Genomic DNA, 50,675 nt, shown 5'->3' on the forward strand with positions numbered 1-50,675 from the left:
AGATCGTTCTGTCCCTCGCCGGGATCGTCGACAGCGATCGACTACAGCGGTCGCTTTCGAGACTGTTCGAGCGCCACACCGCACTTCGGACTGCCTTCGTGTACGACTCGAACGGCGTTGCAGCACAGCTCGTTCTCGATTCCGTGGCAACTCCATGGCGGGAGGTGCTCGGGGGTGATCCGCACGTCGTCGCGGAACTCGAGCGCACGGCACCGTTCGATCTGAGCGCGCCCCCACTGCTTCGTGCAGTGCTGCTACGCCAGGGTGCGGATTCGGCGCACCTGATCGTGACCAATCACCACATTCTCTTCGACGGTTGGTCCATGCCGTTGTTGGTGCGCGATCTACTGTCGCTCTACGCCGCCGACACGTCGCTGCCGGCTCCCGCTCGGTCGTATCGCACCTATCTGCACTGGCTCGCCGAACAAGACAACGGCGCGGCATTGGACAGGTGGATCGGCGCACTGTCTGGAGTAGACGAACCGGCGCTGGTCGCACCACACCGTACGGAGTCCTCCGTGCACGCAGTTCCCGTGGATGTCGAAGTCCCGCTGGAAGCCTCGTCGACCGAGGCGATCTTCGAGTTGGCCAGGCGCAGCGGCGTCACGGTCAACACTGTCGTCCAGACTGCGTGGGGTCTACTGCTCAGTGGAATGCTCGGACGCGACGACGTCGTGTTCGGAGCCACCGTCTCGGGTCGACCCGCGTCGCTGACCGGGGTCGAAGACATTCTCGGGTTGTTCATCAACACAGTTCCTGTTCGCGTTCGTGTCAACCCGGACAGTTCGGTGTCCGAACTCCTCGAACACGTTCAGTCCGAGCAGGTTCGGCTGCTCGACAGTCACCACGTCGGCCTGGCCGAGGTGCAGTCGGCCGTGGGCGCCGGCGCGATGTTCGACACGTTGACGGTGTTCGAGTCATATCCCGTCGACCGTTCGGCGCTCGAATCCGCGACGGATATCGCCGGGATGCGAGTTACGGGAATCGAGGTCGCCGACGCGACTCACTACCCGCTCGCCCTGATCACGGTCCTCGAACCGAGCCTTCACCTCACCATCGAGTACGCACCCGATGCGATGGACCACGACGCAACAGAGCGTGTAGGCCGACGCCTTGCATCGATACTGGGCGCGATGACTGGCGAGAAAATCCGTATCCGGGACATCGACTATCTCGACGCGGCCGAACGACGGCTCGTACTCGACGAGTGGAACGACACTTCCCACGTCATAGCTGACAAGACGCTGCTCGACTTACTCGGCGCCGACTCGGAAATCGCCGACTCGGAAATCGTCGACTCGGGTATCGCCGACTTGGCCGATGCTGCACTGACCTTCGCGGGCACGACGATCAGTCGCGGAGAATTCCGGTCCCAGGTCAACTCTCTCGCTCGTCACCTCGTAGAACGCGGCGTCGGGCCGGAGTCACTGGTCGCGATCGCTCTGCACCGGAGCGCGCAGTACGTGGTGGCAGTGCACGCCGTCATCGCAGCCGGCGGTGCGTATCTTCCGATCGATCCGCAGCATCCGGACGAGCGGATCCGGTACGTGCTCGACATCGCAGCACCGTCGGTCGTCCTGTCGGTCGCGGCCGACGCAACATCGCTGCCCGATGGGGTCAACCCCGTACTTCTCGACGAGATCGATCTGTCGGGGTACTCCACCGAGCGGCTCGCAGACGTCGAGCGTCTCGGTCGTGTATCGCCGGATCACGTTGCTTATGTGATCTTCACATCCGGGTCCACCGGAAAGCCCAAGGGCGTTGCAGTGTCGCATCGAGCGATAGTCAATCGCCTGCTGTGGATGCAACATGAATATCCGCTCGGCCGTCACGACGTCGTGCTGCACAAGACACCCGCCACCTTCGACGTCTCGGTGTGGGAGTTGTTCTGGCCATTCGTCGCCGGCTCGCGACTGGTAGTTGCAGAACCCGATGGACATCGCGATTCTCGGTACCTCTCCGAGCTGATCGCTCGCGAAGGTGTCACCACCTTGCACTTCGTCCCGTCGATGCTCGACGTCTTCCTCGTCGACGGCGATCTCGCACAACTTCGGTCCGTTCGTCAGGTGTTCGCCAGCGGCGAGGCACTTCCGCGTGCGACGGTCGTTCGCTTCCACGAACGATTCGGTGCACGTCTGCACAATCTTTACGGTCCCACCGAAGCTGCCGTCGATGTCACTTTCCACCAGACGGATGCCGCCGCAACAGGTCCGGTGCCGATCGGCGCTCCGGTCTGGAACACTCAGACCTATGTGCTGGACCACCGCCTCGCGCCGAGCCCGATCGGAGTGGCGGGAGAACTCTATCTCGCGGGAGTCCAACTCGCCCGCGGCTACGTGCAACGCTCTGACTTGACAGCAGATCGTTTCGTAGCCAACCCCTTCGGTCCCGGCCGGATGTATCGGACCGGCGACCTCGTCATGTGGAACTCCACCGGTGAGATCGAGTATCTGGGTCGTACCGACTTCCAGGTGAAGCTTCGCGGGCAGCGCTTGGAACTCGGAGAAATCGACGGGGTCCTGTTGGAACTCTCGGGAGTACTCTCGGCCGCAACCGTCGTACGACAGGACCGCCTGATCGCCTACGTGACAGCTGATTCGGCAATCGACAGTGCCCTTCTCAGCGCGCACGCGCAGGAGAAGCTGCCCACCTACATGGTTCCCTCAATATTCGTGTTCTTGGCGTCGATGCCGCTGGGCCCCAACGGAAAACTCGACCGGCGTGCGTTGCCGGAACCGGATTCGACGGCAGGTGAGTACGTCGCTCCCGTCACCGAACCCGAAAGGGCTATTGCCGCAATCTTTTCCGAGCTGTTCGGAGTGGAAAACATCGGCGTTACCGCTGATTACTTTGCGCTCGGCGGCAACTCCCTGACGGCTGCGCGGGTGGTGGCACGGATCAACTCGGCACTGGGATCGACTCTGGGTGTCCGAGACCTGTTCGACGCTCCGACAGTTGGTGCGCTGGCCGGACTCGTCGCCGGCAGCGCGCCGTCCAGGTTCACCGAACTCGGACCCCGCCCTCGACCGGACCGGATTCCGCTCTCACCGGCCCAGCAGCGTATGTGGTTCCTCAACAGATTCGATCCGGAATCCGGGGCGTACAACATTGCGGCAGCACTCTCTTTGTCCGGCGACCTGAACGTTCAGGTTTTGCGCCAGGCGATCAGCGATGTCATCGACCGGCACGAGGTGCTGCGCACACTCTATCCGGATTCGGATCAAGGTCCTTACCAGTGCATTCTCGACGACGCGCCAGTTGCTCTCGAACCCGCGGATGTCAGTGACCCCGTCGCGGCGATCGACGAGTTGGTCGGTGCCGGGTTCGACGTGACCACCGAGGTTCCGGTGCGGGCTTCGCTTCTCCGGACGTCTGGTCGGGAGCATATTCTTGTACTCGTCGTCCACCACATCAGTGGTGACGGTTGGTCGATGCAGCCACTGGCCGCGGATGTGATGACGGCCTACGCGTCACGGCTCGCGGGAACCGCGCCACAGTGGTCGCCGTTGAGCGTTCACTACGCGGACTACACGCTCTGGAAGATCGATTCTCTCGGCAACGAGGACGATCCGGAATCGGAGGCATCGCGCCAGATCGAATACTGGCGCGCTGCATTGGCGCACGTCCCGACCCGTCTCGATTTCCCGACGGATCGGCCGCATCCCACAGTCGCGTCCTATCGAGGTGCGACGGTGTCGTCGACCCTCTCGGCGCAGACGCACCGCGCCGTCGAATCCCTGGCTCGCAGCACTCGGTCCACACCGTTCATGGTGCTGCACACGGCGTTGTCGGTACTGCTGTCTCGGATGGCGGGGGAGTCCGACATCGCGATCGGCACCCCGGTCAGCGGACGCGGGAATCAGGCCCTCGACAATCTCGTCGGCATGTTTGTCGGAACAGTGGTTCTCCGGACACAGGTGGATCCGAAGGCTTCTTTCCGCGGATTGCTCGAATCGACCCGTAACGCCGACCTCTCGGCATTTGCCCACTCAGATATTCCGTTCGAGCGTCTCGTCGAGGTGGTCGACCCGCCTCGCTCGACGGCGCACCACCCCTTCTTCCAGGTGGTACTCGCGACCGGCGATATTCCGACCCCATCCGTGAAGCTTCCCGGCCTCGAAGTTTCTCAGGTCCCGTTGGATGCTCCGATCTCGAAATTCGATCTCCAACTGGATGTCTCGTCGCCGCGCCCGGACGGGTCGGTGACCACGACGTGGACCTATGCCCTCGACATCTTCGACGAATCGACTGTCCGCGAGCTCGCGGATCGGTTCGTCGCCATTCTCGACGCTGTTGTCGCCCAACCCGAATCAGTGGTCGGCGACCTCGATCTGCGGACGATGCCAGAGATCGAACGTCAGGGAACTGCCCAGTCGGTCGCCTTGACGGAGCTGACACTGCCGGAGATCCTCACGGCCGGGGTCATCAAATCCAACGGTGGTCCGGCCATACTGTGCGGCGACCTCGAACTCACTTACGACGATGTAGACCGGCGTACCAATCGGTGGGCGCGGGCACTCGTAGCTCGAGGGATCGGCCCTGAATCGGTAGTGGCGATCGCCATTCCGCGGTCGGCATCTTCTGTACTCGCCACTTGGGCCGTTGCCAAGACCGGAGCGGCGTTCGTACCCGTCGACCCGAGCTACCCGGCCGAGCGAATCGAGCACATGCTCACTGATTCGGGAGCAGTCCTGACGCTGACGGAAGAAGCAGTGGCGTCGCTTGATCGCGACGACGTCAGTGACACGCGAATCCTCGATTCCGAGCGCACGTCACCGATTCGCACGGACCACACCGCGTACGTCATCTACACGTCGGGATCGACCGGCACTCCGAAGGGCGTCGTCGTCTCCCATGCGGGTCTCGCGGCGCTGGTCGACGAGCAGGTTCGCCGATACGAACTCGACAACCTCAGTCGCACGATGCATTTCGCTTCACCCAGCTTCGACGCATCGGTGCTCGAACTGGCCATGGCTGTCGGTGCCGGTGCCGCGATGCATGTTGTTCCCACGGGCATCTATGGCGGAAGCGAACTCGCGGCCCTCATGCGGGCGTCGAAGATCAGTCACGCATTTGTGACCCCGGCTGCCCTGGCTACGATCGAACCGGCAGAGGTTCCGGATCTCGGTACCGTGATCGTCGGCGGTGAAGCGTGCGACGCTGCGTTGGTCGCGCTATGGGCGTCGACGCGAAAGATGTTCAACGCATACGGTCCCACCGAGGCCACCGTCATGGCTACCCTCGCGGGGCCCATGTCTGCGACTGATCGGATCACCATCGGTAGTTCAGTTCGCGGCACCGTCGCACATGTTCTCGACTCTCGCCTCCGTCCGGTTCCAGACGGAGTGACGGGTGAGCTGTATCTGACCGGCCGTGGACTTGCCCGCGGTTACCACCATCGCGGCGACCTGACAGCGTCTCGATTTGTTGCCGACCCCTCACGTTCGGGGCAGCGGATGTACCGCACCGGAGACCTCGTGCGACGTCGTGGAACGGAACTCGAGTATCTCGGCCGCAGTGACTCGCAGGTCAAGATTCGCGGTTTCCGCATCGAACTCGGTGAGATCGACGCGGTGCTCGGTGCGCACTCTGGCGTACGAACTGCGGTGACGACAGCAGACGACACCGTCGGACTGCACTCGTACGTGGTCGGTGGTCATCTGGATCCGGAAGAAGTGCGCACCTTCGTCTCCAGTCGACTGCCGGCACACATGGTTCCTTCCTCGGTGATCGTTCTCGAGGAAATTCCGTTGACGCCGGCCGGAAAGGTCGATTTCCGCGCGCTGCCTGCCCCGACGATGCGCCGGAATGCGTATGTCGCACCCGTCACGAAGACGGAGGAGTTGATCGGCCGGATCTTCGGTGACGTCCTGGCAGTCGACCAGGTCAGCATGACGGACGACTTCTTCGACATCGGTGGAAACTCTCTGAGTGCTACCCGAGTGATGGGACGGGTCGGCACCGAACTCTCAGTCACCCTCCCGGTTCGGGTTCTCTTCGATGCCAGGACAGTCGCGGCCCTCGCTGTGGCAGTCGATGCAGCGCAGAGCGGAACGCGGCCCGCTCTGGCCGCCGGGCCTCGGCCCGAGCGAATCCCGCTCTCGCCGGCGCAATCGCGAATGTGGATTCTCAATCGATACGATCCTGCCTCGCCCGCGTACAACATCCCGCTCGTCCTTCGCCTGCGCGGCCGGCTGGATTCAGTGGCTCTCCGAGAATCTCTGTCGGACATCGTTCTTCGCCACGAATCCTTGCGGACCATTTTCCCTGACGATGCCGAAGGGCCTTTCCAGCGGATTCTCGACGACGTCGACGTTCCTTTTCGTCACACGGTGGTTTCTCCCGAACAGGTTGCCGATCAGATTGTCGGCGCTGTGGACGAGGGGTTCGACGTCACCAGAGCAATCCCGTTGCGGGTAAACCTGTTCGAGCTCTCGGCTGACGAACACATCCTGGTCGCCGTGATTCACCACATAGCCGCGGACGGTGCGTCAGTGGCGCCGCTCGCACGGGATCTGGTTCTGGCCTACTCGGCGCGCCGTTCGGGTACGGAGCCGTCACTGGCCCCGTTGGTTGTTCAGTATCCGGATTACAGCGTGTGGCAACACCAGGTCCTCGGTTCGGAAAGTGATCAGACCAGTCTTGCTTCGGCGCAGGCCGAGTATTGGCGTGGCCAGTTGGCCGGCGCGCCGGAGCTTCTCGAACTTCCGGCCGATTTCCCGCGGCCGGCGATTGCGTCGCTGCGCGGAGCGAACACCGAACTGGTGTTGGCGCCCGCGATGGTCACTGCACTCGGGCAGTTGGGCCGCACACAGGGCGCCACGACCTTCATGGTGCTCCAGGCGGCCCTCGCGGTGCTCCTGTCCAACCTCGGTGCGACCGACGACGTGGTGATCGGGACACCGATTTCCGGACGCGGCCAACACGCGCTGGACGACGTGGTCGGAATGTTCGTCGGCACGGTGGCACTACGCAGCCGTCTCACCCCGGCGATGTCGTTCCTCGATCTGTTGGCGCAGGTGCGAGCCACTGACCTCACTGCGTTCGAGAATGCCGACCTACCATTCGAGCGGCTGATCGACATACTGCAACCCGCTCGCTCCCAGGCCCACGCGCCGATCTTCCAGGTGGCTCTGTCTCAGGAGCAAGAGGGAACCGCTGCGTTCACGCTGCCCGGTCTCGAGATCGAAGCCGTGGACAACGCAGTCGCGGCGGCAAAGTTCGACCTCCAGATCACGATGGTCCAGCACGCAGATTCGTTGAATCTCACCTGGACGTACGCCACAGACCTCTTCACCGGCACGTCCGTGGACGGATTTGCGCAGCGGTTCCACCGGATTCTCGCGCAGATTGTCGAGACTCCGGAAGTGGCAATCGCGGATATCGCCGTTCTGGACGAGAACGAATACACCAGACTTACTTCGGCATTCGGTCCGTCAGCGCCAACGGTTCGCACCTTGGCAGATCTGTTGACCCGGCACTCGGAATCCGCGAATGTGGCAATCGTTTCCGAGTCGTACGGTGAGATGACGTACAGCGAGCTGGATGTGCGATCCTCACAGCTGGCTCGGCTCCTCATCGAACGTGGGATAGGCCCCGAAACAGCTGTTGCGGTGTCTCTTCCACGTTCGACGCAGTCCATCCTCGCACTGTGGGCTGTTGCCAAGTCCGGAGCAACGTACGTTCCGGTGGATCCGACGTATCCCGACGAGCGCATCGCACACATGCTGGCAGACTCTGCAGCGCTGGTCGTGATCACCGACTCCGAGACGGCGCCAACACTTCCGAACGGAATCGATACGATCGAGATCGACTATCTCGACCTCGATCGCTACCTCGCAGCGCAGGTCGACGATGCCGATCGGATCCGCCCATTGCACGCGGATCATGTTGCCTACCTGATCTACACGTCAGGCTCGACCGGTCTCCCCAAGGGCGTCGCTGTCACTCACCGGGGACTGTCCGTGTTCTCCGCTCGGACCCGCACTGATCTGGCGGTATCGCGCGACTCTCGGGTACTGCGACTGTCCTCGGCCAGCTTCGACGCGTCCATGTTCGAGATGATCCTTGCGTTCACCGCCGGTGCCACGATGGTGATCACACCTCCGTCGGTCATTGCCGGCGAGGAACTCACCGACGTGATCCGGCGTCATCGCGTCACCCATGTGGTGACGGCTCCTGCTGCGATGACCACCGTCGACGCAGGCATTTTGTCGGATCTCGAAGTCGTCGTGCTCGGCGGCGACGTCTTTCCGCCGCAGCTACTCGACAGTTTTCCCAGCCAGACAAGACTCTTCAACAGTTACGGGCCGACCGAGAGCACCATCGTCATCACCAAGACCGGGGCTCTCCACGACACTGCAGCTCTGGTCGGTGACGGCGAGCAACACCGTCACACGTCACTCTCGCCCGTCACGATCGGTATTCCGCTCGAAGGCGCACACGTTCTGGTCCTCGATTCCGCCCTCAATCCCGTCCCCGTCGGTGTCCGGGGCGAGCTGTATCTGTCGGGACCCGGCCTGGCACGTGGGTACAACCGGCGCGCGGCATTGACCGCAGAACGCTTCGTGGCGAACCCGTTCGGTGCATCGGGCGCGCGGATGTACCGGACCGGCGACGTCGTCGCCTGGACCGAGCAGGGCGAACTGGCCTACATCGGACGATCCGACGCCCAAGTTCAGCTTCGCGGGCTCCGCATCGAACTGGGGGAGATCGAATCAGCGCTCGCCTCCGTTCGCGGAGTGAGCGCTGCTGCCGCCACTGTTCACCGACATGACTCTCTCGGCGATCAACTCGTCGGTTACGTCACCACCACAGATGCGGTGTCGGCGGAGTCCGTCCTCGAAGCCGTATCCGCGGTGCTGCCCCGTGCCTCGGTGCCCAGTGCCGTGATCCTGCTGGATCTGCTACCCCTGACTCCGGCCGGAAAGCTTGATCGCGCAGCACTTCCCGTTCCGGAGTTCATCGCCTCCGCGATGTTCCGGGTGCCGACCACACTCGCAGAGATTCGTGTCGCGAGCGCTTTTGTCGACGTTCTCGGTACCGATACCGTCGGCGCAGAAGACAGTTTCTTCGAGCTGGGTGGAAACTCGCTCAGCGCGACTCGGGCGATTGCCCGAGTCAACGCCACGTTCGGGATCAAACTCGGGGTTCGGGCGCTGTTCGAGGCGCCGACCGTCGCAGAACTCGCACTGGTGGCAGACTCGGCAGAACGTGATGATCAGCCCCGATTGGAAGCACGACCGCGACCTGAACGTATTCCGCTCTCACCGGCGCAGAATCGGATGTGGTTCCTCAATCGATTCGACACCGCGGCTGCCACGGACAACCTGCCCCTGGCGCTGCGTCTGAGCGGAACCCTGGACGCGCCGGCGTTGGCTCTCGCGCTTCGTGACGTGGTCCAACGCCACGAGTCGTTGCGTACCTACTATCCGGATTCCCCGTACGGTCCTCGCCAGGAAATCCTGCCCGAGTCTTCGGTGGATCTCGATCTGGTTCCGCATGACGTCACCGAAGCCGAAGCGTCGCAGCGGCTCTTTGCTCTTGCCGGCACCGGATTCGACGTGACAACTGACGTACCACTGCGGACCGCTCTGTATCGAATCTCCGAGACCGAACATGTGCTCGCCGTCGTCATGCATCACATCGCATCGGACGGATCCTCGCTCGGACCCCTGGCCTCCGACGTCATGGGTGCCTACGTTTCGCGGTCTCGCGGCGAAGCTCCACAGTGGACACCGTTGCCCGTGCAGTATGCGGATTACGCGCTCTGGCAACATGATCTGCTCGGCGCGGATGAGAATCCCTCCGTCGATGCTCAGAGACAAATTCAGTTCTGGACCTCTGCACTCGCCGGAATTCCGGACCTGTTGAGTCTGCCGACGGACAGGCAACGTCCGCCCCGTCAGAGCTACCGCGGCAAGGAGATTCACTTCACGATCGGCTCGGACACCGCCGATCGACTGCGTGATCTTGCTGTCGGATCAGGCGCGAGCCTGTTCATGGTGGTCCACGCGGCATTCGCCGCACTGCTTGCCCGGTTGGGCAACAGTGCTGACATCACCATCGGCTCGCCCATCGCGGGACGAGGGCACGAGTCGCTCGATGCACTCGTGGGGATGTTCGTGAACACCTTGGCATTGCGAACCCAGGTGAACACGGCAGCACCGTTCACGGACCTGCTGAACCACACCCGCGATCAGGATCTCGCCGCCTTCGCGCACGCGGACCTACCGTTCGAGCGGCTCGTCGAGATCATCGATCCGGTCAGATCGACGGCCCGCCATCCGATGTTCCAGGTGGCACTGTCCTTCCAGAACCTCACGCCGACAATGTTCGAGCTACCCGGACTGCAGATCGCGGCAGTTGGCGCCCCAGTCGAGACGGCGAAGTTCGACCTGCACTTGACCGTCACCCCTGGGGACTCGGGGTCGATGTCGGCGTCGTTCACCTATGCAACGGATCTGTTCGACCAATCCACAGTGGCGACATTCGCCAACCGTCTGCTTCGCGTTCTCGATTCGATCGGTCGAAACCCGGACCTCCCGGTAGGCGACGTCGCTCTGCTCGGCGACGAAGAGATCGCGGCCACCGTCAACACGTGGAACAACACCGACACTGTCGTTCCAGAGACGACCCTCGCGGATCTGTTCGACGCCCAGGTGCGCAGAACACCGCGCGCCGAAGCGCTGGTTCTCGGTGACCGTCGCCTGACCTACGCCGAGTTCGACGCCGAAAGCAACCGCCTGGCACGGTATCTGATCGACATCGGTGTCGGCCCGGAAGTGACTGTCGCGCTCAATCTGCGGCGCTCCGTCGAACTGGTCGTTGCCATGTACGCGGTGGTGAAGGCAGGCGGGGCCTACGTTCCGCTCGACCCGGATCAGCCGGCAGAACGCACGGCTCACATCCTCGAATCTGCAGCGCCCACAGTTGTTCTGAGCACTTCCCGCGATTCGCTCGACGGGCAGTTCCACGTCGTGGACATCGAAACTCTCGATCTGGACGGAAACGACGCAGCACCGATTCGGGACAGCGAACGCCTCGCCTGCCTGCGACCGGACAACATCGCGTACGCGATCTACACTTCGGGATCCACCGGAAAGCCCAAGGGCGTGGCGATTTCCCATCGAGCGATCACGAACCAACTCTTGTGGAAGCAGGATCAATTCCCGATCGGCGCGCACGACCGCGTACTCGTCAAAACTGCATCTACCTTCGACCTGTCCGTTTGGGAATACTGGTGGGCGTTGCAAACCGGCGCCTGCATGATTCTCGCCGAGTCAGGGGCACAGCAGGACGGCGAGTACCTCACGCTGCTGATCGAGCGTGAGCACGTCACGACACTGCATGCCGTCCCCTCGATGTTGTCGCTGCTCAGTGTGTCCGAGCGCCGACTGCCGAATTCGCTCACCAGGATTCTGTGCATCGGCGAGACTCTCCCGATACAGACAGCCGAGCACATGCGAGAGCAGAGTTCGGCGCAGGTCTACAACCTGTACGGACCCACGGAAGCAGCGGTCAGCGTCACAGCGCACCGAACGAGCGATGCAGACGTTGCCGTAGTGCCGATCGGAACCCCCGCCTGGAACACGCGCCTGCATGTACTCGACGAGCGGCTTCACCCGGTTCCGGTCGGTGTCGCAGGTGAGCTCTATCTCGCTGGAGTTCAGCTGGCGCGCGGGTACATCGGGGATGCGGGGCAGAACTCGAGCCGTTTCGTCGCCGACCCGAATGGAACGGGAGAGCGTCTCTATCGAACCGGCGATCTGGTTCGGTGGAATGCCGCGGGCAGCCTCGAATACCTCGAGCGTGCAGATTTCCAGGTCAAGGTCCGAGGTTTCCGCATCGAACTCGGCGAGATCGAAACAGCGTTGCGCGCCGAACGACCGATCCGCGATGCGGTGGTCACGGTCACGACGTCGGCCACCGGTGAGCAAAACCTGGTCGGCTACGTCACCGCGGCAGCTGGCTCGGACATCGAGAGCTCAGCGATTCTGGCACGACTGCGCGCCACCCTGCCCGGCTACATGGTTCCGACAACGCTGATGACGCTCGACTCCCTGCCGCTGGGGAGTACAGGCAAGGTAGATCGACATGCGCTACCGGAGCCAGTCTTTGAGGCACGTGGTTTCCGTGCACCGACGACACCGGCCGAACTGTCGGTGGCGACCGCTTTTGCCGAGGTTCTCGGCAGCGGAAGCACGGGGGAGGTGGGCATCGACGACGACTTCTTCGAACGCGGCGGCAATTCGCTCAGTGCAACTCGGGTGCTCGGGCGGATCAACGCCGCGGCGGGAACGGACTTGCCCGTGCGTGTGGTCTTCGAGTCGCCCACTGTCGCAGAGTTGGCTGCAGTGGTGGAAACTGCCGAGCGTTCGCGGCGGCCCGCGCTGGGTTCGCAGCCGAGGCCGGCGAGGATTCCGCTCTCCGCTGCGCAGACTCGTATGTGGTTCCTCAATCGCTTCGATCCCGATTCGTCGGCATACAACATCCCGGTGGTTCTGCGATTCACAGGTCCATTGGATGTCGAGGCGTTGCGCGCCAGCGTCGCCGACGTGATCGCTCGCCACGAGGTCCTGAGAACCGTGTACCCGGAGTACGACGGAACGGGTTACCAGGAGGTCGTCGAGGAACCTCGTGCTCTCGACATTCTCGACATTGTCACGGTGCAGGAGGATTCGCTCCACAGCGTGCTGGCCGATGTTCTCGGCGTATCGTTCGACGTCACGTCCGAGATCCCCGTTCGAGCCTCGCTGTTGCAGGTTGACGAGTTCGAGTACGTCCTGGCGATGACGGTGCATCACATTGCGGGTGACGGTTTCTCGATGGGTCCGTTGACGCGTGATGTGATGGTGGCGTATGAGGCGCGGACCCGAGGTATGGAGCCGTTGTGGGCGCCGCTCGAGGTGCAGTACGCGGATTACGCACTGTGGCAGCTCGAGACGTTGGGTTCGGAAGAATCGTCGACCTCACTCGTCACACGACAGTTGGACTTCTGGCGGAACGCTCTCGAGGGAGTGCCCGCCGTCCTCGAGCTCCCGGTGGATCGGCCCCGCCCGGCTGAGGCCTCCGGACGAGGATCGCTTCTGAGCGTGCATCTCGAACCTGCTCTGCAACAAGCAATTTCCGAACTGGCACGACGGCATCGCGCGACGCCGTTCATGGTGTTGCATGCTGCTCTGGCCGTCGTACTGTCACGGTTCAGCGGCAGTTACGACTTTGCCGTCGGGACGCCGACCGCCGGGCGCGGCGAACGTGTGCTCGACGATCTCGTCGGTATGTTCGTGGGGACCGTCGTGTTGCGCACCAGAGTCGATCCAGGTGAGGAGTTCACCGACCTGCTTTCCCGAGTCCGCGACGTCGATCTTCAGGCTTTTGCGCACGGCGACGTTCCGTTCGAGCGTCTGGTGGAGGTACTCGATCCCGTTCGTTCGCAGTCCTATTCACCGCTCTTCCAGGTCAGCCTCGCACTACAGAACCATCTCGATTCACGGTTGACTCTCGACGGGTTGCACATCGAGAGCATCGAACCTGCGGTGGTGAGCACTCAGTTCGACCTCGATTTTGTTGCGGCCGAACAATTCGACAACGACGGCCTACCGGCAGGGCTTGTCGTTCAGTTGACCTACGCCACTGATCTGTTCGAGGAATTCACCGCCTCACGCCTGATGTACGCCTTCGAATCGGTCTTGACTACTGCTGTCGCAGAACCGGATCGGCGAGTCGAGATGTTCGAGGTGGAGTCTGTGGTGGAGCGTGGGTTGGTGTTGGGGGGTGTGAATGAGACGGATCGTTGTGTTGAGGATGTGACGTTGGCGGATTTGGTGGCGGCTTCGGTTGAGGTGTCGTCGGGTCGTGTGGCTGTGGTGTTCGGTGATGTGGTGTTGTCGTATGCCGAGTTCGGTGTGCGGGTGAATCGGTTGGCGCGGTGGTTGATCGGGCGTGGTGTGGGGCCGGATGTTTTGGTGGGTCTTGCGGTGGAGCGTTCGGTGGAGATGATCGTGGCGATGCATGCGGTTGTTGCTGCGGGTGGTGCGTATGTGCCGATTGATCCGGAGTTGCCGGTGGAGCGGATCGGGTTTGTGGTTGATTCGGCTGCGCCGCAGCTTGTGTTGACTGTTTCTGCGTTTGTGGGTGTGTTGCCTGTGGGTGTGGATGTTGTTGTTCTCGATGGTCTTGATGTGGGTGGGTTTTCGGGTGGTCGGGTTTCTGATGGTGATCGGGTTGCGCCGTTGCGGTCGGGTAATGCGGCGTATGTGATGTTCACGTCGGGTTCGACGGGTCGGCCGAAGGGGGTGTCGGTCAGTCATGGGGCGATTGTCAATCAGTTGGCGTGGTTGGCTGGGGAGTACGGGGTGGGTGCTGATGATCGGGTGATGGCGCGTGCGCCGTTCACGTTCGATGTGTCGGTGTGGGAGTCGTTTTTGCCGTTGACGGTGGGTGCGAGGTTGGTGGTGACGCGGCCGGGTGGGCATCGTGAGTTGGATTATCTTGCGGGTGTGATGGTCGAGCATGCGATTTCGGTGGCGGAGTTCGTTCCGTCGGTGCTTGCGGCGTTGGTGGCTGATGGTTTTGGTGGTGCGTTGGGGTCGTTGCGGCATTTGTTTGCCGGTGGTGAGGAGTTGTCGCCGGAGCTTGCGGTGGCGTTGGGTTCGTTGACGTCGGCTGCGGTGCATAACACGTATGGTCCGACGGAGGCGGCGATTACGACGACGGCGCATCGGATTGTGGGTTCGGTGTCTGGGGTGGTGCCGATCGGGACGCCGGTGTGGAATACGCGTGGGTATGTGTTGGATTCGCGGTTGCGTCCGGTGCCGGTGGGTGTTGCGGGTGAGTTGTATCTCGATGGTGCGCAGTTGGCGCGTGGTTATCATCGGCGTCCGGATTTGACGTCGGATCGGTTTGTGGCGAATCCGTTTGTGGTGGGTGCTCGGATGTATCGCACGGGTGATCGTGCGTTGTGGAGTGCTGCTGGGTCGTTAGTGTATTTGGGTCGGACGGATTTTCAGGTGAAGATTCGTGGGGTGCGGATCGAGCTCGGTGAGATCGAGTCGGCGTTGGCTGGGTTGCCGGGTGTTTCGGGTGCTGTGGTGGTGGTGCATGGGGGGAGTCGTCTGGTCGGGTATGTGACGGCTGGGTCCTCGGCCGATGCGGGTAGTTCTGTGGATTCGGTGGGGGCGCGGGCTGCGGTGGGGTTGGTGCTTCCGTCGTACATGGTTCCGGATGTGGTGGTTGTCGTTGATGAGTTCCCGTTGTCGAGTGCGGGGAAGTTGGATCGGAAGGCGTTGCCGGAGCCTGTTTTTGGTTCGCGGGTGTTTCGGGCGCCGGTTTCTGGTTCGGAGTTGGTGGTGGCTGCTGCGTTTGCGGTGGTGTTGGGGTGTGAGTCGCGGGTTGGGTTGGATGATGATTTCTTCGTGTTGGGTGGTAATTCGCTCAATGCGACCAGACTTGTCAGCCGCATCAATCAACACGCCGGTAGTGCGTTACCGCTTCGCGCGTTGTTCGATCATCCGTCGGTGGTGGAACTTGCTGCGGCACTGGATACAGCAGAGCGTGCCGATCGACTCGCCCTCCTTGCGCACGCACGCCCAGAACAGATTCCGCTCTCGCTCGCGCAGAATCGGATGTGGTTCCTCAATCAGTACGACGTTGCGTCCGCGGCCTACAACATTCCGTTGGCTATCCGACTCTCAGGTGCCGTCGACGTCCCTGCACTTCGTGGTGCGGTGGGCGACGTCCTGGCACGCCACGAGTCGCTGCGAACGATGTTCCCCGACAACGGCGACGGCCCCGTCCAGGTCATCCTGCCACCCGAAAACGTCGAGTTCGATCTGAGCCCGATCGATGTCGACCGAGGCAATCTCTATACGCGCATACTCGGCGTCCTTTCCGAAGGCTTCGACGTCACAGCCTCGGTCCCGATTCGGGTGAAGCTGTTCCGAGTCGAAGAATTCGAGCATGTGCTCGTGATGTCGGTCCATCACATCAGTGCGGACGGTGTGTCCATGGCGCCGTTGGCTCGAGACGTGATGGTTGCCTACTCGGCGCGGCTGACCGGCCAGCCGCCCTTCTGGGTTCCGCTGGAGATCCAGTATGCCGACTTTGCGCTGTGGCAGCGGGCGCTCCTCGGTGACGAGGCGGACCCGAACAGCATCGCATCGACTCAAATCGACTACTGGAAAACAACGTTGGACGGGATCCCGGACGTACTAGAATTGCCGACCGATCGACCACGCCCGGCGGTGGCCACCCAGAACGGTGCGATGGTTCGCTTCGACATCGCGCCCGAAGTCATGGATCGCGTACGTGAGATCGCCGATCTCCATCACGCAAGTGTGTTCATGGTGATCCACGCGGTGTATGCGGCGCTGCTGGCGAGATTGTCGGCAAGCACCGACATCGTCGTCGGCACACCGGTGTCCGGACGAGGTGAGGCCGCTGTCGAGGATTTGATCGGAATGTTTGTCGGCACAGTCGTTCTGCGAACAGATGTCGACTCCGCACTGACGTTCTCGGCGTTGCTCGATCAGGTGCGTGACCGAGATCTGAGCGCATTCGGCCACGTCGATGTGCCCTTCGAGAGGCTTGTCGATGTTCTGAAACCTGTTCGCTCACAAGCTCACACACCGCTGTTCCAAGTTGCGCTGGCCTACGAGTACATCGAGGACGCTGTCTTCGAGCTTCCTGACCTTCGTGTGTCGGCTCTCGAATTCGACGTCACTCCCGCTCAATTCGATCTTGCCTTGACGCTGTTCGAGACCGCGGAATCCGAAGGCTCAGACACCGAGCCGGTGACGGTGAGTGGATCGCTGACCTACGCAACCGATCTGTTCGACCGGTCCACGGTTGCATTGTTTGCCGAGCGATTCGTCATGCTGCTCGCGCAACTAACCGAAGACCCGGCCAGAGTTCTCGGTCATGTCGACATTCTGAATCGTGACGAGCAGAACCTGCTGGTGCCGGTGCGAGGCCTGGTGGCGGCGCATCCGGCGACGCTTTCCGAGCTGATTTTTGCTGCGGTCTCGTCGAATCCGACGGGGATCGCCTTCCTGTGGAATGACCGCGCCGTCACCTACGCAGAAGCCGACGAACTCTCGACCCGTATGGCTCACGTTCTCTTGGAACGAGAAGTCTCGCCGGAAACATTTGTGGCTCTCGCTCTTCCGCGATCACTCGAGTCTGTGCTCGCAGTCTGGGCAGTGGCCAAGACCGGTGCCGCGTATCTGCCGGTCGACCCGAGCTATCCGGCCGAGCGCATCGAGCACATCCTCGGAGACTCTCGGGCAAAGCTCGGTGTGACGATTGCCGAGCATCGTCGGTTCCTGCCCGACGACGTCGAATGGCTGATTCTCGAGGACATCGCCGAGGAACTGGCGGCAGCCCCGGTGAGGCCTCTCGACACACCCGCACGAATCGACAATCCGGCATACATGATCTACACCTCGGGTTCGACGGGGAAGCCGAAGGGAGTCGTAGTCACCCACGGTGGTCTCGCGAACCTTGCAGCCGAACGCCGTGAGCACTACCGCGTCGACTCGCACTCACGATTCCTGCACAACACCTCGCCGAGCTTCGACATGTCGGTGGGTGAAATGATGTCGGCGCTCTCCGCGGCCGCGACTCTGGTCGTCACACCACCCTCCATTATCGGCGGCGACGAGTTGTCGCGGTTCATGATCGACCGCGAGGTCACCCACGCACTGATCACTCCGGCAATGTTGACGTCGATGGAACCGGAGGGGCTCGAGGAGCTTCGAGTTCTCGGTGTCGGCGGAGAAGCGGTTTCCGCCGAACTGGTCAATCGTTGGCAGCCTGGTCGAACCATGCTCAACGGGTACGGACCAACCGAGGCCACCGACATCTCCACCGTCGGTGATCTTGTCGCGGGGAAGCCGGTCACGATCGGATCGCCCGTACGCGGTTTCGGCACGGTGATCCTCGACGCTCGACTGCTACCGGTGCCGATCGGGACACCGGGTGAGCTGTACGTGTCGGGGCCGGCTCTAGCCCGGGGATACCACGATCAGCCCGTGCTCACGGCGACCCGATTTGTTCCCAACCCGCATGGGCGGCCGGGGGATCGTATGTATCGAACGGGTGACATCGCAGCGTGGACACCCGAACTCACCATCGAGTATCGGGGCAGGACCGACAGTCAGGTCAAGATTCGTGGTCACCGCATCGAACTCGGTGAGATAGATGCGGCACTGCACGCCCACCCGGACGTCGATGTGGCCATGGCCCTCGGCAAGCGGACACCGTCCGGAGACACGGCGCTGGTGGCGTACGTCGTGCCGGAGCCGGGAACTGCGCCGGAGGCGGGCCACGTCATCGCATTCGTATCAGAGTTCTTGCCACGTCACATGATCCCGAGTGCCGTCGTCTTCATCGACAAGGTGCCGATGACACCGACAGGGAAGGTCGACGAGAAGGCATTGCCGACTCCTGATTTTGCGTCGAAGATCGTGTATCGGGAGCCGAGCACGCCTACGGAAATCGCTGTGGCCACTGCCTTCTCGGAGGTCCTCGAGATTGCTGACGTCGGCGCCGACGACAACTTCTTCGAACTCGGTGGCAACTCACTGTCGGCGATGCGAGTAGTGACCAAACTGCGGATGTCGCTTGCTCGCGAGATCCCACTGCAGTGGTTGATGGCCGAGCCGACTCCGGCGTCGATTGCGATTCGTGTCGACTCCGGACAAGAATCTTCCGGGGCGCTGGACGTCGTGTTCCCGATTCGGACGACCGGTGATCGGCCGCCTGTGTTCTTCGTCCATCCGATCGTCGGCCTGGCCTGGAGCTATGCCGGCTTGGCGCCGTACATCGATTCGGCGACTCCGATGTACGGGATCCAAACTCCAGCAGTCTCGTCCGCGGATCCGCTGCCGGAGTCCATCGAGTTCACCGCCGCCAGGTACCTCGAGGAAGTTCGAAAAATCCAGCCTGAAGGTCCGTATCACCTTGCCGGTTGGTCGCTCGGTGGCGTGATCGCACACTCGATGGCGGTGCTATTGCAGGCAGCGGGCGAGTCGGTCGATTCGTTGGTGATGCTGGACAGCTTCGCCCATGCCGCTGAAGACGGCGAAGGTACGGACGCTGACGACGACGCGGACATGGGACTCGAGTTCGCGCGAGCCATGGGCGAGTTGACTTCGGAAGATGTCGGCAGGCTTGTCTTCGCGGCCCGGCACAACGACACGTTGATGAAGACCTATCAGCCGGGGATCTTCGATGGTGACGTGCTGTACTTCACTGCAGCGCTGGATGATCCGTGGCTGAACCGTGGAGCCGATTCATGGCGTGCGCACGTGAGCGGGGATATCGTGAATCATCCCGTCGAGTGCACTCACTGGGACATCACCTCGCCCGCTGCGCTCGAGACCGTTGGTCCGTTGATCGCGCACAGCTTGGAGAGGATTCGCGGGATGTCCTGAGTCGCTCGGGCTTGCCGGCAGGACACCGTCCGGCTCAGGAATGGGCGCTCTCCCAGGCGAAACCGTCTGGGTCTGTGAAGGTTTCAGACGCGCCGGCAACGGTCAGACGGTGTGATCCGGTGCCTTCCGGAGCAACCCCGGCATCCTTTGCCAAAGCGCGGCGACCATACAGTGCGAGTGTCACATTGTTTGCTGCACTGGTGAATTCGACGTACTTGCGACCGAAGCTCTTGGACACCTCGAGTTCGCGGTCGAGGTAGAACTGCTTGCTGGCCTTGACGTCTTCGGCGCCGAGCAGCAGCACGAGGCTGTCGATCGTGCGGGTGGCCGGCCCGTCGTTCTTCTTCGACGACGTGGCGATCTTCCAGATGGAACCGTCTGGAGCCTGGACGACTCCGCCGTATCCCCAGAGGGATTTCTTGACAGGCTTCAAGGCGGTGGCATCGGCTGCGAGTGCTGCGCCGACGAAGGCGTCGACGATGTTCGGTTGGGAGACGACGAGCGAAAGGGTGTACCCACGAAACCCTGTTGTCGGTTCGTTCGATTCGCGTAGCTGGATTCGATCTCCGACGCCGAGAGCGTTGTAGAAGGCTTCGGCTGCCGCGAGGTCGGGAACGTCGAGGATCACGGATTGGGCGGTGGTCATCTGGGCGCTCCCTGCTGATGTGTGGATTGGCGACGTGTGGTCGGAAGTGGACTTCTGTGGTGTGTTCATGTGTTTCAACGTAGTTGCGGGTCCCGTGGCTGTGCTTCTCGATTTCTGATCGGTTTGCTGAGACTGCTTGCAAGGTGAAGCGCTCGAGCGGGCACTAGGTGGGCAATTTGTCGTGAATGTACTGTTCAGCCGATGTTTTCTCGATAGGCTGATGAGCGCTGATCGGACGTATCTCACGCCACCATGGAACGGGGAAACCAGTGATCGCACTGCGAGGAAAGTCGTTAGCCGCAGCAGTAGTGGTGTCCATGACGATGGCGTTGGCCGCGTGTACGTCCGCTGAATCGGCGCCCGAGGTGGGCGCGAACTACGGCTCGGACGGAACCGCCGTCGACTACCGGGAGCCGGTGAAACTGAGTAGCCGAGATGGTGTTCTCGAGGTGCGCTTGTCCGCTCATCAGGGAGTGATTCCGCTCGATACCGCTTCGGCGCCCGTGTCGAATTTTCTGCTCTTCGGGTACGAGGTCATCCGCGGTACGGCGTCGGACGGATCGACCTCGGCGAGTGACGTCTATCCGGCGCCGACTCTCCGCGTCAATCCCGGAGAGCGATTGATCATTCATTACGACAACGATTTGCAGGATCTCACGATCCAGGACTTCTACGATCCGGCATTCACACCTGCGGGCGGGGGCGTGCCGATCTATCCGCCGGCGCTGACGTCGGCTCCGCTGAATCTGCACACGCACGGAGTGCACGTGAGTCCGGACGGCAATGCGGACAACGTGTTGCTCAACATTCCAGCCGGCCAGGGAAACGTGTACGACTACGCGATTCCGGGGACGATGCCGAACGGTCTGTACTGGTATCACAGTCACCGGCACACCCTCACCGCCCAGCAGACGTACATGGGCCTGGCCGGGCTACTGGAAATCGGCCGGCCGGACGGCAATCTGCCTGTCGTGACGGCAAACGACGTTCCGATTCGCGATATGGCACTGCAGTACAACTTCGTATTCGACCGCAAAGGAAAGGGCCGACAGCTCAACGACGCGAACTGGCCCCAATTCGTCAGTACGTTGACGCCACCCGCCGGTACGGAACTAGCCGACGGGACGTACCGTCCGAGCCTTGCTCCGGTGAATTTCTCGGACACCACCGAGGGCGCGCAGTATTTCACCAACTGGTACACCGGACCGTTGTCCCCGGCCAATCATCGTGGACAGAATCAATTCGTTCCAGGCAATCTGCAGAGCTTCGTGGGTGAATCGACGACTGTACCGGCCGATCCTTCACTGCCGGACAACCAACGCGATGTGCAGTACACCGTGAACGGTCAGTTCCAGCCGTCGCTGAAACTGAAGCCGGGGCAGACCGAGATCTGGGTGCTTGCCAACATCAGCGACTTTGCCTACATGCCGGTCACGTTGACGGAAACCGCAACCGGCGCCCATCCGAAGTTCGCCATCGTAGGGCAGGACGGAAACCCGTTCGACGAGGTCAGGCCACCCGTGGACGGGGACGGAACCAGGCTGGTGATTCCGCCGGCCTCGCGATACGCAATCGCAGTGACGATGCCGGAGTCCGGCGATCTGGTGCTGGAGATGCCACCGCTCGAAGGTGCGAAGCCGGTGAGCAATCCAGGCATTCTCTACACCAACAACGGTACCGACAATCCGCCCGCCGAACTCGGAACCGTCACCGTCGACCCGTCGGTGATCAGTTACGCGGACGGATTCTTCACGTTCCCGACTCAGCAGTTGATCCGTGCGACGCCAGACGAGGGTGAAGGAAAGACGACTCCCTTCGAGTTCGGACAGAAGCTCGATACCTACACCTCGTTCGTGGATACCGCAGCGATGACGCCCGACGTGACCCGCAATCTCACAGTGTCCGGTGGGTTCGGAAACGAGAAGGCCAGCAACAGCGATCCGAAGGCCTTCACCTACGAATTCGCCGACAACACGTTCCCCAACATTCCGCTGATTCAACCGCGACTGAATTCCGTTGAGGAATGGAAGATCACGAACCTCAACAACGACGAACACCCGATGCATATTCACGTCAACGACTTCCAGGTAACGGAAGTTGTGGATCCCGTCGCAGGTACCACGACGGGCGTTCAGCCCTGGGGAATCGACAACGTGAACGTGCCGGCGCCGGTGACGGACGAGAACGAGAATGCGCTGGAACCAGCATCGGTGACGTTGCGGACGAAGTTCACCGAGTACACCGGAACCTTTGTGATTCACTGCCACCGACTCAATCACGAGGACAACGGTTTGATGGCGACTGTCAACGTGATTCCCGAGGTATCGACATATGCCGTCGCGATACCTGGTTCGGCCGGCGTGCCCGCCAAGGTGCAGATATTCGATGCCAACGGCGACAAACTGATCACTGCTGTGACGCCCTTCCCGTCGTTCGAAGGCACCCCGAGTGTTGCGATGGCGGACGTGAACGGAGACATGGTGCTTGATCTGGTCGCTGGAACAGGTGCAGGCTCGGCTCCGGAAGTGGTGGCGTACAACGCAGTCGGCGGCGTGCCGTTCACCGACGAGTTGGCAAGATTCGCCCCCTTCGATGTGGGTTTTCGTGGCGGAGTGAACGTCGGCGGTGTCGACATCGACGGAAATGCACTGGCAGACAACATCATCGTTGCATCAGGCCCGGGGATGGAGTCGCAGGTCAAGATCTACTCCACCGACCTTCCGGCGGACAAAAGTTCCGCACCCGCAGAATTCGGTTCGTTCTCGCCGTACCCGGGATCGAGTAGCGGAGTCACGTTCGCAACCGGAATGGTTGACAGTCACTCCGGTCGAGCGAGCATCGTGACAGCACCCGGCGCGGGCGAGGAGCCGTTGATCAAGACGTTCCGCTACGACCTGTACGAACCGACGGCGGCTGCGCAGGGCGACTCCGATGAACACGCAGGTCATACGGCTGGTCCGGCAACGACATCACAGTTCTTGGCATTCGATCAGGGCTACCGCGACGGGGTGTCTCTGTCGACGGGTTGGGTGGCGGGCGCCGAGGGCGGCGCAAAGTCGATAGTGGCAGGCATGCTCGGAGGAGAAGGATCAATCCGCGTCTTTTCGAGTGGATCCAGGCTCGACGGTGCACCCGAGATGTACCTCGAGAGTCCAGATCACCATTCGACGGACGTGGCGTTTCGGGAGGTTGCAGCTTTCGACCCGTTCACCGGTCCAGGTTCGGGTGTCGGAGTGGCCACGACGAGCACGACCACCGGCGCGGACCTCCTCGTAAGTGGCAGCAACGGAACGGGTGCCGAAGTTCGGAAACTTACGCTGGGTCGCGCCGATCCGTCTGCGACCACATTGACACCGACGCTTGTGGGAACGCTCCCTCCGTATCCTGTCGGCGGGGGAGTTCTGCCGCTCGGTGGCCGATGATCCGGTTTTGAGAGTTACTGAAAGTAGTTTCATATCAACGGGTCTCGAGCCTTCCTGTTCTCGAAGTTGTCCGGTTTGTCTCTGGTTATCGAAAGTGTGTTCGATTAGACTTTCGGTATGGACAGTCGGGATGCGTGGCAGCTGGATGGTGAGGGCCTCAAGGGTGAGGTTCTGGATCTGGTGCGTGTCCGGCACGAGTTGCAGTCGCGGTTGGTGTTGTTGATCGTGGAGATGTTTTCCCGGGACGTTCTCGGTGGGAAGGGTTTTCGGGCGATCGCGCTGTGGTTGCATGGTTCGACGAATTTGGAGATCGGTGAGTGCAGTCTGTTGGTCGGGTTGGCGCGGTTGTTGATGCTCGAACCTGTTGTCGCGGACGCGTTTCATCGTGGTGAGGTGGATGCGTTGAAGGCGCGGCAGGTGGCGTCGTTTTGTCAGCATCCGCCGAAGAACATGACCGTGGCGGATGTGGACAAGGCTCGCGGGATTTTGTTGTCGTTGGCGTCGAAGAATATTGCGGATTGTGATGCGGTGCGGGCGGCGATTCGGCGGATCGAGAAGCAGTACGGCAAGCGTGAGGACGGGGTTCCGGTGGGTGAGGATTCGGAGCGTAACGAGTTCTACGCGTCGAAAGGTTTGTACGGGCGGGTCACTGTGAAGGGTGATTTGGATGCGGTGAACGGGGCCCGGTTGATCACGTTGTTGTCGAGCCTGTCTGCGCCGACGCCGGAGAAGGACGGCGTCAAGGACACCCGCACGCCGGCGCTACGGCGGGCGGACGGGTTCTGCGAATTGTTGCGTCGTTACGAGCGAGCGGGGTTGGGTCCGATCGAAGGCGGAGTGAAACCACACATCACGGTCACCGCGTCGGCAAAAGACATGACCGACCTTAAAGTTCTGAAAGACCTCCTGCCGTCCACCGAGGAACTGGGTTTCGCGTGGACGGATTGGGTGGGCCCGATCAGTATCGACACCGCACGGATGTTGGCGTGCGACTGCACCGTCACCCGGATCTTGTTGGACGAGAATGGTGTTCCGCTCGACTGCGGTAAGGAAGCGAGAACGGCGACGGTTCCGCAGCGGCGGGCTCTTGCGGTTCGGGATGGTGGGTGTGCGTTTCCGGGGTGCGGAACGCCGTCGGGGTGGTGCGATGCTCATCATATTGTTCACTGGAACGATGGTGGCCCAACAGATCTCGACAATCTGATCTTGTTGTGCGGTCATCATCATCGGACGATGCACCACACCGAATGGCGGGTGGAGATCGGGCCGGATCGGAAAACAGTGTTCTATCCACCGATGTCGATCGATCCGTATCAGCAGCCGATCGGCGGGAACAGCCCACCGACAGCCGCCTGAAGTGAAACAACTCGAGACGCGAGCACCGGGGCACGATCATGCCCCGGTGCTCATGCTGCGTTCCGTCATCTTCGCGGAGACGTACGGCCTACCAGCGGTTCCGAACCTCCTCGGCAAATCCGAGGAGATCTCGAACCACCACGGAGGTACCGTCGTCGAGGATCACTGTGCCGGAGAACTTTCCGAACACCTGATGCTGAATCGAACGCAGCACCCCGACGTCGAAAGTCGCGGCACGGTCGATGATCGGCTCGAAAGTCATCTCGAAGCGACCATCGTTGCTCGAGAAGTTCCACGGAGCGCCGTCGTACGTTCCCTGCGGGATGCCGAAGTCGATCCTGTCCAGTTTGTGGGCCCGCCCTCCGACAAACACGATGTTCTCGCTGGCCGCCGTAGTGTCACCGAAGCCGTAACCGATGTTGAATCCGAACCGCTCGCCGTTCACCAGTCCGGATGCAGAACCCCAGTACCAGGTGTTGTCGTAAGTCCAGACTCCCCTGCCCCAATCGAGAACGCCGAACGAGTCTTCCGAGCGAAATGTGAAGTCGTCGCTCCCGATTCGCACGGTCCCGGCAGCGGGCAGGCAGTTGATCTTCTGGTTGTAGTAAAACGAACGGGACGCCTTCGGAAACGGTGTGGCGATCACCATCCGGTCATCGGCAGGACTCGCCAGGAACAAATCGGCATGAAGGCCTCGCCCACCGTCGAAAGCCGGGTAATCGACGATCAGGTGGCGCCCACCGTCCACATGGCGAAACTCGAAGCGAGCTTTACCTTTCGACACCACCACATCACCGTCGTCGGCGCTTTCGGGCAGACCGAGCCTTCCCATCGGGAACGGCAGCATCACGTTTTCGGTGATCTCGTGTGGTGTTCGGAAATCGAGCCAGGAGACTCCGAGCAAGCCCATGTACCCGTTGTCGGCGACGGTCAACGCGATGCCGTAATCCGCAGTAAGAACGCAGTAGTAGTCCCACTCCTTGATCCGGAACTTGGGAGCGGTGATCGCAGAGCGTCGATACTTGCGAATCTCCGATGGGGCCCAACCCGTCTCGACCAAATGTCCGCGATCGTCGAGAAGCGGGCCGGGCGACATCAGTGTCTGCATTCTTACTTCCAGCGTCCCAAGATCTCGTTCGCACGGTTGGCCAATGCCATCTGGAAGAACGGACCGAAGCTCACACGTGCCACTCCGAGCGGCCCGAAACTTGCCGGATCGTCCTGGTCCGGGATTCCGATCGCATTGATCGGAAGTGGAAGTTCGGACGTCAGGCGGCGCTGGGTCGCGTCGTCATGCCGCCCGACGGGGTAAAGAACGTCGGCGCCGGCGTCGGCCGCCAGCTTGAGGCGTGCGATGGCGCGATCGACGCGATCGGACTCGTCACCGACCTGCTTCACGAACAGGTCGGTGCGCGCGTTGACGACAACGTGAACTCCGGCTGCGTCGGCGGCCTGACGAAGCCCACCGACGAAGTCGGCGTGCTCCTGCGCCTCACGCAAGCGTCCGCCTTCACTGTGAACGGTGTCCTCGATGTTGAGTCCGACAGCGCCGGCATCGATCAACCCGTCGATGAGAACTGCCGGCTCGAGCCCGTAACCACCCTCGACGTCCACCGAGATCGGGGCGTCGACCGCACCGGTGATCTGCTTGATCCGGTGCAGAAGTTCGTCGAAGGTGATGCCCTCGTTGTCCGGCTTGCCGATGGAATCGGAAACCGGGTGGCTGCCCACCGTCAGGGCTGCAAAACCTGCAGCCACCGCAAGATTCGCCGACCACGCGTCCCACACCGTCGGGAGAATGACCGGGTTACCTGGCTGGTGCAACGCCAGTAGAGCTGTTGCCTTGTCGTTGATCGAAGTCATGCGGTGGCTCCTCGAGATCGTGGGGTGTACCTCTCACCTACCGACTCTAGTGAGCGACCGGGCAGCCTGTGCTCTTGTAATCGACCTGGAACTCCTTGATGCCGTTGATCCAACCCGAGCGCAGACGGCGCGGATCACCGATCTTGGTGATGTCCGGGACGTTGTCGGCAATCGCGTTGAACATCAAGTCGATCTCCATACGAGCGAGGTTGGCTCCGATGCAGAAGTGCGCGCCCGTTCCGCCGAAGCCCAAGTGCGGATTGGGGTTACGAGTGATGTCGAACGTCATCGGGTTCTCGAAGACGTCCTCGTCGAAGTTCGCGGAGCTGTACAGCATCACCACGCGCTGCCCCTTCTTGATCGACACTCCTGCCAATTCCGTGTCCTCGAGCGCGGTGCGCTGGAAGGCGGTGACGGGTGTCGCCCAACGGACGATCTCGTCGGCCGTCGTCTTGGGACGTTCCTTCTTGTACAGCTCCCACTGCTCGGGGTTGTCCAGGAACGCGATCATTCCGTGCGTGATGGCGTTGCGGGTGGTCTCGTTCCCTGCGACCGCCAGGATGAGCACGAAGAACCCGAACTCCTCCGGGCTCAAGGAGTCGCCGTCGATGTCGGCCTGGACCAGAGTGGTGACGATGTCGTCTGCCGGGCAGGTACGACGTGCGTCTGCCATTTGGTACGCGTATCCGAGGACCTCGGTGGACGCGACTGCCGGATCACCCTGGTATTCCGGGTCGTCGTAGCCCATCATCTCGTTGGACCACTTGAACAGCTTGTCCCGATCGTCCTGCGGTACACCGATCAGATCCGCGATCGCTTGGAGCGGCAGCTCGCTGGCAACCTGCTTCACGAAGTCACCCGGGCCTTCGCTCACAGCGGTGTCGACGATGCTCCGTGCACGACGGTCCAATTCGTCGCGCATGCCGTTGATCGCGCGAGGCGTGAACAGCTTCGAAATCAGCTTGCGGAGCTTGGTGTGCTCCGGTGCATCCTTGTTGAGCAGAAGATGCCGGAGCATCTCGACGGCCTCACGTGGCATGTCGTCGGCGAAACGCGCGATCGCGGTGTTCTCCCAGCTCGAGAACACATCGCTGCGCTGGCTGACCTCTTTGACGTCAGCGTGACGCGAGACCACCCAGTAGCCCTCGTCCTGGAATCCACCGACCGTCGGCGGCTGCTCACACCACCACACGGGTGCGTTGCGACGCAGTTCGGCGAATTCCTCGAAAGGGATCCGCTCCCCGAGGACAGCAGGATCGGTGACGTCGAATCCGGCCGGCAGGTCAGGCGTGCGTGTTGTGTCCGAGATGGTCATGGCGTCCTCTGATCGGTCGAATGTGCGCTACACCACAGAGTAGCTTTCACTAACGGACTGTCAAGTGAAAGACGGAGAGTCTCGTGCAACTGACCCGTGAGAGCCCCCGCGGCACTAGGATCCTGGTAATGACAGATACCTCCGGCAGACTGACGCTGCGAGAGAAGCAGAAGCAGCGAACCCGCGCAGACCTCGTGGATGCCGCCGGCGCGCTCTTCACCGAACGCGGATACGCGGCTGTCACCGTCGAGGACATCGCCGGCCGGGTCGGTTGCAGCCGAGCCACCTTCTACCTGCACTTTCCCGGAAAGATCGACATCCTCAAGGCGCTCGGCTCGAACACCGTCGTATCCAGCACCCTCGCCATATTCCAGGATCTCGACCACGTACTCGATTCCGGTTCGCGCGAAGAATTCGCCGGCTGGATCAACCGCGCTCTCGACTGGTGCCGCGATCACCACCACATGATGCGGGCGTGGGACGAGGCCATGGTCCTCGAACCCGAGTTCCGCACACTGGCCCGCGAAGGCATCTCCGCACTGCCCAACGCGATGCCGTCGTACCTGGCACGCTGGCCGCAGAATCGACACGACGAGGCGAAACTCCGGGTCGAGCTCCTGCTGACACAGGTCGAGCGCTTCTTCATTCGCTGGGCGGAACAGGGCGCGATCACCGCGGGTGCGGACGTCGCAGCAGACGTTCTCACCGACATCTGGTTTCCGGCACTCACGCCGCCCACGACCGATGTCGCGGCGCCGCGATAGGTTGGCCCGATGCCACTCGATCTTCGAGCGATCCTCACCACCGTCGCTGCGCTCCTGTCCGGGATACTCGCTGCGCTGGCCCTGACCAATCCGGTTCTCCGTGACTGGGCCATCGTGGCCTCTCCGTCGGAAGTAGATCGCTGGATCAGCAGTGGACCCACCGCTGTCGGGCTCGGCGCCGTGGTTGCCGTGCTTGCATGCGCCCTCTCACAGCGTCGCGGCTCCCGTCGGGCAGCCTGGATCGCGATCACCGTCGGGGTCGCCGTCATCGCGATCATTCGGGCAGTCGTGCCCGAGGTTGCGTCACTGGACCTGCTGATCGCCGTGATCATCGTCAAAAGTGTTGCAGCCGGTGCGATTCTGGGTTGTGTGGTTGCCGTCAGTTGGGATCGCACCGCCACGAAGAACGCCACCCTCCTCGGCGTGCTTGCCGCCTTCCTCGCGGTTCGCACGTTCGCCGGCGGGACGGGCCGGATGAGTACGTCTTCGGTAGGTGAGCCGTCGTGGTGGCTGATCGGCACCACGGCCGCAGCAGCAATCGCCTGTGCAGTGACCGCGCAATCCGGCTTCCGGATCCGCAAGCCCGACGCGGGCGAAATCCGCATCGCGCTCGTGGTGATCGCCGCGCTGGCGATCGGGCATCGAGTGCTCGGCGCCGTGATCGATCGCCAGCAGTACGCGTCCGAGGCAACTGCCTGGATCGTCATGGTCTTGGCAGCGGGCGCTGCGCTCGCGTTGACATGGATCGCCGCCTACCGTCTCGGCGACACCTCCGGTGCTGGTGGCAAGTTCCTCTGGGCCGCAACCGCTCTGGCCGCTGCGTCGGCTCCGCTGTTCGTCGACATCGCGAAGGGTTCCGGCCACTGGGGAGACCTGAAGTCCCCCTGGGTACTGGTGCTTTTCGCAGCCCTGCCGGTCGCCGTCGGATTGCGACTGCACAAGCAGGTGCCAAACCTCGTTCCCATCGCCGTTCTCGTTGCGGTACCGCTGTCAGAACTACTGCCCTTCGACTCCGCGCACGGTGTCTGGTCAATCGCACTGAAGATCGCCTCGCTGGGTCTCGCCGCCGGATTGCTGTTCGGTGCCCTGGCTCCCGGCAGCCTGGTCGACGCCACACTCGGACTCGCCATTCCCTTTGCCGCAATGACCTTCTCGTCGATCGCCATTCTCACCGATCAGCTCACCGCGCCGCCAGAGTTGACAGCGGCAGACATTCAGCGATTGATGGAACTTCCCATCCCGGCGCACGTCAGCGCCAACGGAGGACTATTCGGACGCGGAATAGGCATCACCATCGACTACGTCACCCCTCAGACCGTCGGCGCTGCAATCCTCTTCGCCTTGATCATCGGCTTCTGCGGTGCAGCGATCCTCCGACGATCCCATCCACCCGTCGACACCACGGAATCTCGGATCGAACCGGAGCCAGTCGACTGACACACCGTCACCGGACTGAGACCTGCTATTGCGGTGCAACTGGTACCGGATTGACTATTTTGGAGCAGTGCCCATCGCCCGCAGGACGCTGCTCGTCGCGCTGAGTGGTGTGACGGCATTCGTCGTCACCGTCGTCGCCTTGGCACCGTTCGTGAACAGCCAGTCGACGTCGATTTCGACGGGCGACCGATTCTGGTCCATCTCGACCATCGGCGCCGGCGTCTTGGCTGTCGTCGCGGTCGGGACAGCCGCGATGATGGCCCGCTGCCGGTTGCGGACCGCGGCCATGACGGTCTTCGGTGGACTCCTACTCGAACTGCCCGGGCTCTACGATCACAACTTCGAGGCACTCTCACCCGTCGGTGCGGGAGTCGCTGTCGGCGCGGTCACGGTTGCTGCCGCTCCCCGGGTCCGAGCCGCTTCCGTCGCGGGAACGATTGTTGCCGTGCATGTCTCGGATTCACTCCTCGACGAAGACGCTATACCTCGGCGGTACGCGGACTACATCGCCGACAACACCAACCAGTTTCAACCACCAGTGTTGGGGGCAACACTGCTCGCGCTCGCTTTGGCCGCCGCCTGCGTCGCCGCGTTCTGGTTCCACGACTTCGACAAGGACCACCCCAAGGAACGGATGGCCGTTCGACCGGTGACTATCGCGGCGGTGCTCACTCTCTTCGGGGTCGCTGCGAATTGGTGGTTCGAGATCACCACCGTCACGGCGGCGGTGCCTCTACTACTCGTCGCGCTGGTGATCACGGTGATCTGCGCGCGGGTGCTGGGCGACGGCAGTCGAATCCTGCTGATGTGTACCGCTGCCGTCGCAACTCTGGCGGCGGTCTCGGCGAACCGTCCCGCAACCGAAGCCATGGAATGGTCGAAAACCCCCGCCTCCACCGCCGTCGTGATCGGACTCGTCATCGTCGCCGCGGCAGCGATCGGCGCGATCGCTCCCTCGCGAGTCGTCGGCTACGGATTGCTCCTGACGGTCACGGTCGCCGGGATCGTCAGCTACGCCACGTCGCCGTCGCCGAAGATCGGTGACGTTCTCACGATCAGCGATCTTCTTGTCGCCTTCACCGCTGCGGTCGTCACATACGCGATCGCCAGCGCGATGTACCGAGAGCCACCGCGGACCGGAGCGTCGCGAGCACTCGTCGGACTCGGTGTCATCTTCGGCCCGACGGCGCTGGCCCTGCTCGTCTATCCACAGTTCGACTACGGATGGACGGCGTACACGCCGCTGGACGATAACAAGCCCTTCAACGGCATCACGACGGTCGGCCCGTTCGAAATCTCGACCGACATTCTGATACTCGACGCCGTGGCGTTGATCATCGTGGCCGTCTGCGCCTACGTGAGTCTCCGATTGGGGCGGATCAATCGATCCGTTCCTCCGCCGATCAGTCGATCAGATCCATCGACGCCAGGCGATGGAACACTTTGAGTGATCCGGGCGCCACCTCGTCCATCGCTGCGTACTCGGCGAGCGTGAAGTAGCGGAACTCGGCGATCTCGCTGGTCGGGTGCGGGTCTCCGGCCATCTCCGCCAGATAGCAACTCATGTGCAGGCCCGTGTCCGCGGAATGTCCGAAAGCGTGAGCCTCGAAGACGTCGAGGAACGTGACCGTCCCGTCGACCAGATCGACGTCGAGTTCCTCCCGAATTTCGCGGTGCAACGCCTGCTCGGGCGTCTCACCCGGGTCGATCTTTCCGCCGGCCATGTAGAACGCGGTCTTGCCTACGGAGCGGGTCTGGATCAGCTTGCGGTCACGAATGTGTGCAAGGGCAGCGGTACGGATGATCGTGGTGGGTGTCGACGAATTCACGTCGTCCAACCTACGTGTATCAGCGAGTGCCGATGATGTCCGAATCGACTCGCTGCACATCGAAACTGCCACGCCCGGTAATATGTACGCAAAGACAACCTCTCCGACAAGGTGAATTGTCTCGTTAATCCGATAGGTTCGATTTTGTTCGGACACCCCGCCGCCCGCTGACAACACGACGGAGTGCCTTTTGCTCGCTATCTTGCTTGCCCATGCCGTTGCCGCCCTCTTGGCTCCGCTTGTGGTGCGCAGGTTAGGGCGAAACGGCTTCTTCCCCCTCGCGATAGTCCCCCTCGCCGGCCTCGGCTGGGTCATCGACAAATGGGGCACCGTCGAGACACTGCACATCACCTGGGTTCCCGGCCTGTCGATGGACATCGACTTCAGGTTCGACGCGCTTTCCGCCATCATGGCCGTGCTCGTCCTGGGCGTCGGCACGCTGATCCTGATCTACTGCGCCCGCTACTTCACCGACGACGAACCTCGACTCGGCATCTTCGCCGCCGAGATGGTCGCCTTCGCGGGTGCCATGTTCGGACTCGTGACCAGCGACAACATGCTGCTTCTCTACGTGTTCTGGGAACTGACGACGGTCTTGTCGTTCCTGCTCGTGGGTCACTACGCCGAACGCGCCACCAGCCGCCGCGCCGCGACCCAGGCACTGCTGGTCACCACCGCCGGTGGTCTGGCGATGCTGGTCGGCATGATCATCCTCGGCCAGGTCGGCGGCAGCTACAACCTGTCCGAACTGGTCGCGAACCCGCCGACGGGGTGGCTCCCGTCTGTCGCGATCGTCCTGATCCTGATCGGTGCGCTCTCCAAATCGGCAATCGTGCCCCTGCACTTCTGGCTGCCAGGTGCGATGGCCGCGCCAACCCCTGTCAGCGGTTATCTTCACGCTGCTGCAATGGTCAAGGCCGGTATCTACCTCGTCGCGCGCCTGGCTCCCGGGTACGCCGATTCGCCGCCGTGGCGCATCACCATCATCAGTTTGGGTCTGCTGTCGATGATCCTCGCCGGTTGGCGAGCCATGCGCGCGTACGACCTCAAACTCGTCCTCGCCTTCGGAACGGTCAGCCAACTCGGCTTCATGATGGTCCTGGTCGGCATCGGCACGCGTGACGCCGCCCTGGCCGGCATGACGATGGTCGTGGCGCACGCGATGTTCAAGGCCGCACTCTTCATGGTCGTTGGCATCATCGATCACACGACCGGTACCCGTGACCTGCGCAAACTTGCTCACCTGGGTAAAGCGGCACCCGCTCTCGCGATCATCGCGAGCCTCGCTGCCGCCAGCATGGCCGGTCTGCCACCGCTACTCGGATTCGTAGGCAAGGAAGCCGCACTCGAATCGGTGCTCGAAACGAACGCGCTCGGCCACTGGTCGTCCATCGCCGTCGTCACGGTGATCGTGTTGGGCTCGATCCTCACCGTCGGCTACAGCGTCCGCTTCATCTGGGGCGCCTTCGGACGTAAGACCCTGAGCAAGCCCAGCCCAGCCGTGAGCAAGATGCACAAGCCGGGTTGGCTGTTCCTGTTCGCGCCCGGCCTGCTCGCTGTTCTCGGTCTGGCCGCCGGCATTCTCTCGCCCCAGCTCGAGAAGTTGCTGACGCCGTACTCGACCACACTGGCCCCCGGACCGCACGCCGACTACCACCTCGCGCTGTGGCACGGATTCAACACTCCGCTGCTGCTCACCTGCATCGTCATCGCCGGCGGTATCGCGCTCTACATCGCGCAGCGTCAGATCAGCCGCCTGCACTTCGAGCACCCGCCGCTCGGCAACGCCGACCGTATCTACGACGCGACCCTGCGCGGCATGGACACGATCTCGATGCGCCTGACCGGCGCCACTCAGCGTGGTTCGCTCCCTCGCACACAGTCGACGATTCTCGCGACGCTGGTCGTTGTGCCACTGTTCCTGCTGATCATCGACACCGATGGCGGCGGAGTCGACCTTCGGATGTGGGATTCACCCATCCAGTTCACGATCGCGCTGATGATGATCTCGGCCGCCATCGCCGCGACGCTGATGCGCAACCGACTCGCCAGCGTCATCCTCGTCGGACTCACCGGCTACGGCTGCGGCGTGTTGTTCGCGCTGCACGGCGCACCCGACCTCGCGCTGACCCAGTTCCTCGTCGAGACACTGACACTGGTGATCTTCGTGCTCGTGCTCCGGAAGTTCCCCGCCGAAGTCGACGAGAGCAAGGCGATCGGCTTCAAGTGGCCGCGTGCCGCACTCGCCGTCGCCGTCGGTATCACCGTCACCACCATCGCGGCCTTCGCGACCAATGCCCGAAACACTCGTCCGATCTACGAGCTGCTTCCCGACGCGGCCTACGACCTGGGCAACGGCAAGAACGTCGTCAATGTCCTACTCGTCGACATCCGCGCATGGGACACCCTCGGTGAGATCTCGGTGCTGCTTGTCGCGGCAACTGGCGTCGCCAGCCTCGTCTTCCGCAACCGCCGGTTCGGTATCGCGCCGCGCGTCGCGGACGCCCCCTCCGTCATCGTCGACAAGGCAGCGGCCAACTCGGACACGACGTGGTTGCGCGGCGGAGACCTCATCGATCCTAGACACCGTTCGCTGGTTCTCGAGGTCACCACGAGGTTGATCTTCCCGACCATCATGGTGTTGTCGATCTACTTCTTCTTCTCCGGTCACAATGCCCCCGGTGGCGGTTTCGCTGGAGGCCTGACGGCGGGCCTGGCGCTGGTACTTCGGTACCTCGCCGGTGGACGCTACGAACTCGGTGAAGCCGTACCCATCGACGCGGGCAAGATTCTCGGCCTCGGTTTGGCGCTGGCCGCGGGCACCGCCCTGGTGTCGCTGTTCCTCGGCGCCCCGGCGCTCTCGTCCGCCGTCTTCGAGTTCACACTCCCGCTCATCGGCCACGTCAAACTGGTCACCGCACTGTTCTTCGACCTGGGCGTCTACCTCATCGTGGTCGGCCTGGTCCTGGACGTACTCCGAAGTCTCGGCGCCCGCCTCGACGCAGAAATCGAGGTGAAAGCACCATGAGCGCAAACATCGGAATGCTGATCCTGATCGGCGTCCTCACGTCGGCCGGTGTCTACCTGCTGATCGAACGAAGCATCACTCGGATGCTGCTCGGTCTACTTCTATTCGGCAACGCCATCAACCTCTTGATCCTGACCGTCGGTGGATCGGACGGGAATCCGCCCATCGTCGGCCGAGATTCGGTCCACGAGGAAATAGCGGATCCGCTCGCCCAGGGCATGATCCTGACGGCGATCGTGATCACGATGGGTATCGCCGGCTTCGTTCTGGCACTGGCGTACCGGTCTTACAAGATCAACACCGCCGACGCCGTCGAGGACGATCCCGAGGACACCAAGGTTCTCAAGCGTCGCCTGCCTGCCGACGCTCCCGACCACGACCGCTCCGACGACCCGGTCACCGGTGCCCCGAGCATCGGCGGCGACGCATTCGACAAGGACGGCAACCCTATTCCCCTCGAACAACTGGTCAACCTCGAGGACATCGAATGCTACGACGACCTCCACGACGGCGACTTCGAGGACGAACCGGTACCCGACTGGGCCACCGACCTTGCTCGTAAGAAGGAATCCGAGAAGCGGCGCAAAGACGCTCGCCAGACCAAGATCGAGGGAGGTGGAGGCGCATGACCATCTCGGACAACCTGATGGGAGCCCTTGCGCCCCTGCCCGTCTTGATCCCGATGCTGGCCGCAGCTGCGACGCTGGTCGTCGGCCGACGTCCTCGTTTCCAGCGCGTGATCACACTGATCGCGCTCGTCGGAGTCGTCGCGGTGTCGGGCTTGCTGCTCTACCTCGCCGACCGCGACGGTACGACGGCCGTTCAGGTCGGCGGCTGGGACTCCCCCATCGGCATCACACTCGTGGTCGACCGTCTCTCGGCGATGATGCTCGTGGTCTCGTCGGTGGTGTTGCTCGCCGTCATGATCTACGCGATCGGTCAGGGTATCCGCGACGGCAGCGAGGCCCAGCCGGTCTCGATCTTCCTGCCGACCTATCTCGCATTGACCGCCGGTATCTCCAACGCGTTCCTCGCCGGTGACCTCTTCAACCTGTACGTCGGGTTCGAGGTTCTGCTCGCCGCGAGTTTCGTGCTCCTGACGCTCGGTGCCAGCGCCGACCGCGTCCGGGCCGGTGTCTCGTACGTGATGGTCTCGATGGTGTCCTCGCTGATCTTCCTGGCGGGCATCGCTTTCGCCTACGCGGCGACCGGCACCCTCAACATGGCCGACATGGCCCTGCGCTTCGACAACATTCCGCCGGGCACACGAACCGCCATCTTCGCTGTCCTGCTCGTGGCGTTTGGCATCAAGGCCGCGGTCTTCCCGCTGTCCGCGTGGCTACCGGACTCGTATCCGACCGCGCCCGCACCGATCACCGCCGTCTTCGCCGGGTTGCTCACCAAGGTCGGTGTGTACGCGATCATCCGCGCACACTCACTGCTGTTCCCGCAAGGGGAACTCGACAACGTACTGATGGTGTGCGGCCTGCTCACGATGGTGGTCGGCATCATGGGTGCCATCGCGCAGAGCGACATCAAACGTCTGCTCTCGTTCACACTGGTCAGCCATATCGGTTACATGATCTTCGGTATCGCACTGTCCACGACGTCCGGGCTGTCCGGCGCGATCTACTACGTCGCCCACCACATCATCGTGCAGACGACGCTCTTCCTCGTCGTGGGTCTGATCGAACGACAAGCCGGGTCGTCGTCGCTGCGCCGTCTCGGCGGTCTGGCGGCGGCCAGCCCGATCCTCGCGATCGTCTTCCTGATCCCGGCGCTGAATCTCGGTGGTATCCCGCCGTTCTCGGGCTTCATCGGCAAGGTCGCGCTCCTTCAGGCCGGTGCGGCCGACGCCAGCGCGTTGGCTTGGATCCTCGTTGCCGGCGGCACGATCACCAGCTTGCTGACGCTCTACGCCGTCGCCCGCGTGTGGACCAAGGCTTTCTGGCGAGCCCGGGCCGACGCGCCCGAAGGTGACCTCGCCGACGTCAGCCCGTCAGCGTTGATCGACGAGTCCGAAGAGGACATCGCGTTCGTCGACCGCGAGGATGTCGGCAAGATTCCGCTCTTCATGCTGATTCCGACGGTCGGACTTGTCATCGTCGGTCTGGCACTGACGGTGTTCGCGGGCCGGATCATCGACATCAGCGACAGAGCGGCGAAGGACCTGCAGGACCGGTCCATCTACATCGACGCGGTTCTCGGCAACCACCGGCCCGTGCCGGTCGACGAAGCTCCCGTCGCTGCAGACGACCCTGCAGCCGTTCCGAATACCGAGGCCCCGAACACCGATGTCCCGAACACCGAGGAGGCTCCGCGATGAAACGCGAACAGGTACTCCGCGTCGGGATCCTGCTGTGGCTGATGGTCGTATGGATCCTGTTGTGGGGCAACATCAGTTTCGGCAACATCTTCGGCGGACTCGCCGTCGGCCTGATCATCATGGTCCTGCTTCCCCTCCCCCGCGTACCGGTCGAGGGTCGGGTACATCTGCTGTCGATTCTGCGTCTGTTGTGGATGATCGTGTACTACGCGATCCAGTCGAGTATCCAGGTCGCGTGGCTGGCGATCCGTCCGTCGCCGCCGCCGGTCACCGGAGTTCTGCGGTACCAACTCGGGATCAAGTCCGACCTGGTTCTCACGCTGTGCATCGACGTTCTGAATCTGATCCCGGGCACGATGGTTCTCGAGATCGACCAGAACCGACGCATCGTCTACGTCCATGTGCTCGACGTCGGCTCGCAGAAAGCCGTCAGCGCGTTCTACCGCTCGGTGGAGGACCTCGAGCGGTTGTTCATCGCGTCGTTCGAACGTGATTCGGACTGGCAACCCAGCCCGTGGCACCAGCGCGACTACGAATTCGATGCACCCCGGCAGGAGGACCAACCATGAACGGGTTCATCACCACGATCTTGATCATTTCCGGAGTGATTCTGCTGATCGCCGCCGTACTGACCACATTCCGATTGCTCGACGGTCCGAGCTCACTCGACCGCCTCGTCGCCCTGGACACGATCATCGCGGTCTCGATGTGTGGACTCGCGGTCTGGGCCGCGTACAGCAAAGACACCACTATCGTTCCCGCGATCGTCGCGCTGGCGCTGGTCGGCTTCATCGGTTCGGTGTCCGTCGCGCGCTTCCGGGTGAGTGACCAGTGATCGGCAACATCCTCGACACGATCGGGGCCATCTCCATCTTCCTCGGCGCGCTGCTCGCGCTGACCGCCGCGGTGGGAATCGTTCGCTTCCCCGACACTCTGCGTCGTATGCACGCGGCCACGAAACCTCAGGTGGTCGGACTGATCTTGGTCCTGATGGGCGCCGTGTTCCTGCTTCGTGGGAGCGTCGACATCTGGATGTTGGTCCTGGTGGGCATCTTCACGCTGCTGACGGCGCCCGTGATCGCGCACAGCGTCGGCCGAGTCGCCTACCGCGAACAGCGCGAAGAGGACGACCTCATGAAGATCAACGAGCTGGAAGACCCGGACTCTCTCCTGTAACGGCATCCCACTCGCCGTCGCGCTCGCCCCACACCGCAAGAGCAGTGCCGGGGCGGGCGAAGAAGGTGGCGAAGTACGCCACCGACATCAGAACCAGGACAGCCATCAGCAGCGGCCCGAAGATCGCCGGGTACTCGGCCATCTGCACCGCAGCGAACCGGTACGAGAGCAACAATCCCGCCAGGAGTGCCGAGCCACCGATCAACAGACGCACTCGGAACCAACCCCAGCCGCGCTCCGGATCCCGTAGCGCCGCATCGAGGGTCAAGCACAGGACGGCACCGGCAATGAGGTCGACGCCGTAGTGGAATCCGAAGCCGAGCGTCGCGGTCAGGGTCGCAACGAGCCAGAACGATCCCAGGCTGCGAATCCACCACGGTCCGCTGCGCGAGTGGATGAACAGCGCGACTGCCCACGCGGTGTGCAGGCTCGGCATGCAGTTTCGCGGTGCGGCGTCGTCGAACGGCAGCGACGACGGTGATGCGAAGTCGAAGTTGGGCACGATGTTCGGCCAGTAGTCACCGATCTGGAATCCGAACCCACGCGGACCGAAGGCGAACACCGGACCGACCACCGGGAACAGGACGTAGAAGATCGGACCGATCAGCCCGATGAGCAGGAACGTTCGCAGCAGGTGATGCGACGGCCAACCCTTGCGTACTTGGTAGAGAGCAACCACGATCACTGCGACGGGTAGTTCGACGTAGATCCAGTCGAGGGCTGCTGCACCGACGGGGCCCATGGCGTCGACGATCTGGCCCATCACCCACGACGGATTCCCGAGAGCCTGGTCGGCGAGAAAGACGTACTCGTCCCACACGTCGGTGCCGACGAGAATGGTGATCTCCAGCCACGTCTCGGCAACCTTGGCCGCGATGATGAGCAACTCGCCCAGCGCGACGCCGTGCAGAACGCTGAGTCGACGCTCACCGGACAACTTCCACACCGCGTACACCGCGATGGCCGTCAGCACCCAGGTGCCGCCGGTGCCCATCGTCAGCGGTCCACCCGAGAACCAGCGGATCGCGCCGACGACCACGTCGATCACGACGGCCGCGGATACCGCGTAGATGCGTTCTTTGTTGTTCAGTCCGACGAGCGCGAGAGCGAGGCCCACCCAAGGCATGGTCGCGGAGCGGGGAACGAGGAAGTAGTCACCGAACAGGCTTTCCACCGGACCGAGATAGCCCTTGTACGACGCGAACGCCTGCACGCCCAGGACCAGCACGGTCAATGCTGCTGTGCCGATCAGAAGGAGTCGGTGAGAACTCGACCACGAACGGTCCGACTGTCCGGGTGCGCCCCCTCGTTGGGACCAACTGTCTATCAACACCGGACAATAGTAAACGGCGTGTGAACTGAATATGGACACCCACTGGACAAACGGTTGGTATGCCCGGATTTCCAGTCCGCGAAACAGCCCTTCGCACTGTGAACCTGCTAGGTGCCCAACTCTGCGACCAAGGCGTCGACGACCGCAACCAGATCGCCGCCCGTCGCTTCCGCGACACGACGTTGCCGCTGGTAGGACGCGCCGCGACGGGGAATGTCCGCCACCGACGCCAACTCGTCCGCGCAGCCGAGCGAGACCGCGATCGGCGCCAAGTCGTCGAGCAGGCGATCCAGATCGTCAGTGACGAGGCACTCGTTTGCGTCGGAGTCGAGGATGATCTCGGCGTCCAGTCCGTATCTCGCTGCGCGCCACTTGTTTTCCTTGACGTGCCACGGCTGCATGTTCGGCAGAGTCTCACCGGCGCTCAGTCTGCGGTCCAGATCGACGATGAGGCAGTGGACCAGAGCAACGAGGGCACCCAGTTCGGCGCGCGTCGAGACGCCGTCGAACACCCGGACCTCGATGGTTCCCCACTTCGGCGCGGGACGGATGTCCCAGTGCATGCCACCGATCTTGGTGATCACACCGGTCTTCATCTGGTCGTCGATGAACGACTCGTATTCGGCCCAGTTCTCGAACTGGTACGGAAGGCCGGCGGTTGGCAGCTGCTGGAACATCAACGCGCGATTGGACGCATAGCCGGTGTCCACACCGGCCCACATCGGCGAGGACGCCGACAGCGCCAACAGGTGCGGATAACGCTGCAGCAGTGCGTTGATGATCGGGAAAACGCGGTCCGCGGACGAGACACCCACGTGAACGTGCACGCCCCAGATCAGCATTTGCCGACCCCACCACTGCGTGCGTTCGATGAGCTCGTCGTAGTCGGGCGTCCGGGTGACCAACTGAGTCGACCATTGCGCGAACGGGTGCGTGCCCGCGCTGATGAGGTCGACGCCGAGCGGATTCGCGGCGCGACGCAGCAGATCCAGTGACCTGTCGAGATCACTCATCGCCTCGCCGACCGTCGAATGAATACCCGTGACGAGTTCGACGGTATTACGCAGTAGTTCCTTGGTGATGTGCGGGGTTTCGGAGCCGGCAAGCTCTTCGACCGCCGAAAACACCTCGGCTGCTGTGTTGGAGAGATCTCTGGTCTTGCGATCGACCAGCGCGATCTCCCACTCCACGCCCAGCGTCGGGCGCGGCGAACCTGGAAATGGAACTACCACGCAGAGAATCCAATCACAGTGTCGGTAAAAACACCGTGCTGGCTACTGCGTGGTAGTCGCCGGAAGTGATGCAAAACTCAGGTGAGTTTGTCAGCTCTTGGTGATGACACCGCAAGCAACGCGTCCGCCTGCGTCACCGGTGTCGAGGGTCTGCTGGTCCGGTGCCGGCGCGTAACGCGTCGGGATGTTGCCGAAGTTGTCCGCTCCGGCGTGGATCATGACGGATGTTCCACCGTTTGCGACCAGTTCGTCGACGGTGAATGCATCGGTGGTGGTGACCAGCGTGGCGGTGCCGTCTTCGAGGACCTGAACCGAAGTGAGGTCGCCGCTCGCCGGGTGGCCCGTGTGACCCTCGGCCTGGAAGTGTCCGCCTGCCGAGAGGAAGTTACCCGGCTCTCCGCCGCTGGGGGCAACGGAATTGGTCTCGCACTTGGCGACCTGGTGGACGTGGAATCCGTGGAAGCCGGGGGTGAGGCCCTTGGCGTCGAGGGTGACCTTGACGTCGCTACCTTCCTGCGCGAACGTGACCGTTCCGACCTTGGCGCCGTCGGTGCCGTTCAGCGTTGCGGTGACCGTTTCGGCAGAAGCGCCGGCGTGAGCCGTCTCGGAACCGTGGCCGCCCGCGCTTTCGTGCGCGCTGGGATCGGCTGCACCGGTCCACACCGGAGGAGTCGTGCCGGGGACGCTGCTGGGCTCTTCGCTGTTACTGCAAGCGGTCAAGCCGAAAGCGGCAATCGCGACTACAGGGGCAACGACGCGCCAGGACATACGCCGGGTGCTGCTGGGGGCCATCGAACCGCTCCTTTGAGGTGGCGAGAAAGTGCTTCTGATCATAACGGCGCGTGTAGTAGCTGGAACCGACGGGTCAGTTCCACCTTCACGACCGGTCAGTTGGAGGTCACGATCACGATCACGCCAGGTGACGCGTTCGCGATGCCGGCGAATCGAGGCTCTGCGGAGACTCCGAGTTCAGCCGCGATCTTCTGCGCCGCTGCCTTCTCCGCCGCGGACGATCCGTAATACACCGTCGTCGTACTGACGGTGCCCTCGCTGTAGTTACCCGTCTCCTCGACGTTCCAACCTGCTGCCGTCAATTCCTCGGCGGTGCCTGCTGCCAGACCGGAGACGGTGCTGTTGTTGAGAACTCGAACGCTGACATTCGACGTGTCGGTGCCGCTCGCGGAGCTGGAAGTCGTGGTCGTCGCGGTTCCCGAGGGTCGCGACGTGGTGGTGGTATCGCCCGAAGCGGGTTGCGTCGTCGCTGCCGGCTTGGAAGTGGCAGGTGCCGGCGCGGGGGCGCTCGTCGTGGCAGGCGCCGAGGATTCGGTCTGCTCTGCTGCGGTGTTCTCGTCGCCCGATCCACCGTCGCTCGATCCACCCAGTGAGGCTGCTCCGAGACCGATGAACACGATCGCCAACGCGATCAACACCATGGCGATTGCGCGAAGCGGAGGTCCGGACGGCTGCTCTTTCGGGGTACTCACGATGTCGACCTTATCGCCAGTGCGTGGACAGCCCGATCATATGTACGCGTGATTCAGGTGACCTCGAAGCCGAGGCGACGGGCGGCCCTGGCCTTCTGACGGCTGGCACGCAGACGACGCAGGCGCTTGACCAGCATGGGATCAGCCGCCAAGGATTCGGGGCGATCGACCAAGGCGTTGAGAACCTGGTAGTAGCGGGTTGCCGACATGTCGAACAACTCCTTGATGGCTTCTTCCTTCGCACCGGCGTACTTCCACCACTGGCGCTCGAAGGAGAGGATGTCGTGCTCCCGGCGGGTGAGGCCGTCTTCGCCCACCTCGTGCATGCCTGCTGTATCTACTACCGAATCGTCGGCGCCAGTGCCTTCGGACTGGTTCCGACTACGCGCGGTTGCGCCGTCCATGTCACTCCTCGACTGCTGTGCTCGGCGTCAGCGAGACTCGTATGCCCGGTGTTCTTTTCCGACCGATATTCTCGCGGCCGTGAGTTTCCCGGTCCCCTGGCCCGAAGGTAACTCACAATTTCCCCCGCGGCCCACGTTCCGACCGAGCAACGAATTACATCGCTGTTCTTCAGCAACCATTGAACCATGATCGAGTGTGCGGGCCGTGATAACTACGCGGGCGCGCCGCACTATCCTTGTCCGCATGGCTATCCTCCCCATCCGAATCGTCGGCGACCCGGTACTGCACAAGGCGACAGAGCCGGTCACTCAGTCCCCGGCCGAGATCGCCGAACTGATCGCAGACATGTACGAGACGATGGACGCTGCCAACGGCGTCGGTCTGGCGGCCAATCAGGTCGGTGTTCCACTGCGAGTCTTCGTCTACGACTGCCCCGGTGACGACCGCAGCAGCGAGCGTCGACGCGGCGTCGTCGTGAACCCGGTACTCGAGACGTCCGAAATCCCCCAGACGATGCCCGACCCGGACGAAGACTTCGAGGGTTGCCTGTCCGTTCCCGGCGAGCAGTTCCCGACGGGTCGCGCCGATTGGGCGAAGGTCACCGGCACCGACGCCGACGGCAACCCGATCGAGGTCGAGGGCACCGGATTCTTCGCACGGATGCTCCAGCACGAGACCGGGCATCTCGACGGTTTCCTCTACACGGACGTACTGATCGGCCGCAACGCGCGCGCTGCCAAGAAGATCATCAAGCGTTCCGGTTGGGGCAAGCCCGGTCTGACCTGGACGCCGGGGACCGTCGACGATCCGTTCGGTCACGACGACGACGATTACGAAGACTGAGAATTCTGCTCTGAACGGCAACATTTCGATCGGTAGCCGGGTGGTTTTGCGATACAAGCTCCCACCCGGCTATTCGCATCCCATGACCGACGTCATCGGCATCCTCGAGGGCGCCGATCCCATCGCCGTTCGCGCCGGCGACGGTCGGCTGGTCCAGGTCTCCGCCGATCAGGTGATCGCGCTCAAGAGTCTCTCGGCCCGCCCGATTCGCATCGGCGAGATTCGAAACCTCGAAACGGCTGCTGCGGCGGCGTGGCCGGGGGTCGAGCAGGCGTGGATCGACGGTTGGTTGCTGCGCGCCGGTCACGGTGTCACCGGCCGCGCCAATTCGGCTTTGCCGCTCGGTGGTGCGGGGGCGGTTGCCGGCTTCGAAGCGAGCACCATCGAGCGGATACGCCAGTGGTTCGGTGACCGCGGCCTGCCAACCCTGCTGCTTCTCCCCGATCGACTCGGCACCGTTCCGGACGGGTGGACCAGCAAGAAGGAAACCATCGTGATGGCCGCCGATCTGGACAATGTCACGCTGCCGCTCGGTCCTCCGGTCACCTCGTTCGCCGACCGCCCCGACCACAACTGGCTGTCGATGTACGACGCCCACGGCGATCCGGCGTACGTCGAGGCGGTCCTCACGGCTGTCGTGGGCACTGCAACTTTCGGCGCGATCGGAAACACCGACACCACGCTTGCCATCGGGCGCGCTGCGCTCACCGAGGCACCCGACCACAAACGCTGGGTAGGACTGACCGGCATTCACGTCGCCCCTGAACACCGTCGTCACGGAATCGGGTCGCTGATCTGCGGAGATCTACTCTCCTGGGGTCGTGAGAACGGTGCGACGCACGCGTACCTCCAGGTTTCGGCGGACAACTCCGCGGCGATCGCGCTCTACGAGCGGCTCGGATTCGTCGAACACCACCGCTACCGATACGCCACCGATCCTGTCGGCGGCTGACGCTAGGCTTGCCCTCGTGCGCATCGCTACCTGGAACGTCAACTCCGTCCGTGCCCGTACCGACAGGATCATCGACTGGCTCGGTCGATCCGACGTCGACGTCCTGGCAATGCAGGAAACCAAGTGCAAGGACGAGCAGTTTCCGTACGAACGCTTCAAGGAGATCGGCTACGAGGTCGCCCACGTCGGGTTGAGCCAGTGGAACGGTGTCGCCATCGCTTCCCGCGTCGGCTTGGACGACGTGCAGATCGGATTCGAGGATCAGCCCGGATTCGACAAGGATCCCGAGGCAGACCCGGTCCGCGAGGCACGTGCGATCGGTGCCACCTGCGGCGGTGTGCGGGTGTGGAGCCTGTACGTCCCCAACGGCCGTGAGCTGGAAGACCCGCATTACGCCTACAAGCTGGATTGGCTGGCCAAGCTGCGCGACGACGCGGAGGGCTGGCTCAAGCAGGATCCCGACGCGCAGATCGCCCTGGTCGGCGACTGGAACGTCGCTCCCACGGACGACGACGTGTGGGATCCCGCTTTCTTCGAGGGCAAGACCCACACGTCGGAGCCGGAACGAGCTGCGTTCACCGCCTTCACCGAGTCCGGGTTCGCGGACGTAGTTCGCCCGTACACACCCGGTCCCGGCGTGTACACGTACTGGGATTACACGCAGCTTCGCTTCCCGAAGAAGCAGGGTATGCGAATCGACTTCATCCTCGGCTCACCGGCATTCGCAGCACACGTCGAGGCGGCCGAGATCGATCGAAACGAGCGAAAAGGCAAGGGCGCCAGCGATCACGCTCCGGTGATCGTGAATCTCGGGTGATCGTGAATCTCGGAGCCTGATCGTCTGTTTGCACCCTCGGGCTTCTAGTCCTCGACGAGCAGTTCCAGATACTCGGGATGCTCGCCGAGGTACCGCTGAACATAGGTGCACACAGGCCGTACCGACCATTCACGTTCACGGGCGCAGTCCATCGCGAACTGCACGAGTACGGCTGCCAGTCCCTGCCCGCCGTACTCCTCCTTGACGACGGTATGCATGTACGCAACCACGTCGCCCGCTTCGGCTCCGCTCCCCGAAATCTCGTCTTCGTCGCGGTATCCGAGGATGCCGACCAACTCGTCGTCGGAGAGCAGTTCGAATCGTTCGTGCGACGGATTGTCCACGAGCGTGACTTCCGGTGAGGTTCCGGTTTTCGAATTTTCGATGTCGTTCATTGCGGCGACCTCCACGGCACGATGTGCACCTGCGCGATCGGCGACAGCTGCGTTCGCACGCTCTCCATAACTGTGATCCATGCCACTCATAGAATCAGCTACCGACGACGCTGTCCCGGGTTCGACCAATTTTTGCACCGGGAATGACCGGATCGCAATCGCGGTTCGGGCATAGTTCCCGCGAGAGGTGGGACCGAGCTGCCGTTTCCCCAGGTCCGATCGGTAGGCTCGTCGTCGTGAAGCTGCTGCCCCTGACCCCCGCCGGACAGACCCCGATTCGGGCATTGACCATCGCCGGAACCGACTCCGGTGGCGGAGCCGGCATTCAAGCCGATTCCCGCACGATGGCGATGTGCGGAGTGCACGCCTGCGTGGCCGTCGCCGCGGTGACGGTCCAGAATTCGGTGGGAGTCAGCGGATTCCACGAGATTCCGCCGGAGATCGTCGCCGACCAGGTGCGGGTCGTGGTCTCGGACATCGGCGTCGGTGCGGCGAAGACGGGAATGCTCGCGTCGACGACGATCATCGAAGCGGTGGCCGCGGTTGCCGCCGAGGTTGGGATCGGCCGCGACCGTCCGATTCCGCTCGTGGTCGACCCGGTGTGCGCGTCGATGCACGGCGATCCGCTGTTGCACGAAGAAGCTCTCGACGCGGTCCGCAACACCTTGATTCCGGCTGCCACGGTGGTCACTCCGAACCTCGACGAGGTTCGGTTGATCACCGGTATCGAGGTCGTCGACGACAAGAGCGCCCGCCAAGCGGCAGAAGCGTTGCATGCGCTCGGCGCTCAATGGTCCATCGTCAAGGGTGGCCACCTTCGTACTTCGGAGTTGTCCACCGACCTGTTGTTCGACGGCGACCGTTTCCTCGAATTCAGCAGTGCTCGGATCGACACCGGCAACGATCACGGTGGCGGAGACACACTGGCTGCTGCGATCACTTGCGCTCTCGCACACGGCTATTCCGTTCCGGACGCGGTGGCGTTCGGCAAGGAGTGGGTGACCAAGTGCCTCGAGGCGTCGTACGACCTCGGCGCGGGACACGGTCCGGTGTCCCCGCTCTGGCGGCTCCAGGTCTAGCGCTCGAGGTCCAGTGCGCTAGTTCCGGCGTACGCGCCAGATTCCCAGGTCGACGGGAACCCCGTTGGGCGTCGTGGCGAAAAACCCTCGCCGCCATGGCCGAATCGTGAGATCGAGATCCTCGAGGGTGCCGGCTTCGAGTTCCTCGAGAGTCGTCGCCGACATCATGACGTTGCCGTCGCCGCCCAGGCCCATCATGCGGGCGGCGATGGTCACGTCGACGCCGAGCCAGTCGTCGCCGATCTGGCGCGGGGTACCCGTGTGTAGGCCGACGCGCATGCGTGGGGTGTACCCGTCGAGATCGACTTCCGCGAGCGCGTCCTGCGCGGTGAACACCGCCTTCAAAGCCGCATCCGGACGAATGAACACTGCCATCAGACCGTCCCCCATCCGTTTGACGACGTGTCCGCCGTTGTCGGTGATCGGAGTTTCCACGGCCTGCGCCACCGCACGCAGAAGGGTCAGCGTCGCGCCGTCACCGGCTGCGAGCGACCAGGTGGAGAAGCCCACCAGATCGGTGAAGACGATGGTCAGTTCTTGATCGCCACGTCCGCGGCCCATCTTTTCCAGCGCTGCCTGCCACACCTGCAGTGCTCCGAGGCTCACTTCGCGAGTGGCTGCCGGCTTCTGATCGAGCAATCTGTCAGCGACGCGCGCCACGGCGCGCGCACCGCCGGGGCCGGCAAGCGAGAGTGGGTCCCCAAACCCTGGATCACCGGGTAGTGCCCGCCTGAGCCGCCGTAGCGCGTCGATGAGCTGCTGCCGACGGTTCAGTTCTGCCGCAGAGTTCAAGACGACGTCGACGACGCCTCGAACCGAGGAGGAAGAAGCACCTGCCGTGTCGGTGTTCTCCGGGGACAGATCAGCCATAACTCAAGCGTAACTCAGAGTTACAGACAGTGTGCTGCCGCCGTTCTCGCACAGTGGCCTCCTGGTCGCTCGCACAGTCGATCATTCGGTCAGTCGATCATTCGGTCAGTCGATCATTCGGTTCTGGCCTGTGTCCGGGCATCGCCGACGGGAACTCCGTTCGGCCCGCTCAAATCCTGGGCATACGTCGCAACTCCGAAGGCTACTGCAGAAGCGTTGGCAGCGAGCGCTTCGCGATCGATGTTCGCGAGGTTGTCCTGGGCACTGTGGTAGTTCGGGTCGAAGGTCTCCTCCGCCTCTCCGCCCCACTTCTCGGCCTGTGCCGGCGTCTTGCGCTCGTCCGCGCCGCTGAACACGCCACCCGCCGGGATCCCGATCTCGATGAACGGGCCGTAGTCGGAGCGCCCGTCGAAGTCCGTTCCGTCCGCCGCAATCCCTCGCCCGGCGAGAAAATCGACGAAGGTGCGCTCGATGCCCGCCGACCCCTCGGGCCCGGGCCCCTCCCCGACGGCATCCGAGTTGTCGCCGTCGTAAGCCAGGTATCCGGCGTTGGGCGAACCGAGCATGTCGAAATTCAGGTACAGGGCGATGTCGGCCCGTTCCTGATCGCTCAGACCCTCGACGTAGCGTGTGGAGCCGACCAATCCCACTTCTTCCGCTCCCCAGAAAGCGAAACGCACGGCATTTTCGATGCTCGGTGAGCTTCCCATCTGCAGCGCGGTTTCCAGTACGGCTGCGGTACCGCTTCCGTTGTCGTTGATTCCGGGACCTTCCGGCACGCTGTCGAGGTGGGCGCCCACGACAACCACGTTGTCGGTCGCGCCGGTCTTGGTCTGCGCAATCACGTTGCGCGACTTCGTCGTTTCCGTCGACGTGTCGAGAATCAGCGTGAGGTCTCCGGGCGCTGCGGCAAGAGCCTCGCCCGACGCCTTACTCACCCCGCCGGTCGGAATGCGGGCGTCTTCGGGTTCACCCAAGGTTGCCCCGCCCAGCATTGCGTCCTCGTTGTTGGCAACCAACAGCGCTGCCGCGCCGCGGTCAGCGGCGATCTTCTGCTTGTCGCCGAACGGGCACACTCCACGGGTGACCAGCACGATGGCACCGTTCACGTCGCGGCCGTCGTAGTCGGTGGCCTCGCAACCGGGGGTCTCGTCAGCGGGAATCGCCACCAGACGCGCCGTGATTCCGGTCGGACCCGTGGACGTCGAATACGTCAACGCCCGCACCGGAACATCGGAGCCGTCAGCGGCTTTCAGGGATTCGGTCCCGGGATCGAAGGAGCTGAAGTCGAATTCCGGGGTACTGACGTCGAAACCCTTGTCTTCGAGCAGGTTTGCCACGTAGTCGACACTGGCGTCGTAACCAGGGGTTCCGGCCGATCGATTGCCGTCGTTGTTGGCGGCGATCTTCTCGAGTTGCTCCAGATGCCCCGTCACGGCGTCGACCGTGACGGTCTCGGAGAATGCAACCGGGTCTGTCGGGACGGCCGCTTCACTTCCCGACGAGCATCCACTCACCACGAGTGCTCCAGCCATTGCGACCACAACCACACCGAAGAGTCTCATCTTCGGAGGATATCGGCCGAAGCACAGGAAAGGGACCCAGTACGAATGGTTTTTCGTACTGGGTCCCCACTCTGCTGTCACTCCTGGTTCTCGGTAGGTCTCCCGACAACACCTACCGAGGGAGCGACAAGATCAGGCGTCGCGACGATTCACGATGACAATACTTGCTCCGAAAATCACCAGAACGAAGGCCGCGAAGTAGATCAGGCTGCCCCAGGGTCCCCAGTGGAAGTCGACGCCACCGCTGCTCGCACTGAGGAAGTGGTTTGCATTTGCGAACGGCAGGAACGGGGTGATCTTCTCGCCGAAGCTGCCGAACAGTCCGAACAGGCTCTCGATGAGCAGCGGCCAGAGCAGGAGCAACGCAATAGCGCCGGCCGACTGGCGAATGATCGATCCGACGCCGACAGCGAGAATCACGCACAGGAAGGCGTAGATCGGGATGCCGTAGATCGCGCGCCAGTCACTGCCGCTCGACAGAGTCAATCCGGCGCTCGCCTCGGTACCGGCGATGGCCTTGGCCATGGCGTACGCGCCGAAGGCGAGAACAAATGTCAGTACAGCACCGAAAGCACCGATGAGGCCGGCCTTGGCGATCAGAACCGAGGCACGGTTCGGAACGGCCTGGAAGGTGGTGCGGATGGTCCCGAAGCGGTACTCACTGGTGACCGCGAGGGCCGCCATGATCATGAGAACCATGATTCCGAAACCCGAGATGCCGGCCGTGGCAACGGCGGTGTCGAGGTCCGGTGCTCCCTGGACGTCGGAGGACGTCAGAGCCGACTTGGCAACCGCGCCCATGATGGCCGCGAAGCCGAGCGCGAGCACGACGATGATGACCGAGCACCACAGCGGCGACTTGGTCGTGGTGATCTTGATACGTTCAGCACTGAGAACAGCCATTACAGTGCACCTCCCATAGCCTGCTGCGTGTTTGCCTGCTGTGTATTTGCGTGGTGTGCACCGACACCCGGATCGATACCGGATGCGTGGTACTGGACATCGTCCCCGGTCAACTTCATGAACGCATCCTCGAGCGACCCCTGCTGAGAAGCCAACTCGTACAACACGATTCCCTGCGAACCAGCCAACCCACCGATCA

The 50,675-nt window shown here is 62.7% G+C and carries 30 protein-coding genes and 1 pseudogene; 16 read left to right on the top strand and 15 right to left on the bottom strand.

The features are described 5' to 3' along the window. On the top strand, positions 1-19,436 hold a 19,436-nt coding region (locus ACYP01_RS19495; protein WP_459681840.1), incomplete at its 5' end, for a non-ribosomal peptide synthetase. A gap of 34 nt (positions 19,437-19,470) precedes the next feature. Here the strand turns inward: ACYP01_RS19495 and ACYP01_RS19500 are convergent. Next, the gene (locus tag ACYP01_RS19500) at positions 19,471-20,082 is read right to left on the bottom strand and encodes a VOC family protein (RefSeq protein ID WP_459681843.1); all 612 of its coding nucleotides are present in this window, start codon (positions 20,080-20,082) and stop codon (positions 19,471-19,473) included. 317 nt (positions 20,083-20,399) lie between these two features. On the opposite strand from ACYP01_RS19500, the gene ACYP01_RS19505 reads away from it, so the two are divergent. Continuing rightward, the gene (locus ACYP01_RS19505) at positions 20,400-23,504 is read left to right on the top strand and encodes a multicopper oxidase family protein (protein WP_256520716.1); all 3,105 of its coding nucleotides are present in this window, start codon (positions 20,400-20,402) and stop codon (positions 23,502-23,504) included. 117 nt (positions 23,505-23,621) lie between these two features. Beyond that, positions 23,622-24,860: an HNH endonuclease signature motif containing protein gene (locus tag ACYP01_RS19510; protein WP_459681845.1), complete on the top strand. Its 1,239-nt coding sequence runs from the start codon at positions 23,622-23,624 to the stop codon at positions 24,858-24,860. An 88-nt stretch (positions 24,861-24,948) separates the two neighbouring features. Here ACYP01_RS19510 and ACYP01_RS19515 read toward each other — a convergent pair whose 3' ends face one another. Genes ACYP01_RS19515 through ACYP01_RS19525 form a run of 3 tightly spaced genes read right to left on the bottom strand, consistent with a single transcriptional unit; the run spans position 24,949 to position 28,038 of the window. Continuing rightward, complete coding sequence (locus ACYP01_RS19515; RefSeq protein WP_029254792.1) at positions 24,949-25,968, bottom strand: DUF2804 domain-containing protein; 1,020 nt, start codon at positions 25,966-25,968, stop codon at positions 24,949-24,951. A gap of 2 nt (positions 25,969-25,970) precedes the next feature. Continuing rightward, on the bottom strand, positions 25,971-26,723 hold the full coding sequence (locus ACYP01_RS19520; RefSeq protein ID WP_021343347.1) for an isocitrate lyase/PEP mutase family protein: 753 nt from the start codon (positions 26,721-26,723) through the stop codon (positions 25,971-25,973). A 46-nt stretch (positions 26,724-26,769) separates the two neighbouring features. Next, positions 26,770-28,038 (bottom strand): cytochrome P450, encoded by a 1,269-nt coding sequence (locus ACYP01_RS19525; RefSeq protein ID WP_003945041.1) that lies wholly within the window; start codon positions 28,036-28,038, stop codon positions 26,770-26,772. A gap of 128 nt (positions 28,039-28,166) precedes the next feature. Between ACYP01_RS19525 and ACYP01_RS19530 the strand changes: the two genes are divergently transcribed. The 3 genes from ACYP01_RS19530 (at position 28,167) to ACYP01_RS19540 (ending at position 31,686) form a co-directional block, all read left to right on the top strand. Then, the gene (locus ACYP01_RS19530; RefSeq protein ID WP_003945046.1) at positions 28,167-28,802 is read left to right on the top strand and encodes a TetR/AcrR family transcriptional regulator; all 636 of its coding nucleotides are present in this window, start codon (positions 28,167-28,169) and stop codon (positions 28,800-28,802) included. Between the two features lie 9 nt (positions 28,803-28,811). Next, the gene (locus ACYP01_RS19535) at positions 28,812-30,239 is read left to right on the top strand and encodes a hypothetical protein (protein ID WP_459681850.1); all 1,428 of its coding nucleotides are present in this window, start codon (positions 28,812-28,814) and stop codon (positions 30,237-30,239) included. A gap of 67 nt (positions 30,240-30,306) precedes the next feature. Beyond that, positions 30,307-31,686 (top strand): hypothetical protein, encoded by a 1,380-nt coding sequence (locus tag ACYP01_RS19540; protein WP_459681852.1) that lies wholly within the window; start codon positions 30,307-30,309, stop codon positions 31,684-31,686. Here the strand turns inward: ACYP01_RS19540 and ACYP01_RS19545 are convergent. Further along, positions 31,643-32,068 (bottom strand): NUDIX hydrolase, encoded by a 426-nt coding sequence (locus tag ACYP01_RS19545; protein ID WP_007730102.1) that lies wholly within the window; start codon positions 32,066-32,068, stop codon positions 31,643-31,645. The genes ACYP01_RS19540 and ACYP01_RS19545 overlap by 44 nt on opposite strands. Before the next feature lie 190 nt (positions 32,069-32,258). On the opposite strand from ACYP01_RS19545, the gene ACYP01_RS19550 reads away from it, so the two are divergent. The 6 genes from ACYP01_RS19550 to mnhG are packed head-to-tail and all read left to right on the top strand — an operon-like array spanning position 32,259 to position 38,598. Next, entirely contained in the window at positions 32,259-35,096 is a 2,838-nt protein-coding gene (locus ACYP01_RS19550; protein WP_209907961.1) for a Na+/H+ antiporter subunit A, read from the top strand. Continuing rightward, on the top strand, positions 35,093-35,725 hold the full coding sequence (locus ACYP01_RS19555; protein WP_003945054.1) for a Na(+)/H(+) antiporter subunit C: 633 nt from the start codon (positions 35,093-35,095) through the stop codon (positions 35,723-35,725). The genes ACYP01_RS19550 and ACYP01_RS19555 overlap by 4 nt, the downstream gene beginning before the upstream one ends. Further along, entirely contained in the window at positions 35,722-37,422 is a 1,701-nt protein-coding gene (locus tag ACYP01_RS19560) for a Na+/H+ antiporter subunit D (RefSeq protein WP_003945059.1), read from the top strand. The genes ACYP01_RS19555 and ACYP01_RS19560 overlap by 4 nt, the downstream gene beginning before the upstream one ends. Next, positions 37,419-37,991, top strand: coding sequence for a Na+/H+ antiporter subunit E (locus ACYP01_RS19565; RefSeq protein WP_003945063.1), 573 nt, complete (start codon positions 37,419-37,421; stop codon positions 37,989-37,991). The genes ACYP01_RS19560 and ACYP01_RS19565 overlap by 4 nt, the downstream gene beginning before the upstream one ends. Next, positions 37,988-38,257 carry a monovalent cation/H+ antiporter complex subunit F gene (locus ACYP01_RS19570; RefSeq protein ID WP_003945061.1) on the top strand — a complete coding sequence of 90 codons (270 nt, stop codon included), beginning with the start codon at positions 37,988-37,990 and terminating at the stop codon, positions 38,255-38,257. Before ACYP01_RS19565 ends, ACYP01_RS19570 begins: the two co-directional genes overlap by 4 nt. Then, on the top strand, positions 38,254-38,598 hold the full coding sequence (mnhG, locus tag ACYP01_RS19575; RefSeq protein WP_003945045.1) for a monovalent cation/H(+) antiporter subunit G: 345 nt from the start codon (positions 38,254-38,256) through the stop codon (positions 38,596-38,598). The genes ACYP01_RS19570 and mnhG overlap by 4 nt, the downstream gene beginning before the upstream one ends. Here the strand turns inward: mnhG and ACYP01_RS19580 are convergent. The 5 genes from ACYP01_RS19580 to ACYP01_RS19600 all read right to left on the bottom strand — a co-directional run bounded on the left by ACYP01_RS19580 (position 38,564) and on the right by ACYP01_RS19600 (position 43,051). Continuing rightward, positions 38,564-39,931, bottom strand: coding sequence for a DUF5933 domain-containing protein (locus tag ACYP01_RS19580; RefSeq protein WP_459681858.1), 1,368 nt, complete (start codon positions 39,929-39,931; stop codon positions 38,564-38,566). The two genes, mnhG and ACYP01_RS19580, sit on opposite strands and share 35 nt — an antisense overlap. A gap of 107 nt (positions 39,932-40,038) precedes the next feature. Then, the gene (locus ACYP01_RS19585; protein WP_003945034.1) at positions 40,039-41,163 is read right to left on the bottom strand and encodes a glutamate--cysteine ligase; all 1,125 of its coding nucleotides are present in this window, start codon (positions 41,161-41,163) and stop codon (positions 40,039-40,041) included. A gap of 90 nt (positions 41,164-41,253) precedes the next feature. Next, entirely contained in the window at positions 41,254-41,955 is a 702-nt protein-coding gene (gene sodC, locus ACYP01_RS19590; protein WP_007730117.1) for a superoxide dismutase[Cu-Zn], read from the bottom strand. A 95-nt stretch (positions 41,956-42,050) separates the two neighbouring features. After that, complete coding sequence (locus ACYP01_RS19595; protein WP_003945058.1) at positions 42,051-42,647, bottom strand: LytR C-terminal domain-containing protein; 597 nt, start codon at positions 42,645-42,647, stop codon at positions 42,051-42,053. A gap of 53 nt (positions 42,648-42,700) precedes the next feature. Beyond that, positions 42,701-43,051, bottom strand: a complete 351-nt coding sequence (locus tag ACYP01_RS19600; protein ID WP_007730120.1) for a DUF3263 domain-containing protein — start codon at positions 43,049-43,051, stop codon at positions 42,701-42,703. Positions 43,052-43,295: 244 nt separating this feature from the next. On the opposite strand from ACYP01_RS19600, the gene ACYP01_RS19605 reads away from it, so the two are divergent. The 3 genes from ACYP01_RS19605 to ACYP01_RS19615 are packed head-to-tail and all read left to right on the top strand — an operon-like array spanning position 43,296 to position 45,664. Next, positions 43,296-43,895, top strand: a complete 600-nt coding sequence (locus ACYP01_RS19605; protein ID WP_003945053.1) for a peptide deformylase — start codon at positions 43,296-43,298, stop codon at positions 43,893-43,895. A gap of 10 nt (positions 43,896-43,905) precedes the next feature. Continuing rightward, on the top strand, positions 43,906-44,847 hold the full coding sequence (locus tag ACYP01_RS19610) for an N-acetylglutamate synthase, CG3035 family (RefSeq protein WP_443951820.1): 942 nt from the start codon (positions 43,906-43,908) through the stop codon (positions 44,845-44,847). A 16-nt stretch (positions 44,848-44,863) separates the two neighbouring features. Continuing rightward, positions 44,864-45,664 (top strand): exodeoxyribonuclease III, encoded by an 801-nt coding sequence (locus ACYP01_RS19615; RefSeq protein WP_459681862.1) that lies wholly within the window; start codon positions 44,864-44,866, stop codon positions 45,662-45,664. A gap of 44 nt (positions 45,665-45,708) precedes the next feature. Here ACYP01_RS19615 and ACYP01_RS19620 read toward each other — a convergent pair whose 3' ends face one another. Next, complete coding sequence (locus tag ACYP01_RS19620; protein ID WP_003945052.1) at positions 45,709-46,059, bottom strand: GNAT family N-acetyltransferase; 351 nt, start codon at positions 46,057-46,059, stop codon at positions 45,709-45,711. A 236-nt stretch (positions 46,060-46,295) separates the two neighbouring features. On the opposite strand from ACYP01_RS19620, the gene thiD reads away from it, so the two are divergent. Beyond that, the gene (thiD, locus tag ACYP01_RS19625; RefSeq protein ID WP_003945044.1) at positions 46,296-47,138 is read left to right on the top strand and encodes a bifunctional hydroxymethylpyrimidine kinase/phosphomethylpyrimidine kinase; all 843 of its coding nucleotides are present in this window, start codon (positions 46,296-46,298) and stop codon (positions 47,136-47,138) included. Positions 47,139-47,156: 18 nt separating this feature from the next. Here the strand turns inward: thiD and ACYP01_RS19630 are convergent, their stop codons facing one another. The 4 genes and pseudogenes from ACYP01_RS19630 to ACYP01_RS19645 all read right to left on the bottom strand — a co-directional run. Further along, positions 47,157-48,008 (bottom strand): adenylate/guanylate cyclase domain-containing protein, encoded by an 852-nt coding sequence (locus ACYP01_RS19630; protein ID WP_007730127.1) that lies wholly within the window; start codon positions 48,006-48,008, stop codon positions 47,157-47,159. Positions 48,009-48,121: 113 nt separating this feature from the next. Continuing rightward, positions 48,122-49,573 carry a M20/M25/M40 family metallo-hydrolase gene (locus tag ACYP01_RS19635; protein WP_459681866.1) on the bottom strand — a complete coding sequence of 484 codons (1,452 nt, stop codon included), beginning with the start codon at positions 49,571-49,573 and terminating at the stop codon, positions 48,122-48,124. Positions 49,574-49,705: 132 nt separating this feature from the next. Further along, positions 49,706-50,476: an ABC transporter permease gene (locus tag ACYP01_RS19640; RefSeq protein ID WP_047268852.1), complete on the bottom strand. Its 771-nt coding sequence runs from the start codon at positions 50,474-50,476 to the stop codon at positions 49,706-49,708. Then, a pseudogene (locus tag ACYP01_RS19645) lies at positions 50,476-50,675 on the bottom strand (ABC transporter ATP-binding protein); the annotation flags it as partial. The gene ACYP01_RS19640 and the pseudogene ACYP01_RS19645, both read right to left, overlap by 1 nt.

Source organism: Rhodococcus sp. no. 34 (genome assembly GCF_054589475.1).

Bases quoted from the DNA above. Each gene is read 5' to 3' on its own strand.
- ACYP01_RS19535 (WP_459681850.1), top strand. From the start codon at position 28,812: ATGCCACTCGATCTTCGAGCGATCCTCACCACCGTCGCTGCGCTCCTG.
- ACYP01_RS19500 (WP_459681843.1), bottom strand. From the start codon at position 20,082: ATGACCACCGCCCAATCCGTGATCCTCGACGTTCCCGACCTCGCGGCA.
- ACYP01_RS19605 (WP_003945053.1), top strand. From the start codon at position 43,296: ATGGCTATCCTCCCCATCCGAATCGTCGGCGACCCGGTACTGCACAAG.
- ACYP01_RS19525 (WP_003945041.1), bottom strand. From the start codon at position 28,038: ATGACCATCTCGGACACAACACGCACGCCTGACCTGCCGGCCGGATTC.
- ACYP01_RS19555 (WP_003945054.1), top strand. From the start codon at position 35,093: ATGAGCGCAAACATCGGAATGCTGATCCTGATCGGCGTCCTCACGTCG.
- ACYP01_RS19640 (WP_047268852.1), bottom strand. From the start codon at position 50,476: ATGGCTGTTCTCAGTGCTGAACGTATCAAGATCACCACGACCAAGTCG.
- ACYP01_RS19565 (WP_003945063.1), top strand. From the start codon at position 37,419: ATGAAACGCGAACAGGTACTCCGCGTCGGGATCCTGCTGTGGCTGATG.
- ACYP01_RS19560 (WP_003945059.1), top strand. From the start codon at position 35,722: ATGACCATCTCGGACAACCTGATGGGAGCCCTTGCGCCCCTGCCCGTC.
- ACYP01_RS19505 (WP_256520716.1), top strand. From the start codon at position 20,400: ATGACGATGGCGTTGGCCGCGTGTACGTCCGCTGAATCGGCGCCCGAG.
- ACYP01_RS19515 (WP_029254792.1), bottom strand. From the start codon at position 25,968: ATGCAGACACTGATGTCGCCCGGCCCGCTTCTCGACGATCGCGGACAT.
- ACYP01_RS19570 (WP_003945061.1), top strand. From the start codon at position 37,988: ATGAACGGGTTCATCACCACGATCTTGATCATTTCCGGAGTGATTCTG.
- ACYP01_RS19600 (WP_007730120.1), bottom strand. From the start codon at position 43,051: ATGGACGGCGCAACCGCGCGTAGTCGGAACCAGTCCGAAGGCACTGGC.
- ACYP01_RS19635 (WP_459681866.1), bottom strand. From the start codon at position 49,573: ATGAGACTCTTCGGTGTGGTTGTGGTCGCAATGGCTGGAGCACTCGTG.
- ACYP01_RS19530 (WP_003945046.1), top strand. From the start codon at position 28,167: ATGACAGATACCTCCGGCAGACTGACGCTGCGAGAGAAGCAGAAGCAG.
- ACYP01_RS19620 (WP_003945052.1), bottom strand. From the start codon at position 46,059: ATGAACGACATCGAAAATTCGAAAACCGGAACCTCACCGGAAGTCACG.
- ACYP01_RS19510 (WP_459681845.1), top strand. From the start codon at position 23,622: ATGGACAGTCGGGATGCGTGGCAGCTGGATGGTGAGGGCCTCAAGGGT.
- ACYP01_RS19520 (WP_021343347.1), bottom strand. From the start codon at position 26,723: ATGACTTCGATCAACGACAAGGCAACAGCTCTACTGGCGTTGCACCAG.
- ACYP01_RS19630 (WP_007730127.1), bottom strand. From the start codon at position 48,008: ATGGCTGATCTGTCCCCGGAGAACACCGACACGGCAGGTGCTTCTTCC.
- sodC (WP_007730117.1), bottom strand. From the start codon at position 41,955: ATGGCCCCCAGCAGCACCCGGCGTATGTCCTGGCGCGTCGTTGCCCCT.